At 67.6% G+C, this 46,372-nt stretch carries 46 protein-coding genes; 24 read left to right on the top strand and 22 right to left on the bottom strand.

The window, feature by feature from the left end; all coding sequences use genetic code 11:
- Positions 1 to 629 (bottom strand): acetaldehyde dehydrogenase (acetylating) (locus A5709_RS26470; protein ID WP_068123672.1); only part of this gene is annotated, 629 nt, incomplete at its 3' end.
- A gap of 52 nt (positions 630 to 681) precedes the next feature.
- Positions 682 to 1,467 (bottom strand): 2-keto-4-pentenoate hydratase, encoded by a 786-nt coding sequence (locus tag A5709_RS26465; RefSeq protein WP_068123669.1) that lies wholly within the window; start codon positions 1,465 to 1,467, stop codon positions 682 to 684.
- Positions 1,468 to 1,539: 72 nt separating this feature from the next.
- Between A5709_RS26465 and kstD the strand changes: the two genes are divergently transcribed.
- Together kstD and A5709_RS26455 are read left to right on the top strand one after the other, a co-directional pair.
- Positions 1,540 to 3,222 carry a 3-oxosteroid 1-dehydrogenase gene (gene kstD, locus A5709_RS26460; RefSeq protein WP_068123678.1) on the top strand — a complete coding sequence of 561 codons (1,683 nt, stop codon included), beginning with the start codon at positions 1,540 to 1,542 and terminating at the stop codon, positions 3,220 to 3,222.
- A 1-nt stretch (position 3,223) separates the two neighbouring features.
- A complete protein-coding gene (locus A5709_RS26455; RefSeq protein WP_068123668.1) occupies positions 3,224 to 4,084 on the top strand; it encodes a MaoC/PaaZ C-terminal domain-containing protein in 861 nt (286 codons plus the stop codon).
- A gap of 108 nt (positions 4,085 to 4,192) precedes the next feature.
- Here A5709_RS26455 and A5709_RS26450 read toward each other — a convergent pair whose 3' ends face one another.
- From A5709_RS26450 to A5709_RS26420, 7 genes are all read right to left on the bottom strand, one after another.
- On the bottom strand, positions 4,193 to 5,032 hold the full coding sequence (locus A5709_RS26450) for a hypothetical protein (protein WP_067943221.1): 840 nt from the start codon (positions 5,030 to 5,032) through the stop codon (positions 4,193 to 4,195).
- A gap of 126 nt (positions 5,033 to 5,158) precedes the next feature.
- A complete protein-coding gene (locus A5709_RS26445; RefSeq protein WP_067943223.1) occupies positions 5,159 to 6,328 on the bottom strand; it encodes a lipid-transfer protein in 1,170 nt (389 codons plus the stop codon).
- Positions 6,328 to 6,729 (bottom strand): MaoC family dehydratase, encoded by a 402-nt coding sequence (locus tag A5709_RS26440; protein WP_067943225.1) that lies wholly within the window; start codon positions 6,727 to 6,729, stop codon positions 6,328 to 6,330. The genes A5709_RS26445 and A5709_RS26440 overlap by 1 nt, the downstream gene beginning before the upstream one ends.
- Complete coding sequence (locus A5709_RS26435) at positions 6,726 to 7,679, bottom strand: bifunctional MaoC family dehydratase N-terminal/OB-fold nucleic acid binding domain-containing protein (protein ID WP_068123664.1); 954 nt, start codon at positions 7,677 to 7,679, stop codon at positions 6,726 to 6,728. Before A5709_RS26435 ends, A5709_RS26440 begins: the two co-directional genes overlap by 4 nt.
- Positions 7,676 to 8,839: an acyl-CoA dehydrogenase FadE29 gene (gene fadE29 / locus A5709_RS26430; RefSeq protein ID WP_068123660.1), complete on the bottom strand. Its 1,164-nt coding sequence runs from the start codon at positions 8,837 to 8,839 to the stop codon at positions 7,676 to 7,678. The genes A5709_RS26435 and fadE29 overlap by 4 nt, the downstream gene beginning before the upstream one ends.
- Positions 8,830 to 9,843 (bottom strand): acyl-CoA dehydrogenase family protein, encoded by a 1,014-nt coding sequence (locus A5709_RS26425; protein WP_068123655.1) that lies wholly within the window; start codon positions 9,841 to 9,843, stop codon positions 8,830 to 8,832. Before A5709_RS26425 ends, fadE29 begins: the two co-directional genes overlap by 10 nt.
- A 7-nt stretch (positions 9,844 to 9,850) precedes the next feature.
- On the bottom strand, positions 9,851 to 11,092 hold the full coding sequence (locus A5709_RS26420; RefSeq protein WP_068011482.1) for a cytochrome P450: 1,242 nt from the start codon (positions 11,090 to 11,092) through the stop codon (positions 9,851 to 9,853).
- Between the two features lie 122 nt (positions 11,093 to 11,214).
- Between A5709_RS26420 and A5709_RS26415 the strand changes: the two genes are divergently transcribed.
- The 4 genes from A5709_RS26415 (at position 11,215) to A5709_RS26400 (ending at position 14,503) form a co-directional block, all read left to right on the top strand.
- Positions 11,215 to 12,378, top strand: coding sequence for a steroid 3-ketoacyl-CoA thiolase (locus A5709_RS26415; protein ID WP_067943236.1), 1,164 nt, complete (start codon positions 11,215 to 11,217; stop codon positions 12,376 to 12,378).
- 7 nt (positions 12,379 to 12,385) lie between these two features.
- The gene (locus A5709_RS26410; RefSeq protein WP_067943238.1) at positions 12,386 to 12,772 is read left to right on the top strand and encodes a hypothetical protein; all 387 of its coding nucleotides are present in this window, start codon (positions 12,386 to 12,388) and stop codon (positions 12,770 to 12,772) included.
- A 9-nt stretch (positions 12,773 to 12,781) separates the two neighbouring features.
- On the top strand, positions 12,782 to 13,234 hold the full coding sequence (locus A5709_RS26405) for a nitroreductase family deazaflavin-dependent oxidoreductase (RefSeq protein WP_067943241.1): 453 nt from the start codon (positions 12,782 to 12,784) through the stop codon (positions 13,232 to 13,234).
- Between the two features lie 384 nt (positions 13,235 to 13,618).
- Positions 13,619 to 14,503: a hypothetical protein gene (locus A5709_RS26400; RefSeq protein WP_156673341.1), complete on the top strand. Its 885-nt coding sequence runs from the start codon at positions 13,619 to 13,621 to the stop codon at positions 14,501 to 14,503.
- Between the two features lie 167 nt (positions 14,504 to 14,670).
- Here A5709_RS26400 and A5709_RS26395 read toward each other — a convergent pair whose 3' ends face one another.
- Entirely contained in the window at positions 14,671 to 15,576 is a 906-nt protein-coding gene (locus A5709_RS26395) for an SDR family oxidoreductase (RefSeq protein WP_068123648.1), read from the bottom strand.
- Positions 15,577 to 15,590: 14 nt separating this feature from the next.
- Positions 15,591 to 16,376, bottom strand: coding sequence for an SDR family oxidoreductase (locus tag A5709_RS26390; RefSeq protein ID WP_197520242.1), 786 nt, complete (start codon positions 16,374 to 16,376; stop codon positions 15,591 to 15,593).
- 59 nt (positions 16,377 to 16,435) lie between these two features.
- On the opposite strand from A5709_RS26390, the gene echA20 reads away from it, so the two are divergent.
- The 5 genes from echA20 to A5709_RS26365 are packed head-to-tail and all read left to right on the top strand — an operon-like array spanning position 16,436 to position 20,358.
- Positions 16,436 to 17,194 carry a (7aS)-7a-methyl-1,5-dioxo-2,3,5,6,7,7a-hexahydro-1H-indene-carboxyl-CoA hydrolase gene (gene echA20 / locus A5709_RS26385; protein WP_068123645.1) on the top strand — a complete coding sequence of 253 codons (759 nt, stop codon included), beginning with the start codon at positions 16,436 to 16,438 and terminating at the stop codon, positions 17,192 to 17,194.
- Positions 17,191 to 18,075: a cholesterol ring-cleaving hydrolase subunit IpdA gene (gene ipdA / locus A5709_RS26380; RefSeq protein ID WP_068123642.1), complete on the top strand. Its 885-nt coding sequence runs from the start codon at positions 17,191 to 17,193 to the stop codon at positions 18,073 to 18,075. The genes echA20 and ipdA overlap by 4 nt, the downstream gene beginning before the upstream one ends.
- Positions 18,072 to 18,815 (top strand): cholesterol ring-cleaving hydrolase subunit IpdB, encoded by a 744-nt coding sequence (gene ipdB / locus A5709_RS26375; RefSeq protein ID WP_068123638.1) that lies wholly within the window; start codon positions 18,072 to 18,074, stop codon positions 18,813 to 18,815. Before ipdA ends, ipdB begins: the two co-directional genes overlap by 4 nt.
- On the top strand, positions 18,815 to 19,891 hold the full coding sequence (ipdC, locus tag A5709_RS26370; RefSeq protein ID WP_068123634.1) for a (3aS,4S,5R,7aS)-5-hydroxy-7a-methyl-1-oxo-octahydro-1H-indene-4-carboxyl-CoA dehydrogenase: 1,077 nt from the start codon (positions 18,815 to 18,817) through the stop codon (positions 19,889 to 19,891). Before ipdB ends, ipdC begins: the two co-directional genes overlap by 1 nt.
- A gap of 41 nt (positions 19,892 to 19,932) precedes the next feature.
- Positions 19,933 to 20,358 (top strand): nitroreductase, encoded by a 426-nt coding sequence (locus tag A5709_RS26365; RefSeq protein WP_067949475.1) that lies wholly within the window; start codon positions 19,933 to 19,935, stop codon positions 20,356 to 20,358.
- Positions 20,359 to 20,457: 99 nt separating this feature from the next.
- Here the strand turns inward: A5709_RS26365 and fadA6 are convergent, their stop codons facing one another.
- The 4 genes from fadA6 to ipdE1 are packed head-to-tail and all read right to left on the bottom strand — an operon-like array spanning position 20,458 to position 24,204.
- Positions 20,458 to 21,618 carry a steroid 3-ketoacyl-CoA thiolase FadA6 gene (gene fadA6, locus A5709_RS26360; protein WP_068123631.1) on the bottom strand — a complete coding sequence of 387 codons (1,161 nt, stop codon included), beginning with the start codon at positions 21,616 to 21,618 and terminating at the stop codon, positions 20,458 to 20,460.
- Positions 21,619 to 21,622: 4 nt separating this feature from the next.
- The gene (kstR2, locus tag A5709_RS26355) at positions 21,623 to 22,225 is read right to left on the bottom strand and encodes a TetR family transcriptional regulator KstR2 (protein WP_156664354.1); all 603 of its coding nucleotides are present in this window, start codon (positions 22,223 to 22,225) and stop codon (positions 21,623 to 21,625) included.
- A 45-nt stretch (positions 22,226 to 22,270) separates the two neighbouring features.
- Positions 22,271 to 23,059: a (5R,7aS)-5-hydroxy-7a-methyl-1-oxo-2,3,5,6,7,7a-hexahydro-1H-indene-carboxyl-CoA reductase gene (gene ipdF / locus A5709_RS26350; RefSeq protein WP_067949471.1), complete on the bottom strand. Its 789-nt coding sequence runs from the start codon at positions 23,057 to 23,059 to the stop codon at positions 22,271 to 22,273.
- Complete coding sequence (ipdE1, locus tag A5709_RS26345; protein ID WP_068123628.1) at positions 23,056 to 24,204, bottom strand: acyl-CoA dehydrogenase IpdE1; 1,149 nt, start codon at positions 24,202 to 24,204, stop codon at positions 23,056 to 23,058. The genes ipdF and ipdE1 overlap by 4 nt, the downstream gene beginning before the upstream one ends.
- A 48-nt stretch (positions 24,205 to 24,252) precedes the next feature.
- Between ipdE1 and fadD3 the strand changes: the two genes are divergently transcribed.
- From fadD3 to A5709_RS26320, 5 genes are read left to right on the top strand one after another with little or no spacing between them, the layout of a single operon-like run.
- The gene (gene fadD3, locus A5709_RS26340; protein ID WP_067949467.1) at positions 24,253 to 25,797 is read left to right on the top strand and encodes a 3-((3aS,4S,7aS)-7a-methyl-1,5-dioxo-octahydro-1H-inden-4-yl)propanoate--CoA ligase FadD3; all 1,545 of its coding nucleotides are present in this window, start codon (positions 24,253 to 24,255) and stop codon (positions 25,795 to 25,797) included.
- A gap of 1 nt (position 25,798) precedes the next feature.
- Positions 25,799 to 26,944 (top strand): acyl-CoA dehydrogenase family protein, encoded by a 1,146-nt coding sequence (locus tag A5709_RS26335; RefSeq protein WP_068123625.1) that lies wholly within the window; start codon positions 25,799 to 25,801, stop codon positions 26,942 to 26,944.
- Positions 26,941 to 27,876: an acyl-CoA dehydrogenase family protein gene (locus A5709_RS26330; protein WP_068011491.1), complete on the top strand. Its 936-nt coding sequence runs from the start codon at positions 26,941 to 26,943 to the stop codon at positions 27,874 to 27,876. Before A5709_RS26335 ends, A5709_RS26330 begins: the two co-directional genes overlap by 4 nt.
- On the top strand, positions 27,873 to 28,823 hold the full coding sequence (locus A5709_RS26325) for an acyl-CoA dehydrogenase family protein (RefSeq protein WP_068011492.1): 951 nt from the start codon (positions 27,873 to 27,875) through the stop codon (positions 28,821 to 28,823). Before A5709_RS26330 ends, A5709_RS26325 begins: the two co-directional genes overlap by 4 nt.
- Positions 28,820 to 29,977, top strand: coding sequence for a pyridoxal phosphate-dependent aminotransferase (locus A5709_RS26320; protein WP_068011493.1), 1,158 nt, complete (start codon positions 28,820 to 28,822; stop codon positions 29,975 to 29,977). Before A5709_RS26325 ends, A5709_RS26320 begins: the two co-directional genes overlap by 4 nt.
- Here A5709_RS26320 and A5709_RS26315 read toward each other — a convergent pair.
- Positions 29,974 to 30,804: an arylamine N-acetyltransferase gene (locus A5709_RS26315; RefSeq protein ID WP_068011494.1), complete on the bottom strand. Its 831-nt coding sequence runs from the start codon at positions 30,802 to 30,804 to the stop codon at positions 29,974 to 29,976. The genes A5709_RS26320 and A5709_RS26315 overlap by 4 nt on opposite strands.
- 97 nt (positions 30,805 to 30,901) lie before the next feature.
- Between A5709_RS26315 and A5709_RS26310 the strand changes: the two genes are divergently transcribed.
- The 4 genes from A5709_RS26310 (at position 30,902) to A5709_RS26295 (ending at position 35,936) form a co-directional block, all read left to right on the top strand.
- Positions 30,902 to 31,504, top strand: a complete 603-nt coding sequence (locus A5709_RS26310) for a DsbA family protein (protein ID WP_067949455.1) — start codon at positions 30,902 to 30,904, stop codon at positions 31,502 to 31,504.
- Between the two features lie 149 nt (positions 31,505 to 31,653).
- Positions 31,654 to 34,803 carry a serine/threonine-protein kinase gene (locus tag A5709_RS26305; RefSeq protein WP_068123624.1) on the top strand — a complete coding sequence of 1,050 codons (3,150 nt, stop codon included), beginning with the start codon at positions 31,654 to 31,656 and terminating at the stop codon, positions 34,801 to 34,803.
- A gap of 4 nt (positions 34,804 to 34,807) precedes the next feature.
- On the top strand, positions 34,808 to 35,341 hold the full coding sequence (locus tag A5709_RS26300; protein ID WP_231987080.1) for a nitroreductase family deazaflavin-dependent oxidoreductase: 534 nt from the start codon (positions 34,808 to 34,810) through the stop codon (positions 35,339 to 35,341).
- A gap of 145 nt (positions 35,342 to 35,486) precedes the next feature.
- Positions 35,487 to 35,936: a hypothetical protein gene (locus A5709_RS26295; RefSeq protein ID WP_068123620.1), complete on the top strand. Its 450-nt coding sequence runs from the start codon at positions 35,487 to 35,489 to the stop codon at positions 35,934 to 35,936.
- Between the two features lie 172 nt (positions 35,937 to 36,108).
- Here A5709_RS26295 and hsaB read toward each other — a convergent pair whose 3' ends face one another.
- From hsaB to hsaA, 4 genes are read right to left on the bottom strand one after another with little or no spacing between them, the layout of a single operon-like run.
- A complete protein-coding gene (hsaB, locus tag A5709_RS26290) occupies positions 36,109 to 36,672 on the bottom strand; it encodes a 3-hydroxy-9,10-secoandrosta-1,3,5(10)-triene-9,17-dione monooxygenase reductase subunit (protein ID WP_067944993.1) in 564 nt (187 codons plus the stop codon).
- Positions 36,673 to 36,674: 2 nt separating this feature from the next.
- The gene (gene hsaC / locus A5709_RS26285) at positions 36,675 to 37,577 is read right to left on the bottom strand and encodes an iron-dependent extradiol dioxygenase HsaC (RefSeq protein ID WP_067944991.1); all 903 of its coding nucleotides are present in this window, start codon (positions 37,575 to 37,577) and stop codon (positions 36,675 to 36,677) included.
- A complete protein-coding gene (gene hsaD / locus A5709_RS26280) occupies positions 37,577 to 38,449 on the bottom strand; it encodes a 4,5:9,10-diseco-3-hydroxy-5,9,17-trioxoandrosta-1(10),2-diene-4-oate hydrolase (protein ID WP_067944989.1) in 873 nt (290 codons plus the stop codon). Before hsaD ends, hsaC begins: the two co-directional genes overlap by 1 nt.
- 2 nt (positions 38,450 to 38,451) lie before the next feature.
- Complete coding sequence (gene hsaA / locus A5709_RS26275; RefSeq protein WP_067944987.1) at positions 38,452 to 39,636, bottom strand: 3-hydroxy-9,10-secoandrosta-1,3,5(10)-triene-9,17-dione monooxygenase oxygenase subunit; 1,185 nt, start codon at positions 39,634 to 39,636, stop codon at positions 38,452 to 38,454.
- A gap of 156 nt (positions 39,637 to 39,792) precedes the next feature.
- Here hsaA and A5709_RS26270 point away from each other — a divergent pair, with 156 nt between their 5' ends.
- The 3 genes from A5709_RS26270 to A5709_RS26260 all read left to right on the top strand — a co-directional run bounded on the left by A5709_RS26270 (position 39,793) and on the right by A5709_RS26260 (position 42,369).
- The gene (locus A5709_RS26270) at positions 39,793 to 40,875 is read left to right on the top strand and encodes a ferredoxin--NADP reductase (RefSeq protein WP_067944985.1); all 1,083 of its coding nucleotides are present in this window, start codon (positions 39,793 to 39,795) and stop codon (positions 40,873 to 40,875) included.
- Between the two features lie 50 nt (positions 40,876 to 40,925).
- Complete coding sequence (locus tag A5709_RS26265; protein WP_067944984.1) at positions 40,926 to 41,459, top strand: hypothetical protein; 534 nt, start codon at positions 40,926 to 40,928, stop codon at positions 41,457 to 41,459.
- Positions 41,460 to 41,541: 82 nt separating this feature from the next.
- A complete protein-coding gene (locus A5709_RS26260; RefSeq protein ID WP_068123618.1) occupies positions 41,542 to 42,369 on the top strand; it encodes a class I SAM-dependent methyltransferase in 828 nt (275 codons plus the stop codon).
- A gap of 7 nt (positions 42,370 to 42,376) precedes the next feature.
- Here the strand turns inward: A5709_RS26260 and A5709_RS26255 are convergent, their stop codons facing one another.
- A complete protein-coding gene (locus tag A5709_RS26255; RefSeq protein WP_068011500.1) occupies positions 42,377 to 44,494 on the bottom strand; it encodes an acyl-CoA dehydrogenase in 2,118 nt (705 codons plus the stop codon).
- 337 nt (positions 44,495 to 44,831) lie between these two features.
- On the opposite strand from A5709_RS26255, the gene kstR reads away from it, so the two are divergent.
- The gene (gene kstR, locus A5709_RS26250) at positions 44,832 to 45,431 is read left to right on the top strand and encodes a cholesterol catabolism transcriptional regulator KstR (protein ID WP_040621610.1); all 600 of its coding nucleotides are present in this window, start codon (positions 44,832 to 44,834) and stop codon (positions 45,429 to 45,431) included.
- A 154-nt stretch (positions 45,432 to 45,585) separates the two neighbouring features.
- Here the strand turns inward: kstR and A5709_RS26245 are convergent.
- A partial coding sequence (locus A5709_RS26245) for a substrate-binding domain-containing protein (RefSeq protein WP_231987079.1) occupies positions 45,586 to 46,372 on the bottom strand: 787 nt, incomplete at its 5' end.

The raw sequence follows: 46,372 nt of genomic DNA, 5'->3' as shown, positions 1-46,372 counted from the left end.
ATGGTGTCGCGCATGATCATCGGCGGGTCTGCGGGGTTGAGGATGATGATCGCCTTGCCACGCTTGGCGCCGCCGATCGTTTCCACACCCTTGCTGGTGGTCTTGGTGAATTCGTCGATGTTGGCGCGGGTGCCCGGCCCCGCGGAGACCGACGCCACCGACGCCACGATCTCGGCGTACGGCACGCCGCCCTGATCGACCAACGCGCGACTGACCGCGTACACGATCGGGATGGTCGCCTGCCCACCGCAGGTGATCATGTTGACGTTCGGAGCATCCAGGTGCTGCCGCAGGTTTGCCGGCGGGATGACCGCCGGACCCACCGCGGCCGGCGTCAAATCGATCGCCCGGATTCCCGCGGCCTCATACCTCGGCGCGGCGTCGCGGTGCACGTAGGCGCTGGTCGCCTCGAACACCAGGTCGGGTTTCTCGGACTGGGCCAGCAGCCAGTCCACCCCTTCGTGCGTGGTCTCCAACCCCAGCTTGCGGGCCCGTGCCAGGCCTTCACTGTCCGGGTCGATGCCCACCATCCAGCGCGGCTCCAACCAATCCGACCGCAACAATTTGTAGAGCAGGTCAGTGCTGATGTTTCCCGACCCGACAATGGCCACACTCGCCTTAGCCGGCATGACGCTCCTTTGCGAAGCTCTCGATATTTAAGTCCGACGATTTAATTCGAGACTATTCGAACGACAATTGAACAGAACCCAGGCCCGTGAAGTCGGCCACGAACTGGTCTCCGGCGTGCGCGTCGATCGCTCGCGTGCACGATCCGGGAAGCACCAGGTCGCCTTTGCGCAGCCGTACGCCGAAGCCCTCCACCTTGCGGGCCAGCCAAGCCACCGCGGTGACCGGGTTGCCCAGCACCGCGTCGGTGCGGCCCTTGGCCACGACCTCGCCGTTGCAGCTGAGGACCGCATCGATTCCTTTGACGTCGATGTCGCGCGGCGAGACGCGCCCCTTGCCGAGCACGAAGCCGGCGGACGAGGCGTTGTCGGCGATGGTGTCGCACAACTCGATCTTCCAGTCGGTGATCCTGGTGTCGATCAACTCGATCGAAGGGACCAGCGCCTCGGTGGCCGCCAGCACGTCTTCCTCGGTGCAGCTGGCGCCCGGCAGGTCGGCGTTCAGGATGAAACCGACCTCGACCTCGACCCTCGGCCACAGGTAGCGGTTCGCCTTGACCGGCGTGTCTTCGAACAGTTGCATCTCGTCCAGCAAATGCCCGTAGTCCGGCTCGTCGACCCCCATCATCTGCTGGATCGCCTTCGACGACAGGCCCACCTTGTGGCCCAGGACGCGGGCTCCCTCGGCGACCCGCTGACGAATGTTGATCAGCTGGATTTCGTAGGCGTCGACGACGTCGATGTCGGGGTGGGCGGCAGTCAGCGGCGCGATCGGCTCGCGGCTCCGCTCAGCCTGCGCCAAGTCGGCAGCGAGCTCGTCTCGCGTCGCAACACTGAGCATCTGCGGAAGTCTCCTCGTTCGTGTGACCGGCCCAGTAGCGCCCGGCCCGGGCAATTCTATAACGTGTTCTACATGACAGCACAGGAGCTCGACGTCGTCGTGGTCGGGAGCGGCGGAGCCGGCATGGTCGCTGCCCTTACCGCCGCTCACCGGGGCCTTTCCACAGTAGTCATCGAGAAAGCTGCGCACTTTGGGGGCTCGACCGCGCGGTCGGGCGGGGGCGTCTGGATTCCCAACAACGAGATCCTCAAGCGTGACGGCGTCCGGGACAACCCCGAGGCGGCCCGGACCTACCTGCACGGGATCGTCGGCAACGTCGTCGAGCCGGAACGCATCGACACCTACCTCGACCGCGGACCCGAGATGCTGTCGTTCGTGCTGAAGCACACGCCGCTGAAGATGTGCTGGGTTCCGCGCTACTCGGACTACTACCCGGAGGCGCCGGGCGGGCGCGCGGAAGGCCGCTCGATCGAACCGAAGCCGTTCGACGCCCGCAAGCTCGGACCCGACGAGGCCGGTCTGGAGCCGGCATACGGCAAGGTGCCGCTCAACGTGGTTGTTATGCAACAGGACTACGTGCGGCTGAACCAGCTCAAGCGACACCCTCGGGGCGTGCTGCGCAGCCTGAAGGTCGGCGCCCGCACGATGTGGGCGAAGGCGACCGGTAAGAACCTCGTCGGCATGGGCCGGGCGTTGATCGGCCCACTGCGGATCGGGCTCCAGCGGGCGGGTGTTCCGGTGTTGCTCAACACCGCGCTGACCGACCTGTACGTCGAGGACGGCGTGGTGCGTGGGGTGTATGTCCGCGACAGCGGGGCATCCGAGTCGTCGGAGCCGCGCCTCATCCGGGCCCGGCGCGGGGTGATCCTCGCCTCCGGCGGCTTCGAGCACAACGAACAGATGCGCGTGAAGTACCAGCGCGCGCCGATCACCACCGAATGGACCGTGGGCGCCAAGGCGAACACCGGCGACGGCATCGTGGCCGCCGAAAAGCTGGGTGCCGCACTGGAACTGATGGAAGACGCCTGGTGGGGCCCCACGGTTCCGCTGGTGGGCGCACCGTGGTTCGCGCTGTCGGAACGCAATTCGCCTGGTTCGATCATCGTGAACATGTCGGGCAAGCGGTTCATGAACGAGTCGATGCCCTACGTCGAGGCCTGCCACCACATGTACGGCGGGGAATTCGGCCAGGGGTCGGGCCCGGGCGAGAACATTCCGGCGTGGCTGGTGTTCGACCAGCAATACCGGGACCGCTACATTTTCGCGGGATTGCAGCCGGGGCAACGCATTCCCCGCAAGTGGCTGGAGTCCGGGGTCATCATCCAGGCCGACACGCTCGAGGAGCTCGCCCAAAAAGCCGGCCTTCCGGCGGCCGAATTTCTGGCCACCGTGCAGCGATTCAACGGCTTCGCCCGGTCCGGCGTCGACGAGGATTACCACCGCGGTGAGAGCGCGTACGACCGTTACTACGGCGACCCGACCAACAAGCCCAACCCCAACCTCGGCGAGCTCACGCACGCGCCGTACTACGCCGCCAAGATGGTGCCCGGGGACCTGGGCACGAAGGGCGGCGTCCGCACCGACGTCCACGGCCGTGCGCTGCGCGACGACGGATCGATCATCAAAGGCCTTTACGCCGCAGGCAATGTCAGTGCCCCGGTGATGGGTCACACCTACCCGGGCCCGGGCGGCACGATTGGCCCGGCCATGACGTTCGGTTACTTAGCCGCACTGCACATCGCGGGGGAAAGCTGATATGCCCATCGATGTAGACGTCGCGCTAGCCGCCGAGCTGGATCCGATCGACTTCGCTTGGACGAGCAGCGATGTGCAGCTCTACCACTTGGCGTTGGGGGCCGGCAAGGATCCGATGGATCCGCGCGAACTGCGTTATCTCGTTGACGACACACCGCAGGTCCTGCCGACGTTCGGCAACGTGGCGGCCTCGTTTCACATGACCAAGCCACCGACCGTGCAATTCCCCGGCATCGACATCGAGCTGGGCAAGGTGTTGCACGCCAGCGAGCGGGTTGAGGTGCCCGGGCCGCTGCCGCCCTCCGGATCCGCTCGCGCCGTCACCAGGTTCACCGACATCTGGGACAAGGGCAAGGCCGCGGTGATCTGGAGCGAGACGACGGTCAGCGCGCCCGACGGCACGCTGCTGTGGACCCAGCGGCGGTCCATCTTCGCCCGTGGCGAAGGCGGATTCGGCGGCGAGCGCGGGCCGTCCACGTCGGACGCGGCGCCGGACCGAGCGCCCGATGTCGAGGTCGCGGTGCCGATCCTGCCGCAGCAGGCGCTGCTGTACCGGCTCTGCGGGGACCGCAACCCGCTGCACTCCGACCCGGAATTCGCTGCGGCCGCAGGCTTTTCGCAGCCCATCCTGCACGGCCTGTGCACGTACGGCATGACGTGTAAGGCCATCGTGGACACGCTGCTGGACGGCGACGCCGGTGCGGTGGCCGCCTACGGTGCACGCTTCGCCGGTGTGGCGTTCCCCGGGGAGACGTTGCGCGTCAACGTCTGGAAGGAAGATGGGCGTTTCGTGGCCAGCGTTGTCGCGCCTTCGCGCGACAACGCGGTGGTCTTGAGCGGCGTAGAGCTGGTGCCGGCGTAGGTTTCTTCCCCGTGCGCCGCCGACCCGCCGACCCGCCGACCCGCCGTCCCGCCGTGTCCACCGAGTGTGAAGTTAGCTTCACATTGGGCCTCGAGTGTGAAATTAGTTTTACGCTCGACCGGCACGAGCCGCGCGCACCCTGTGGATGATGTCGCGGGGCCGGTCACCGGTGACCACCCTTATTACGATCCAGCCGCGTCGCTGCAGCATTTCGGCCCGACGAATATCCCAGCCATACTGACGGCGATCAGTCCGATGATGATCACCGTCATACTCGACCGCGACTTTGACGTCCTCCCAGCCCATGTCCAGATAGGCGATCGCACTGCCGAATTCATTGAGCACTGGAATCTGCGTCTGCGGCCTCGGCAGGCCCGCCTGGATCAGCACGATGCGCAGCCAAGACTCCTTAGGAGACTGCGCCCCACTGTCGAAGAGTGCGACTGCCTCCCTTGCCTGGACGATGCCTCGGCGGCCTGAGTACCTTTCCACGAGCAGCTCGACATCCGCCGTCTTGATTTGGGTTGCACGAGCCAATGCATCAATGCCGGCAACCGCCGCAATAGTCGGATACCAGCAGCCTAGGTCCAGGGCGGTCCTGGCTGCCGACGTCACCGAGATGCCCCCTATGACAACAGTTTCATCTTCCTCAACGCGGTCTCCATGAACTCTGATCCCAGCGTGACGGTGGCGGTTGTCGTGAAAAAGGTCAACCACGGCCGCGTCATCGACCCATTTGCTCCCGTGCAGCGCCGCGGCGGAGAACCCGGCGACCACGCCCTGACGCCCAGTCCACAACCATCCGGCCCTGGCGCGCAGAGTGGCCGTCACTTCTGCATCCCGACTGACGTACACGTCGCGGAAAAGTCGGGTGTAACCAGCGCTCAGCTGGCCTCTAGTCAAAGCGCCTCGGGCAACGGCTTCACTGCCAAGGAACGGCTCCCCCATGACGGGAGCGTTGCATGAGTCAAGCGCAGCGTCACTTCACTCATGAGTGTGAAGTTAGTTTCACACTCGACGACCAGCGTGAAACTAACTTCACACTCGGCGGGAAGGGGTGAGGCCTAGAAAGCGCTAGCCCAGGATCAAGCCCGACGTGGGGACGCCCGTGCCCGCGGTGACGAGGACGTGCTCGACGTCGGGTACCGGGTTCACCGAGGTACCGCGCAATTGCCGCACACCCTCGGCGATGCCGTTCATGCCGTGGATGTAGGCCTCACCGAGCTGACCGCCATGCGTGTTGATGGGAAGCCGGCCGCCAACTTCGATCGCGCCGTCGGCGATGAAGTCCTTGGCCTCGCCCTTGCCGCAGAATCCCAACTCCTCCAACTGAATCAGCGTGAAGGGGGTGAAGTGGTCGTACAAGATTGCGGTCTGGATGTCCGACGGCCGCAGGCCGGATTGCTGCCACAGCTGCTTCCCCACCACGCCCATCTCGGGCAGGCCCAGTTCCGGTCGGTAGTAGCTGACCATCGTGTACTGGTCGGGACTGGAGCCCTGCGATGCCGCCTCGATGACGGCCGGTCGCTGCTTGAGGTCGCGCGCCCGCTCGGGTGAGGTCACCACGATCGCGACCGCGCCGTCGGTTTCCTGGCAGCAGTCCAGCAGCCGCAGCGGCTCGGCGATCCACCGTGAATTCTGGTGGTCCTCAATGGTGATCGGCTTCTCGTAGAAGTACGCCTTCGGGTTCTTGGCGGCGTGCTTGCGGTCGGCCACCGAGATGGCGCCGAAGTCGCGGCTGGTCGCGCCGGACAGGTGCATGTAGCGCTGGGCGATCATGGCGACTTGGGCGGCCGGTGTGGAGAGGCCGTGCGGGTAGGAGAAGGAATTGTCCGCCGCGGTCGAATCCGCCTGTGCGCGAGCATCTCCCGCCAACCGGGTCTGCACCTGGCCGAACCGCATGCCCGACCGCTCGTTGAACGCCCGGTACGCCACCACGACGTCGGCCACCCCGGTGGCGACGGCCATCGCCGCCTGCTGGACGGTCGCGCACGCGGCACCGCCGCCATAACCGATCTGCGAGAAGAACTTCAGATCACCGATGCCGACCGCGCGGGCCACCGCGGTCTCGTTGTTGGTGTCCATCGTGAAGGTGGTCAGCCCGTCGACGTCCGACGGCGAAAGGCCCGCGTCGTCCAACGCGTCCAGCACCGCCTCGGCCGCCAACCGCAATTCGCTTCGGCCGGAGTCCTTCGAGAAGTCGGTGGCGCCGATGCCGACGATCGCGGCCTTGCCCGACAACATCAAGAATCTCCCATCGTCAACGTCACGGTCGCGATGACGTGGTCACCAAGGCTGTTGCGGCCGAACACCTTCACGGTGATCAGGCCGTCGTCCACGGCGGTCACCTCACCGGAGAAGGTCACGGTGTCGTAGGCGTACCACGGCACCCCGAGCCGCAGCCCGATCGATTTGATCAGCGCCGACGGGCCGGCCCAATCGGTGACGTAGCGCTGCACCAGCCCGGTGTCGGTCAGGATGTTGACGAAGATGTCCTTCGACCCCTTGGCCTGTGCCAGATCGCGGTCGTGGTGCACGTCCTGAAAGTCCCGCGTGGCCAGGGCCGTAGAGATGATGAAGGTGGGATCACCGTGCAGCTTCAGCTCCGGCAATACGGTGCCCACTTCGATGGTCGGGGCGCTCATGCGTCTGGCTCCCATGCGTACAGGGTCCACTCGGGGCCGGCGTCACCGGCCGGGAAGTCGATATAGGTTGCGCGCACCGGCATTCCGATCGCCACCGAGCCCGGGTCCGCGCCCCGCAGCTCGCCCAGCATCCGCACGCCCTCTTCGAGCTCGACCAACGCGATGACGAAAGGCAGCGTGCGCCCGGGCACCTTCGGTGCGTGGTGCACCACAAAACTGAAGACCGTGCCCTTGCCGCTGGCCACCACGTAGTCGATCGGGGCGGCCTTGTCCTGCCAGACGGCGGGCACCGGCGGGTGCTGCAGGCTGCCGTCGGGCCGCCGCTGGATCCGCAGCTCGTGCTCCTTGACGCCCTCCCAGAAGAACGCCGTGTCGCGCGACGACGAGGGACGCATCATGGCATCGGGGTCGAGATCCGTCGGCACCGACGACGCCTGCTCAGCGGTCTCACGCGGCCTGAATTTGAGGATGCGCCAATTCATCTCGGCGACGTCCTCGTCCCCGACCCGCCAGATGATGTGCTGGTTGATGAAATAGCCCTCGCCCAAACCGGTCTGCTTGGGTCCGACTACGTCACCCATCTCCGAGGTGATGCTGACGTGCTCGCCCGGCTGCAGATAACGGTGATAGGTCTGCTCACAGTTCGTGGCGACGACGCCGATGTAACCGGCGTCGTCGAACAACTGCATGATCGGACCCATCGGGTCGTCCTTAGGCCGTTCCCCGCTCAGGCCGAACATGGTCCACACCTGAATCATGGCCGGCGGGGCCACGATTCCCGGGTGTCCGACGGCTCGCGCGGCAGCCTCGTCGACATAGATCGGGTTGACGTCGCCGATGGCCTCCACCCAGTTGTTGATCATCGGCTGGTTCACCGGATCGCGGCCGGCGCGCGGCTTCGGACCCCCGGCCGCCTTGATCTCCGCGATCGCTTCCTGGATGTCGGTCACCTGGGCACCCTCGGCACTTTGAGGCCGGCGGCCGCGATCATTTCCCGCATGACTTCGTTCACGCCTCCACCGAAGGTGATCACCAGGTTCCGCTTGGTCTGCGAGTCCAGCCAGTTGAGCAGCTCGGCGGTCTCCGGCTCGGCCGGGTTGCCGTACTTGCCGACGATCTCTTCGGCGAGCCGGCCGATGTACTGAATACGCTCCGTGCCAAAGACTTTCGTCGATGCGGCGTCGGCCACGTTGATGTCCTCGCCGGCCGCGGCGACCTGCCAGTTCAGCAGCTCGTTGATCCGCCACATCGCGTGGATCTCACCGAGCGCCCGCTTGACGTCGGCGTGGTCGATCGGTGTGACGCCGTCGGCACCCGGCTTCGACGCCCAGGCATGCACCCGGTCGTAAATGCCGGCGGTGCGGCCCGCGGGGCCCAGCATGACCCGTTCGTTGTTGAGCTGGGTGGTGATCAGTTTCCACCCGCCGTTCTCCTCGCCGACCAGCATGTCGGCGGGCACCCGGACGTCGTTGTAGTACGTGGCGTTGGTGTGGTGGGCGCCGTCGGACAGGATGACCGGCGTCCAGGAGTAACCGGGATCCTTGGTGTCGACGATCAGGATCGAAATACCCTTGTGCTTCACGGCTTCCGGGTCCGTCCGGCAGGCCAGCCAGATGTAGTCCGCGTCATGCCCGCCGGTGGTCCACATCTTTTGGCCGTTGACGATGTACTCGTCCCCTTGCCGCACGGCGGCGGTCCGCAGGGAGGCCAGGTCCGTCCCCGCCTCGGGCTCGCTGTAGCCGATCGCGAAGTGCACTTCGCCGGCGAGAATCGCCGGCAGGAACTTCTTCTTCTGCGCCTCGGTGCCGAACTGCTGCAGGGTCGGGCCGACCGTCTGCAGCGTCACCGCGGGCAGCGGCACGTCGGCGCGATGCGCCTCGTTGACGAAGATCGACTGCTCGATGGGGCCGAAGCCCAAGCCGCCGAACTCCTTTGGCCAACCGACCCCGAGCTTGCCGTCCCGCCCCATCCGCCGGATCACCGCGCGGTAGGCCTCGTTGTGACGGTCCTGCTCCATCGCCTTCATCTCGTCGGACGAGATCAGGTTCGAAAAGTATTCCCGCAGTTCCGCCTGCAGCTGACGCTGCTCCGGAGTCAGGTCTATGAACATTGCGCTCCCACCAGATCGAGACGATGAGAAGGCCCGCCCAGCAGCCGGGTCAGGTCTTTGATTGTGGAGTAGTACCGGTGCATCGGGTAGGTGATGTCCATGCCCATGCCGCCGTGCAGGTGGTGGCAAGTTTGCATCACCGGCGGCGCCTGCGAGGCGACCCAGTATCCGAGGACATCGAGGTCGTCGTCAGCGTCCCGTCCTTCGGACAGTCGCCAGACGACCGACTTGGCCGCCAAATCGATGGTGCGCGAGGCGATGTACACCTCGGCGAGCTGGGCGGCCACCGTCTGGAACGTCGACAGCGGCTTGCCGAACTGCTTGCGATTGGCCACGTAGTCGGCGGTGAGGCGCAATGCCCCGGCCACCAATCCGTCGGCGTAGGCACCGATCGCCGCCAGGGCCAACTGGTTGACCCGGGGCGCCGTCGCGTCCGCCAGCACGTCGGAGTCGGCGACCGCGACGTCGGCGAACGTCACCGTGTACTCATCGGCGCCGCTGGATGTCGGAGTCTGGATGAGCTGCACACCGTCGGCCTTCGGCGACACGACGACGACCGCGCTGTCGGCGGTAACGATCATCCAATCCGCTTGCCCGGCATAGCCGACACCGACCTTGGTACCCGACAGCCGGCCGTTGGCGAAGGTGGTCGACGGCCGGTCGGGCAGCGCGGCGCCCGGCTCGTTGACCGCGGCCGTCAGCACGCCGCCCTTCGGGACGCCGGCCAGGAACCGATCCTGCTGTTCGTCGGAGGCCAGGTCGAGCAGCGGCACCACGCCGAGGCCGAGCGTGACCAGCGCCGGCGTAATGGCGCCGTGGCGACCCACTTCTGTCAGCACCGTGGCGACCTCGGGCAGGCCCACGCCGTCGCCGCCCAGGCGCTCGGGGACCGGCAGTGCGGGCACGCCCCCACTGACCAGTGCGTACCAGCTCAGGTCGCGGTCCAGAACGGACGTCACCACATCGGCGACGGCCTGTTGCGTCGCAGTGAGATTGAAGTCCATCAGGACGTCACCGAGTTGCGCCGGTGTAGTCGACCTGCCAGTGCTTGATCCCGTTGAGCCAACCGGACCGCAGTCGCTCCGGCTCACCGATCGGCTTGAGGTCCGGCATGTGGTCGGCGACCGCGTTGAAGATCAGGTTGATGGTCATGCGGGCGAGGTTCGCGCCGATGCAGTAGTGGGCGCCGGTGCCGCCGAAGCCGACGTGGGGATTCGGATCGCGCAGGATGTTGAAGGTGTGCGGGTCGTCGAAGACCTCTTCGTCGAAGTTGGCCGACCGGTAGGACATCACCACCCGCTGACCCTTCTTGATCTGCACGCCGGCCAACTCGGTGTCCTCGTTGGCGGTGCGCTGGAAGGCCGATACCGGGGTGGCCCACCGGATGATCTCGTCGGCGGTGGTCGATGGGCGCTCCTTCTTGAAGAGCTCCCATTGATCGGGGTTGTTCGCCATGGCGATCATTCCGTGGGTGATCGAGTTGCGAGTGGTCTCGTTGCCGGCCACCGCGAGCATGACCACGAAGAAACCGAACTCGTCGTCGGAAAGCTTCTCACCCTCGATGTCGGCCTCGATGAGCGTGGTGACGATGTCGTCGGTGGGGTTTTTGCCCCGCTCCTCGGCCATGGCCATCGCGTACGTGATCAGCTCCATCGACGACTGCGCGGGATCGACGTGGGCGTACTCGGGGTCGGTGCCACCGGTCATCTCGTTGGACCAGCGGAAGAGCTTGTCGCGATCCTCCTGGGGAACGCCGAGCAGGCCCGCGATGGCTTGCAGCGGCAGCTCGCACGAGACCTGTTCGACGAAGTCGCCGCTACCCTCGCTCGCCGCGGTCTTGGCGATGTTCTGGGCGCGCTGGGCCAGTTCGGCTTCCAGCCGTCCGATGGCCCGCGGCGTGAAACCGCGGGAGATGATCTTGCGCAGCCGGGTGTGGTGGGGGGCGTCCATGTTGAGCATGACGCTGCGCTGCAACTCGACCTGCTCGCGCTTCATCTCCGGCGGCCAGGTCGGGATGGCGCCGTTCAGCCAGCTCGAGAAGATGTCGCTGCGCTTCGAGACCTCCTTGACGTCGGCGTGCTTGGTAACGAGCCAGTACCCGTGGTCCTCGAACCCACCCGAGCCGTTGGGGATGTCGACCCAGTGGATCGGCTCCGCCTTGCGCAGCCAGGCGAGTTCCTCAACGGGCAACCCTGCGAGGTTGACGTCCGGGTCGAGAAAGTCGAAGTCGGCGGGAATGTTGGGGGGTGCCATGATGTGTGCGCTCCTCAATTGCAACGTGTTCTAGTGCCAGTAAAACACGGCTCCTGCGCAGATAAAAGGCAGGTCACCATCGTCGCTTGTCAGACTAATGAAACGTGTTCTAGCCTGACGGAATGGGTAACCCGGTAATCGTCGAAGCCACCCGCAGCCCCATCGGCAAACGCAACGGATGGCTGTCAGGCCTGCACGCCACCGAGCTGCTTGGTGCGGTGCAGAAGGCACTGGTGGAGAAGGCCGGCATCGACGCCGGCGACGTCGAACAGGTGATCGGCGGCTGCGTGACGCAGTTCGGCGAGCAGTCCAACAACATCAGCCGGGTCAGCTGGCTGGTCGCCGGGCTGCCGGAGCACGTTGGCGCCATGACCGTGGACTGCCAGTGCGGCAGCGGACAGCAGGCCAACGGCCTGGTCGCCGGTCTGATCGCGGCAGGCGCCATCGACATCGGCATCGCCTGCGGCATCGAGGCGATGAGCCGCGTCGGGCTGGGCGCAAACGCCGGTCCCGACCGCAGCATCCTGCGGCCCGCGTCGTGGGACATCGACCTGCCCGACCAGTTCACCGCGGCCGAGCGGATCGCCAAGCGGCGTGGCATCACCCGCGAAGACATCGACGAATTCGGTTACCAGTCGCAGGCCAAGGCCAAGCGGGCGTGGGAGGAGGGCCGCTTCGACCGCGAGATCTCCCCGATCGAGGCGCCGGCGCTCGACGAGAACAAGCAACCGACGTCGGAGCGGGTCACCATCTCCCGCGACCAGGGCCTGCGCGACACCACCCTCTCAGGCCTGAGCTCGCTGAAGCCGGTCATCGAGGGTGGGATCCACACGGCGGGAACGTCGTCGCAGATTTCCGACGGGGCCGCGGCCGTGCTGTGGATGGACGAGGACAAGGCCAAGGCGCTCGGATTGCGGCCGCGCGCCCGCATCGTCAGCCAGGCGCTGGTCGGCGCCGAGCCCTACTACCACCTGGACGGCCCGGTGCAGTCGACGGCCAAGGTGCTGGAGAAGGCCGGCATGAAGATGGGCGACATCGACATCACCGAGATCAACGAGGCGTTCGCGTCGGTCGTGCTGTCCTGGGCCCGGGTGCACAATCCGGACATGGACAAGGTGAACGTCAACGGCGGCGCCATCGCGCTGGGCCACCCGGTGGGCAGCACCGGCAGCCGGCTGATCACCACCGCGCTGCACGAACTGGAGCGCACCGACCAGAGCACCGCGCTGATCACCATGTGCGCGGGCGGTGCGCTGTCGACCGGCACCATCATCGAACGCATCTAGCCTCTCGGTGCTCGTCTCCGAAGAGAGCCGCGTCGCCGCGGCGCAGTCTTACATCGACGCGCTCGTCAGCCATGACGGTGACTCCGTTCCGTTCGCTGCCGGCTGCACCCGGATCGAGCAAGGCATCAAGAACGGGTTCTCCGGAAACCACTTGCGCCGCAGCCTCAATCGCGGAGCTCAGTACCGATTGCTTGCGGACACGACCCCGCCGGAATACCGGATCGACGGCGACCGGGTGCACGCGGCATACATCGTGCTGACCAAGGCGGCGTTCGCGGGTCGGCGGCTCGCCGCACGAGTCGACGAGACCTTCGTCATTCCGGCCGAAAGCTCAAGCGGCAAGGCCGAAATCCACCACATCAAGGTTCGCTTCCAACCTTTTGTCCAGCGCTAAGGGAAAATCATGCCTAAACCGAAGCCACGCTCTTTGAATGCGCCCTGGGTCGGCTTCATCATCAAATGGATGGCCAAGGGCAACACGTGGATCTACCGACTTAGCAACGGAAGATTCGGCGGCACCTTCCAGAATGCACCGGTCGCACTGCTCACCACGACGGGACGAAAAACGGGTGAACCGCGGGTGAGCCCGCTGCTGTATCTACGCGAAGGGAACCGGGTGGTATTGGTCGCTTCGAAGGGCGGCAGCGACAAGCACCCGCTGTGGTACCTCAACCTCAAGGCCAATCCCAAAGTCTCCGTGCAGATCAAGGACGAGGTACTGCAACTGCAGGCCCGCGACGCCACCGAGGCCGAGCGCGCGGAGTACTGGCCGAAGCTGGACGCCATGTACCCGTCGTTCGACGACTACCGGTCGTGGACCGATCGGGTCATCCCCATCGTCATCTGCGACCCGTAACGGCAGACACGTGCCACAGGGATTCGGCGACTCGCGCCGTCTCGCCTTAGCGCTGAAATACTTTGCCCGCGAGCACATTTCGATATACCGCGTTACCAATGCCCGGTGGCGCCCGGTTGCTGTGGTTCCCGGCGGCGCTGCTGACCACGATCGGACGCAAATCGGGTAAACCCCGGCCATGGTTTGACGGCGGCCACAGCGAGTCGCCTCGTTCTGAGGTCACCGATCCTTCGGAAACGCATTGATCTGGCAGGCACCAGTTCGCCGCGGGTTGGCCGAAAGTGTAGGGAAATCCCTTATTGGTCCGGCCACCCTGGCCGCCATAGGCTGCAAAAAGTTTGAGGCGTGCGACCTTGCGTCGCACACACTTCGGGAGGCACTGCCGTGGCTAAGCGAGTGACAAAACGTTTCGCAGTCCTGACCGCCGCGGCATGTCTGTTCGGAATCGTCGGTGCCACACCATTGATGGCGCCGACCGCCAGCGCCGACACGCTGCCGAATGGCTACAGCGTGACCTGTACGCCCAACGGTCCGCACGAGCCGACCTGCATCGTCTCCGGGTGCCCGCGCGTGCACGGAGACGAGGCCGGCGACGTGATCCACCTCAACGGCAAGGGTTATTTCATGCAACCCGAGCTCAGCAAGGGGTGCAACAACACCGCGTCCTTTATCATCCCTGCAAGTACGACGCCGCAGACCTTCTCGATCCAAGGTTGTCGCAAGCACTTCCCAGGTACGGATGATTGCGGCGCCTGGTCGGACTACACGTATGTGCCACCTGCGGCGGCGGCACCTCCCGCACCAGCGCCCGCGCCGGCGCCAGCACCGGCGCAGTTGCCCGTGCGATGCACCGGCGGACCGGACGCGGGAAAGACTCTTCCTCCCGGCTCGAATTGCCCCGGAGATCCGGCTCCGGTGAAATGCCCTACCGGCTCGGTGACCGACACCGTCCCAGCCGGCCAGCAATGCGGCGCGCCGACGAACGCCGTCGCGGTGAACATCTCGCGGAATGGATTCAATGCCCGCGTGGCTATCACCAACAACTCCAGCCTGCCCGCCAAATGCAGCTACACGGCTACGAAATCCAGCGGATTCGGGCCGCAGGAGGTCGATAGAAGCATCGACGTCGCTGCGAACAGCACCGGTACGATTACCGACATGTTGTGGCCCCCCTTGGGAACCAGCTATGACACAACGGTCAAGTGCACGGTCAACTACAACAACAAGCAGACCTCTATCGGTCAGTCCAGCCAGAAAGTCAGCGGCTGACGATCGATCGCGGTAGCCGAGTACGACATCTACGAGGTGTTCCGCACCGGCAACGCTGCGACCATCGATGCCGTGCTTCAGACCGGTCTCAGCCAGGTCGACTCGGCTTTGGCACAGTTCCCCAACGCAGTGTTCGACAACCTGGTCACCGCGCTGGGGAGTTCACCCTAAGCCCCGTAGACCGGAACCGGCGGGCGCGCCTTGGCGAGCAGATCGGCGACCACCGGTCCCAGTTCCGCAGGATCCCACTTCGCGCCCTTGTCGATCTGCGGTCCGTGCGCCCAGCCCTCGGCGACCCGGATCTTGCCGCCCTCGACCTCGAACACCTTCCCCGTGACGTCGCGGGACTCGGCGCTGCCCAGCCAGACGACCAGCGGTGAGATGTTCTCCGGGGCCATGGCGTCGAAATCCTGGTCCTGCGTTGCCATCATCTCGGCAAAGACGGTCTCGGTCATGCGGGTGCGCGCCGACGGCGCGATGGCGTTGACGGTGACGCCGTAGCGGCCCATCTCCGCGGCGCCGACCAGCGTCAGCGCCGCGATGCCGGCTTTGGCCGCGCTGTAGTTGCCCTGGCCGACGCTGCCCTGCAGGCCGGCACCCGAACTGGTGTTGATGATTCGCGCGTCGACGGTCTTGCCCTCTTTGGACAGCCCGCGCCAGTACGACGCGGCGTGCCGCATCGTGGCGAAGTGGCCCTTCAGGTGCACGGCGATGACGGCGTCGAACTCCTCTTCGCTGGTGTTGGCCATCATCCTGTCGCGCACGATGCCGGCGTTGTTCACCAGAACGTCCAGGCCACCGAAGGTGTCGACGGCGGTCTGGATCAGGCCCGCGGCCTCGTTCCAGTCCGCGATGTTGGATCCGTTGGCGACGGCTTCCCCACCGGCCGCGGTGATTTCGTCGACCACGCCCTGCGCGGCGCTGCCGCCCCCGGCGGGCGAACCGTCGAGACCCACCCCGATGTCGTTGACCACAACGCGGGCGCCTTCGGCGGCGAAGGCGAGCGCATGCGCGCGACCGATGCCGCCGCCCGCTCCGGTGACGATGACGACGCGGCCGTCAACCACTCCCATTGTTCGTGTCTCCTCTACTTGATCGCACTGGCGTTCGTCGTGGCCAGATAGTGCGGCGGCTCACCGCCGCCGTGCACCTCCAGCGACGCGCCACTGATGTAGGACGCCGTGTCCGACGCCAGAAACGCTGTGGCCCAACCGATGTCCGCAGGCTTGGCCAGCCGGCCCAGTGGCACGTTCTTTGAGATCGCGGCGATGGACTCGGCGTCGCCGTAGAAAAGTTCGGATTGCTCGGTCTCGACCATGCCGACCACGCAGGCGTTCACCCGGACCTTCGGCCCCCACTCCACCGCGAGGGTCTGCGTGAGGCTTTCCAGGCCGGCCTTGGCTGCCCCGTAGGCGCCGGTGCCGGGCGATGGCCGCCGACCGGACAGGCTGCAGATGTTGATGATCGAACCACCGCGGTCCTGATTTTGCATTTGAGCGTTCGCGTGTTGTGAAACCGACAGCGCGCCAATCAGGTTGAGCTCGATGATCTTGCGGTTGAACTTCGCGCTGGACTCCGCGGTCAGCACGTACGGCGAACCGCCGGCGTTGTTGACCACGACGTCGAGCCGGCCGTGTTCGTCGACGATGGAGTCGATCAGTGCCTTGACGGCGTCGTCGTCGCGGATGTCGCACGAGTGGAACTCATAGGGCAGGCCCTCGACGGGCCGCCGTGCGCAGGTGATGACGGTCGCGCCCTGCGCGGCGAAGACCGAACTGATGCCGGCGCCCACTCCGCGGACCCCGCCGGTGACCAGGACCACCCGCCCGGCCAGCCCCAAGTTGATGGCGTCGGGTACTTCGGCGCGAGTCACTGTGCTAGCGTACCAAGCAAGTGCTTGCTTAGGTAGTTACCCCACAAGGAAGTGGCACCGTGCCCATCACATCCAAAACCACCGAGCCGGGCATCGTCGCGGTCACCGTCGACTTTCCCCCGGTCAACGCCATCCCGTCGCGCGGCTGGTTCGAACTGGCCGACGTCATCACGGCGGCCGGTCAGAACCCCGAGACCCACGTCGTCATCCTGCGGGCCGAGGGCCGTGGCTTCAACGCCGGGGTCGACATCAAGGAGATGCAGCGCACCGAGGGATTCACCGCCCTGATCGACGCCAACCGCGGTTGCTTCGCCGCCTTCCGCGCCGTCTACGAGTGCGCGGTGCCCGTCGTCGCCGCCGTGAACGGCTTCTGCGTCGGCGGCGGCATCGGCCTGGTCGGCAACTCCGACGTCATCGTGGCCTCCGACGACGCCACGTTCGGGCTGCCCGAGGTGGAGCGCGGTGCACTCGGCGCGGCCACCCACCTCTCCCGGCTGGTGCCGCAGCACATGATGCGGCGGCTGTTCTTCACCGCCGCCACCGTGGACGCCGCCACCCTGCACCACTTCGGTTCGGTGCACGAGGTGGTGCCGCGCGACCAGCTCGACGAGGCCGCTTTGAAGGTGGCGCGAGACATCGCCGCCAAGGACACCCGGGTCATCCGCGCGGCCAAGGAGGCGCTCAACCTCATCGACGTGCAGCGGGTCAACTCGAGTTACCGCATGGAGCAAGGCTTTACGTTCGAGCTCAATCTGGCCGGCGTCGCCGATGAGCACCGCGATGCGTTCGCCGGTACGGCGAAGGGCAAGAAGGAATGAGCGACAAGCGAACCACCCTCGACGCGGCGGTCGGGCAGTTGCGCAGCGGCATGACCATCGGCATCGGCGGCTGGGGCTCCCGGCGCAAGCCCATGGCGTTCGTGCGCGCCATGCTGCGCACCGATGTCAAGGACCTGACCGTGGTCACTTACGGCGGACCCGACCTCGGCCTGCTGTGCTCGGCCGGCAAGGTCAAGCGCGCCTACTACGGCTTCGTCTCGCTGGACTCCCCGCCCTTCTACGACCCGTGGTTCGCCAAGGCACGCACCAGCGGCGCCATCGAGGCCCGGGAAATGGACGAGGGCATGCTGCGGTGCGGTCTGCAAGCCGCCGCGCAGCGCCTGCCGTTCCTGCCGATTAGGGCCGGGTTGGGCAGCTCGGTCCCCGACTTCTGGGAGGGCGAGCTGCAGACCGTGACCAGCCCCTACCCGGCACCCGAGGGCGGCAACGAGACGCTGATCGCCATGCCGGCGCTACGCCTGGACGCGGCCTTTGTGCACCTCAATCTCGGTGACTGCCAAGGCAATGCGGCCTACACCGGGATCGACCCCTACTTCGACGACCTGTTCCTGATGTCCGCCGGCAAGCGCTTCCTGTCGGTGGAGCGCGTCGTCTCCACGGAGGAGCTGGTCAAGGCCGTTCCCCCGCAGGCCCTGCTGGTGAACCGGATGATGGTCGACGCCGTGGTGGAGGCGCCCGGCGGCGCCCACTTCACCACCGCCGCGCCGGATTACGGCCGCGACGAGAAGTTCCAGCGACACTACGCCGAGGCGGCATCGACCGACGAGGGCTGGCAGAAGTTCGTCCAGACGTATTTGTCCGGCAGCGAGGACGACTACCAGGCTGCGGTTCGCGCATTCGCAGAGGAGGCCGGAAAGTGAGCAGCACCCGCGCCGAGGTCTGCGCAGTCGCCTGTGCCGAACTGTTCAGGGACGCAGGCGAAATCATGGTCAGCCCGATGACGAACATGGCCTCCGTCGGTGCGCGGCTGGCGCGGTTGACCTTTTCGCCCGACATCTTGCTGACCGACGGCGAGGCGCAGCTGCTGGCCGACACCCCGGCCCTGGGCAAGACCGGACCCGTCGAGGGCTGGATGCCGTTCGGCCGGGTGTTTGAGACCCTCGCCTGGGGGCGCCGGCACGTGGTGATGGGTGCGAATCAGGTTGACCGGTTTGGCAATCAGAACATCTCGGCATTCGGGCCACTGCAACACCCGACCAGGCAGATGTTCGGCCTGCGTGGCGCGCCCGGCAACGCGATCAACCACGCGACCAGCTATTGGGTGGGCAACCACTCGAAGCGGGTGTTCTGCGAGACCGTCGACGTGGTCTGCGGCATCGGCTGGGACAAGGTCGACCCGGACAATCCGGCGTTCCGCTTCGCCAACACGTATCGGGTCGTGTCCAACCTGGGCGTGTTCGACTTCGGCGGCCCGGACCACACGATGCGCGCGCTGACGCTGCATCCCGGGGTGTCACCCGACGACGTTCGCGAGGCCACGTCGTTCGACGTGCATGGCGTCGACGAGGCCGGGGAGACCAGACTGCCGACGGACGACGAGCTCCACCTGATCCGCGAGGTGATCGACCCGAAGTCCCTGCGCGACAGAGAGATACGTTGATGAAGTTGCGCACGCCGCTGACCGAGCTGGTCGGTGTCGAGCACCCGGTGGTCCAAACCGGGATGGGCTGGGTGGCCGGCGCCCGGCTGGTGGCCGCGACGGCCAACGCGGGCGGCCTGGGCATCCTGGCTTCGGCCACCATGACGCTGGACGAGTTGGCGACAGCCATCGGAAAGGTCAAGGCCGCCACCGACAAACCGTTCGGGGTGAACATCCGCGCCGACGCCGCGGACGCCGGTGACCGCGTCGATCTCATGATCCGCGAGGGCGTGAAGGTGGCGTCGTTCGCGCTGGCGCCCAAGCAGGAGTTGATCGCGCGGCTGAAAGAGGCCGGCGCCGTGGTGATTCCGTCGATCGGCGCCGCCAAGCACGCGCGCAAGGTCGCGGCGTGGGGCGCCGACGCGATGATCGTGCAGGGCGGCGAGGGCGGCGGACACACCGGACCCGTCGCCACCACGCTGCTGCTGCCGTCGGTGCTGGACGCCGTGCAGGGCACCGGCATCCCGGTGATCGCGGCGGGCGGATTCTTCGACGGGCGCGGCCTGGCGGCCGCGCTGAGTTACGGCGCCGCCGGGGTGGCGATGGGCACCCGCTTCCTGCTGACCTCCGATTCGACCGTGCCCGAAGCGGTCAAACGGCGCTACCTCGAGGCGGCGCTGGATGGCACGGTGGTGACCACGCGGGTGGACGGCATGCCGCACCGAGTGCTGCGCACCGGGCTGGTCGAGAGGCTGGAAAGCGGTTCGCCAGTGCGGGGTCTCACCGCGGCCGTGCGCAACGCGGCGAAGTTCAAGCACATGTCGCAGATGACCTGGCGGTCGATGATCCGAGACGGCATGGCCATGCGCCACGGCAAGGAGCTGACCTGGTCTCAGGTGGTGATGGCGGCCAATACCCCGATGCTGTTGAAGGCCGGTCTGGTCGAGGGCAACACCGAGGCCGGGGTGCTCGCCTCCGGCCAGGTCGCCGGCATCCTCGAGGACCTGCCATCGTGCGCCGAGCTGATCGACTCGATCGTGCGTGACGCGATCAAGCACCTACAGGCGGCATCCGCGCTGATCGAATCCGGCGACTAAAGACCCTGGCTTAGGCGCGGGCCCGCGATCATCGTGGAGTCATGAGTGCGCTATTACCCGAAGCGTGGCCCAAGCCGTTGCTGGGCGCGATCCGTGTTTCCAACAGATACCTGCTCAACCCGCTGATGTTGCGCCTGGCCGGGCGCAAACACTGGTATGCGTCGGTGATCCACCACACCGGCCGGCGGTCGGGCAAGCAGTTCGCCACGCCGGTCGTCGCCGACCGGACGGCCAGCGGGTTCGTCATCCCGCTGCCTTACGGCACCGGAGTGGACTGGTTGCAGAACGTCCTCGCCGCGGGGCGGGCGAGCATTTCCTGCCAGGGCGAGAGCTACGACGTCGCGCAGCCCGAGGTGATCGACGCCGAGGCGGCCTTGCCCATGCTGTCGGCCGACCGCAAACGCACGTTCGCCCGACTCGGCATCGCGCATTACCTCAAAGTATCTGACGCTTCGTCGCCGAACTGAGCTCGGCGCCGTTCGTCGAGACATAAACCACGCACACCGTTTACGGCGTGTCGTGTGCGTGGTTTACGTGTCGCGGCAACCGACGAAGGGCGCCGGGCCCTACAGCCGCTCGATGATGGTGACGTTCGCGGTGCCCCCGCCCTCACACATCGTCTGCAGGCCGTAGCGGCCGCCGACGCGCTCGAGCTCGTTGAGCATGGTGGCGAACAGCTTGGCGCCGGTCGCACCCAGCGGGTGCCCAAGGGCGATCGCGCCGCCATTCGGGTTGACCTTCTCCGGGTCGGCCTTGATCTCCTTGAGCCAGGCCATCACCACCGGCGCGAACGCCTCGTTGATTTCGACGGTGTCGATGTCGTCGATCGACAGCCCGGCCTTCTCCAGCGCGTGCCGTGTGGCCGGGATGGGCCCGGTCAGCATGAACACCGGATCGGCGGCGCGGGCGCTGATGTGGTGAATGCGCGCACGGGGGGTCAGCTTGTGGTCCTTCACGGCCTGCTCGGAAGCCAGCAGCACCGCGCTGGCGCCGTCAGAGATCTGGCTGGCCATCGCCGCCGTCAGCCGGCCGCCCTCGACGAGCGTCTTCAGCCCGGCCATCTTCTCCAGCGACGACTCACGCGGACCCTCGTCGACCCGGAACGGCCCGGATTCCGTTTCGACGGTGATGATTTCGTTGTCGAAGTGGCCGCCGCGGATCGCGGCGAACGCGCGCTCATGGCTGGTCAGTGCGTAGCGCTCCATCTCTTCGCGCGAGAGGTTCCACTTCTCGGCGATCAGCTCCGAGCCGCGGAACTGAGAGATCTCTTGGTCGCCGTAGCGGTGCAGCCACTGCTTGGACTCGTTGGTCGGCGAGGTGAACCCGAACTGCTCGCCCACGGTCATGGCCGACGAGATCGGGATCTGGCTCATGTTCTGCACACCGCCGGCCACGATGAGGTCGGCCGTGCCGGCCATGATGGCCTGTGCGCCAAAGGAAATCGCCTGCTGGCTGGAGCCGCACTGCCGGTCGACGGTGACACCGGGAACCTCTTCGGGGTAGCCCGCGGCCAGCCACGAGAGCCGCGCGATGTTGCCCGCCTGCCCGCCGATGGCGTCGACGCAGCCGGCGATCACGTCCTCGACGGCGGCGGGGTCGACGTCGACCCGGTCGAGCAGCCCACGCCAACCAAGGGCGCCGAGGTCCACGGGATGCACCCCGGCCAGCGATCCGTTGCGCTTTCCAACCGCGGTACGTACAGCGTCGATGACGTACGCCTCAGCCATAATGTCAGACTCCTTCTTTGGTAATCCCACCAAGAACGATGGCGAGGTATTGCTGACCCACCTGTTGTGCGGTGAGGGGCCCGCCAGGTTGGTACCAGCGCACCGACACCCACGTGGTGTCACGAATGAAACGGTAGACGAGGTCGACGTTGAGGTCGGGCTGGAAGTAGCCCTCGTCGATGCCTTGGTTGATCACCTCGACCCACATCTTGCGCTGCTGGCGGTTCATGTCCTCGATGTAGGAGAACCGGGGCTGCGACAACAACCGTTGGGCTTCGTCCTGATAGATGACGACTTGCGCGTGCCGATGCTCGATCGCTTCGAACGACGCCATGAACAGCCCCTTGAGCCGCTCCAGCGGGTTGGCCTCGCTGTCCACGATCTCTCGGTAGCGGGCGAACAGCCAGTCCAGGAAACTGCGCAGCAGCTCGTCGACCATTTCCTCCTTGGAGGAGAAGTGGTGATACAGGCTGCCGGAGAGGATGCCCGCGCTGTCGGCGATGTCGCGCACGGTGGTGGCGCGCAATCCGCGCTCGGCGAACATGGTCGCGGCGAGCTCTAACAACTCGTCGCGGCGGCTGTTTGCCTGACCGGCCACTCGGTCCACCCGATCAGAGTATCAACCAAGCGCTTGCTTGGCTAGCAGGGACGCTCACGGATGCTGGCTGGACACCGAGATGACCTCGCCGGTCAGGTAGCTGGAGTAGTCGCTGGCCAAAAAGGCGATGGTGGCCGCCACCTCCCACGGCTCGGCCGCCCGCCCGAACGCTTCACCGGCCGACAGCCGGTCGAGCAGGTCCGTCGAGGTCGTCTTGTCCAGGAACTTGTGCCGGGCGATGCTCGGAGACACCGCGTTGATCCGTACCCCGTATTCGACGGCTTCGATTGCGCTGCAACGGGTTAACGCCATCACGCCCGCTTTGGCGGCCGCGTAGTGCGACTGCGAGTGCTGCGCCCGCCAGCCCAGAACGCTTGCGTTGTTGACGATCACGCCGCCATGGTCCGCATCGCGGAAGTACGCGAGCGCCGCCCGGGTGGCCCGGAACACCGACGACAGGGTCACGTTCAGGACGCGGTCCCACTCGTCGTCGGTCATGTCGACCACCGGCGTCTGACCGCCCAGCCCGGCGTTGTTGACCAAAACGTCGAGCCGGCCCATCCGGGCGGTGGTCGACGCGATCAGCGCGTCCACCTGCGCGCTGGACGTGACGTCGCACAGCACACTCTCGACGCGGCCCAGGCCCAGTCCGGACAGCTCGGCGGCGGTCTCGCCCAGCCGTCGTTCGTGGTGGTCGGACACCACCACGTCGGCGCCCTCGACCAGGGCCCGGCGCGCCGTCGCCGAGCCGATCCCGGTGCCGGCGGCCGCGGTCACGACGACCACCTTGCCCTGCAGAAGCCCGTGCCCGGCAACCTCTTTCGGAGCTTCGGACAGGCTCATCCCTTTACCTCCCGGGGCAGGCCGAGCACCCGCTCGGCGATGATGTTGCGCTGGATCTCGTTAGAGCCGCCGTAGATGGTGTCGGCGCGGGTGAACAGGAAAAGCCGCTGCCACTCGTCGAATTCGCCGTCCGATAAGGTCAGCCCCGGCTTGCCGATCACGTCCATCGCCAGCTCGCCCAGATCGCGATGCCAATTGGCCCACAACAACTTCGACACGTTGTCCTGGCCGGGCTGCTCCACGTCCATGGTGGCCAGTGCGTACGAACGCATGGCCCGCAGCCCGGTCCACGCCCGCGTCAGCCGCTCCCGGATGAACGGGTCGTCGGCGGCGTCGTTGCGCCGCGCGACGCCGGCCAGGTTGGAAAGCTCACGGGCGTAGCGGATCTGCTGCCCGAGCGTCGAGACACCGCGCTCGAAGGTCAGCGTGCCCATGGCGACCCGCCAGCCGTCGCCGGGCTGGCCGACCACCAGGCCTGCGTCGGTGCGGGCGTCGTCGAAGAAGACCTCGTTGAATTCCGAGTCGCCGGTCAGCTGGATGATCGGGCGGACCTGGACCCCGGGCTGATCCAGCGGAACCAGCAGGTAGGACAGCCCGGCGTGCCGCTTGGAGCCCTTCTCGGTGCGAGCGACCACGAAGCACCACTGCGCCCAGTGCGCCAGCGAGGTCCAAACCTTCTGGCCGTTGATCATCCACTGGTCGCCGTCCAATTCGGCGGTGGTGGAGACGTTGGCCAGATCGCTGCCGGCGCCGGGCTCGGAATAGCCCTGGCACCACAGCTCGGTGACGTCGAGGATCTTCGGCAGGAAGCGCTGCTGCTGCTCGGGCGTCCCGAAGGCGATCAGCGTCGGGCCGAGCAGCTCCTCGCCGAAGTGGTTCACCTTGTCCGGGGCGTCGGCTTTGGCGTACTCCTCGTAGAACGCCACCCGGTGCGCCGTCGAGAGCCCCCGGCCGCCGTGTTCCACCGGCCAGCCCAGGCAGGTCAGGCCGGCCTTGGCCAGATGCTGATTCCATGCCCTGCGCTCTTCGAACGCCTCATGCTCGCGCCCCGGTCCGCCGAGGCCCTTGAGAGCTGCGAATTCGCCGACCAGATTGTCGGCGAGCCAACCGCGGACCTCCGCCCGGAACTCCTCGACGTCCTGCATGCCCTGTAGGCTAACCTACCAAGCACTTGCTTTGTTAGAGGAGCATCCATGGGGAGCGATCCGCGCACCGTACCGGCGGCGCTCGATCGTTTGGCGCAGCAACTCCCCGATCACGACGCGTTGATCACCGACGAGCGGTCGTTCACGGCGGCCGCCCTGCGCGACGAGGTGCATCGGGCGGCGGCCGCGCTGATCAGCCTCGGCGTGCAAGCGGGAGACCGCGTGGCGATCTGGTCGCCGAACACCTGGCACTGGGTGGTGGCCTGCCTGGCGATCCACCACGCCGGCGCGGCGATGGTGCCCCTCAACACCCGCTATACCGCCGAGGAGGCCGCCGACATCCTGGCTCGCACCGGTGCGCCCGTGCTGTTCGGGATGGGTCGATTCCTCGGCCACGATCGCATCGCCGACCTGGACCGCTTGGGCCCTGACGCCCTGCCCGCCCTGCGGCACATCGTGCGAATTCCGATCGAGGCTGATGACGGAACGTGGGACGACTTCATCTCCCGCGGCTCCGACACGACGGCGGTCCAAACCCGCGCCGCCGCGGTCACCCCCGACGACGTCAGCGACATCCTGTTCACCTCCGGCACCACCGGCCGCAGCAAAGGGGTGCTCTGCGCGCACCGGCAATCGCTGTCGGCGTCGGCGTCGTGGGCCGCCAACGGCAAGATCACCAGCGACGACCGCTACCTGTGCATCAACCCCTTCTTTCACAACTTCGGGTACAAAGCCGGCATCCTGGCCTGCCTTCAGACCGGTGCGACGCTCATCCCGCACCTGACCTTCGACCCGCTGCGCGCGCTGCAAGCGATCGAGCAACACCGCATCACCGTGCTGCCGGGACCGCCCACCATCTACCAGACGCTGCTGGACCATCCGCGGCGCAAGGACTATGACCTGAGCTCGCTGCGGTTCGCGGTGACCGGAGCGGCCACCGTTCCCGTCGTGTTGGTCGAGCGAATGCAGTCCGAGCTCGACATCGACATCGTGCTGACCGCCTACGGGCTGACCGAGGCGAACGGCATGGGCACCATGTGCCGCGCGGACGACGACGCGGTCACCGTCGCCACGACCTGTGGGCGCCCGTTCGCGGACTTCGAATTGCGCATCGCGGCAACAACTCCCGGCGAAGCGGGTGAGGTTCTGCTGCGCGGGCCGAACGTCATGCTGGGTTACCTCGACGACCCGGCCGCCACGGCGGCCGCGATCGACGCCGACGGGTGGCTGCACACCGGTGACATCGGCGCCGTCGACGCGGCCGGCAACCTGCGCATCACCGACCGGCTCAAGGACATGTACATCTGCGGCGGATTCAACGTCTATCCCGCCGAGGTCGAGCAGGTGCTGGCCCGGATGGAAGGGGTCGCCGACGCAGCGGTGATCGGGGTCCCCGACGAGCGCCTCGGCGAAGTCGGCCGGGCATTCGTGGTGCCCCGGCCCGGCGCCGACCTCGACGAACAGTCCGTGATCGCCTACACCCGTGAACATTTGGCGAACTTCAAGGCGCCGCGGTCGGTGCGGTTCGTCGACGCGTTGCCGCGCAATCCGGGCGGCAAGGTGGTCAAACCACAACTGCGAGAGTGGACGTGAAGTGGATCTGGAATTAGACGAAGAGACCCTGTCCTTCCAGGCGGAGGTGCGGGAATTCTTGTCGGCCAACGCCGATTCGATTCCGACGAAGTCCTACGACAACGCCGAGGGCTTCGCCCAGCACCGCCAGTGGGACCGCGTGCTGTTCGACGCCGGGCTGTCGGTGATCACCTGGCCGAAGAAATACGGGGGTCGCGACGCGCCACTGCTGCACTGGGTGGTGTTCGAGGAGGAGTACTTTCGCGCCGGCGCCCCTGGACGGGCCAGCGCCAACGGCACCTCGATGCTGGCGCCGACGCTGTTCGCCCACGGCACCGAAGAGCAGCTGGACCGCATCCTGCCGAAAATGGCCAGTGGCGAACAGATTTGGGCACAGGCGTGGTCGGAGCCGGAATCCGGCAGCGACCTTGCCTCCCTGCGATCCACCGCGACCAAGACCGACGGCGGGTGGCTGCTGAACGGGCAGAAGATATGGAGTTCCCGCGCGCCGTTCGCGGAAATGGGCTTCGGGCTGTTCCGGTCGGACCCGGCGGCCGAGCGGCACAACGGCCTGACGTACTTCATGTTCGACCTGAAGGCCAAGGGCGTCACCGTGCGACCCATCGTGCAACTGGGCGGCGACACCGGCTTCGGCGAGATCTTCCTCGACGACGTGTTCGTCCCCGACCACGACGTCATCGGCACCCCGAACGAGGGCTGGCGCGCCGCGATGAGCACGTCGAGCAACGAGCGCGGCATGTCCCTGCGCAGCCCGGCCCGGTTCCTCGCGGCGGCCGAACGATTGGTGCAACTGTGGAAGGACCGCGGCTCCCCCGCGGCGTTCGCCGACCGGGTGGCCGACGCGTGGATCAAGGCCCAGGCCTACCGGCTGCAGACCTTCGGCACGGTGACCAGGCTGGCCGAGGGCGGTGAGCTGGGCGCCGAATCGTCGGTGACCAAGGTGTTCTGGTCGGACCTGGACGTGGAGCTGCACCAGACCGCGCTCGACGTACTCGCGGCTGACGGCGAGCTCGCCGGCAAGTGGACCGATGGCCTGCTGTTCGCGCTGGGCGGCCCGATCTACGCCGGCACCAACGAGATTCAGCGCAACATCATCTCGGAGCGGCTGCTGGGCCTGCCGCGCGAGAAGTCCGGGAGCAAGAAGTGAAATTTGCGCTAGACGAACAGCAGCGTGACTTCGCGGCCAGCATCGACGCCGCCCTGGGCGCGGCCGACCTGCCCGGCGTGATCCGCGCGTGGTCGGCGGGCGATACCGCGCCCGGCCGCAAGGTGTGGGGCCAGTTGGCCGACCTCGGCGTCACCGCGCTGGCGGTCCCCGAGAAGTTCGACGGCATCGAGGCGCATCCGGTCGACCTGGTGGTCGCGCTCGAACGCCTGGGCCGGTGGTGCGTGCCCGGGCCGGTAGCCGAATCCATCGCCGTGGCACCGGTTTTGCTCGCTGACGACGACCGCTGCGCCGCCCTGGCCTCCGGTGAGCTCATCGCCACCGTCGCGATGCCGCCGCAGACGCCGCGCGCGGTGGACGCGGACACGGCCGGGCTGGTGCTGGTGGCAACCGACGAGGGCGTCGCCGAAGCGACCCCGGGTGGAGAGCACGAGTCGGTCGATCCGAGCCGGCGCCTCTATGACGTCACCGCGTCTGGCGAGCCCCGGCCAGCGGACGTCAGGCGCGCCTACGAGTTCGGGGCGCTGGCCTCCGCCGCGCAGCTGGTCGGCGCGGCCGAGGCTCTGCTGCGCGACACCGTCGACTACGCCAAGCAGCGGTCGCAATTCGGCCGGGTGATCGGTTCCTATCAGGCGATCAAGCACAAGCTCGCCGACGTGCACATCGCGATCGAGCTGGCCCGGCCGCTGCTGTACGGCGCGGCCCTGACGCTGGAGGCCCGCGACGTCAGCGCGGCCAAGGCGGCGGCGTCGGAGGCGGGCCTGCTTGCCGCGCGGTCGGCGTTGCAGACCCACGGCGCGATCGGGTTCACCCAGGAACACGACCTGTCCCTGTGGTTGCTGCGGGTGCAGGCATTGCGTTCGGCCTGGGGTACGCCCGAGGAGCATCGGCGGCGAGTGCAGGAGGCGCTGTGACTGAAGAACGGGAGATGCTGCGCGAAACCGTCGCGGCCCTGGTGGGCAAGCACGCGAACCCGGCGGCGGTGCGCGCGGCGATGGAGTCGGACCGCGGCTACGACGAGTCGCTGTGGCAGCTGCTGTGTGAGCAGGTGGGCGCCGCCGCGCTGGTCATCCCCGAGGAGTTGGGTGGCGCCGGTGGCGAACTAGCCGATGCCGCAACGGTTTTGCAAGAACTGGGCCGGGCCCTGGTCCCTTCGCCACTGCTGGGCACGACGCTGGCGGAGCTGGCGCTGCTGGCCGCGCCCGAGCCCGACGCCGAGACGCTGGGCGGCCTCGCCGAGGGTACCTCGATCGGCGCGCTGGTGCTCGACGCCGACTATGTGGTCAACGGCGATATCGCCGACGTCGTAATCGCCGTCGACGACGGCCAATTGAGCCGGTGGACCCGATTCGGCGCGCAGCCCGTCACCAGCATGGACCCGACCCGGCGGCTCGCGCGCCTCAAGGCTGAGGCGACCGAACCGATCGGCACCGACCCCGGCCTCGCCGACACGGCGGCTATCCTGCTGGCAGCCGAGCAGATCGGCGCCGCCGAACGGTGCCTGGAGCTCACGGTCGAATATGCCAAGGACAGAGTGCAATTCGGCCGGCCGATCGGGAGTTTCCAGGCCCTCAAGCACCGGATGGCCGACCTGTACGTCACGATCGCCGCCGCGAAGGCCGTCGTTTCCGACGCGTGCGACGAGCCCACCCCGACCAACGCGGCCACCGCGCGCCTCGCCGCGACCGACGCCCTGTGCACCGCGGCCGCAGAAGGCATCCAGCTGCACGGCGGGATCGCGATCACCTGGGAACACGACATGCACCTGTATTTCAAACGCGCCCACGGCAGCGCGCATCTGCTCGCCACACCACGGGAACTGCTGGCACGCCTGGAAGCCGAGGTGCTCGAGACGTCGTGAACGACCACGTCGCGCTGCGCGCCGCCATCCCGCCGTTCTATGTCATGGACGTGTGGCTGGCCGCGGCCGAGCGCCAGCGCAGCCACGGCGACCTGGTGAACCTGTCGGCCGGCCAGCCCAGCGTGGGGGCGCCGGAGCCGGTGCGCGCGGCCGCGGCCTCCGCCCTGCACCTCAACGAGCTCGGTTACACGGTGACGCTGGGGACCCCCGAGCTGCGCGCGGCGATAGCGGCGGATTACCAACGCCAGCATGGGCTTCGGGTCGAACCAGACGAGGTGGTGGTCACCACGGGTTCTTCCGGCGGATTCCTGCTCGCGTTTCTGGCGTGCTTCGACGCCGGTGACCGGGTGGCGCTGGCCAGTCCCGGCTACCCGTGCTACCGAAACATTTTGTCCGCGTTGGGATGTGAAGTGGTCGAAATCCCCTGCGGACCGCAGACCCGATTCCAGCCCACCGCGCAGATGCTCGCCGAACTCGACCCGCCGCCCCACGGTGTGATCGTCGCCAGTCCGGCCAATCCCACCGGAACCGTGATAGCGCCGTCCGAGCTGGCCGCCATCGCGTCGTGGTGCGAGGCGTCCGGGGTGCGGCTGATCAGCGACGAGGTTTACCACGGCCTGGTGTACGAGGGCGCGCCGCAGACCAGCTGCGCCTGGCAGACATCACGAGACGCCGTGGTGGTCAACAGCTTTTCGAAGTACTGGGCCATGACGGGCTGGCGGCTGGGCTGGATGCTGGTACCGCCGGCGCTGCTGCGAGCGGTGGACCGGCTGACCGGCAACTTCACCATCTGCCCGCCCGTGCTGTCGCAACTGGCGGGCGTGGCGGCCTTCACTCCCGAGGCGATCGCCGAAGCCGACGGCAACCTGCACCACTACGCGACCAACCGCGCGCTGCTGCTCGATGGGCTACGTCGGATCGGCATCGACCGGCTCGCGCCCACCGACGGCGCGTTCTACGTCTATGCCGACGTCTCCGGCCTGACCAAGGATTCGACCGGTTTCTGCTCGAAGTTGTTGAGCGACACCGGCGTTGCCATCGCCCCGGGGATCGATTTCGACACCGCGCACGGCAATTCGTTCGTACGGCTGTCGTTCGCCGGGCCGACGGAGGACATCGATGAGGCCCTGCGGCGGATCGGGTCCTGGATCTAAGCGTCCAGGATCTTGTCGAGGCGAGCCTCGAGGGCGCCGCGGTCGCCGACGTCGGACACGTTGATGCCGAACCGGGCGCTGAGGGTGTCGATTACCGCCGCCGCGTCGTCCAGGCGGATCTTCTCGCTGGCGTCGGCGCGGTGGATGGCCAGGTTTCGGCCGGCCAGGTTCAGCCGTGCGTCGTCGGTGACGCGCGCGGCCGTCAGTCCGGTGACGAAGTGCGACGAGGGATGCGTCGAGACGAACCAGCTGCCCACTTGCAGGTCGATGTCGGGCGCGGTCCGGGTGCTGAACTCGTACAGCGGTTGCCACTCGCCGCGAACCTGGGCCTGCAAGACCAGGCCGTCGCCCCGGTCCTCCAGCCGGTAGGGCTCGTGCGTCGTCTGTTGCACACTGCCGGTCTCGATCCGCAGTGGCGAGGTGGGTGTCTGGCCGCCGAAGCCGACGTCGACGAGATACGAAGCGTGGGAGCCGGGGAACGTCACCGCCAGCACGGTGTGCGTCTGCGGCGGTGACGGCGCGTCGAGCGGCCGCATCCACACCACCCGGCCGGCCAGGCGCCGCACGCGGAAGCCCAGCTCGCTCAGCACGTAGCCCATCAGGCCGTTCTGCTCGTAGCAGTAGCCACCGCGGCCCCGCTGAACCAGCTTGCCGGCCAGGGCGCCCGGGCTCAGGTCGTCGACCGGCACACCCATCACCGGATCGAGGTTCTCGAAGGGAATCGCCTTGGTGTGCGCGCTCACCAAGGACCGCAGGACGTCGAGGTTGGGATCCGTGGCGCCGCGATAGCCGATGCGTTCGAAGTACTCGCCCACGTTCAGCGTCATAGGGCCATTCTGCTGCCAACGCCATCGCCAGGCGTGCGACGGCCGGTAGCGGGTATGCCGTCCCCTAGCCCTAAGCCCCGGTTCGAAGGAGGAACCCGTGCCCGACATAGCCCTCTATCTCGACCCAGTCTGTCCGTTCTCCTGGGTGACCGCGCGCTGGCTGCGCGACGCCGCGCAATCCACGCACACGCCGGTCGCCCTGCGGCAGATGAGCCTGGCGGTGCTCAACGAGGGCCAGGACGCCGACGCGAAACAGCAACGCATGATGGACCGGTCGACGCGGTTGGGACGCCTGTTCGCCGCGGCCGTCGCGGAGCGGGGGCCGGACGCGTTCGCGGACCTTTACGACTCGATCGGTCAACGCATCCACGTGCGTGGCGACGAACTCAACGCAGCCGCGATCCGCGAAGCCCTCGCCGAGAACGGCCTCGAGGAGAGGCTCGCCGAAGCGCTCGACGACAGCGGCTTCGACGAAGCGGTCAAGCGGGCGCACCACGCCAGCCAGGACGCCTTGGGCGACGAGGCCGGCAGCCCGATCATCGCGATCGACGACCACGCGTTCTCCGGCCCTGTCCTGACCCGAACACCGAACAAGCAGGACGGTATTCGCTTGCTGGAGGCCGTGCTCACCATCGCCGAGGTTCCGGAATTCGCCGAGCTGCAACGGCCCCATCAAGGCCCGCCGACCATCGACGGCTGAGTGCGCCCGAGCGGCGTTCTCGGCTAACTTTCCCCGGCCGGATCGCGGCCGGGTGAACCCAAGGTTGCCGAAAGGCCCACCCGCGAGGTTCTGAGCGCTAATCTTGAGCTCGCCCGTCACATCTTTCGCGGAGGGTAGAGCGCCAGCAAATGCCTGAAGAGCCCCGGCCTGACAGTGTCGCGCCGGTACCGAGCGGCATCGCCGCGGAGCTGGCGGCCGCGGGGTTCGAGGACGCGCGGCAAGTAGCTCGGGGCGGGGCGGGGGTCATCTACTGCTGCTACGAAACCGCCCTCGGCCGAAGCGTTGCGGTGAAGGTGCTGCCGTCGCACATCGACGACGACAGCCGGGAACGGTTCCTCCGCGAGGGCTACGCGATGGGCGGGCTCTCCGGGCACCCGAACATCGTCAACATCCTGCGGGTCGGCGTCACCCCGAGCGGCAAGCCCTACATCGTGATGCCCTACCACTCGGCGGATTCGCTGGCGGTCCGGCTGCGCCGGGAGGGGCCCGTCGCGTGGCCCGAGGCGTTGCACATTGGTGTAAAGCTCTGCGGCGCACTGGAAACCGCACATCGAACCGGTACGTTGCACCGCGACATCAAGCCCGCGAACATCCTCGTGAACGATTACGGCGAGCCGCAGCTCAGTGATTTCGGGATCGCCCACATCGAGGGCGGATACGAGACGGCGACCGGTTTCTTCTCCGGCACCATCGACTTCACCGCGCCCGAGGTGATGACGGGCAATCCCGCCACGGTGGCCTCCGACATGTATTCGCTGGGCGCCACGCTCTACGCACTCATCGCGGGCAACGCCGCGCACGAGCGCAAGAAGGGCGAAGACCTGATCGCGCAGTACCTGCGGATCAGCACCACCGGAATCCCGGACATGCGTCCCGACGGCATCCCCGACGCGGTGTGCTCGGCGATCGAGCGGGCGATGTCGATCGACCCGGCCGAGCGGCCCGCCTCGGCCGAGGAGTTCGGCCGCGAGCTGCAGGCCGCCCAGCGCGCCAATGGTTTGAAACCCGACGCGATGGCCATCACCGGACGTCCCTCGGCCGTGGCGGGGGACGTCCCGTATGCCGCGTCGGTCCCACCCGGCGGCCACAGCGAGGTGGCGCGGCCGTCCGCCCTGAACACATCGAGCATGCCCGCGCCGACGCGTGGGCCGGGTGGGCACGACGACCCGACCTCCGCGATCAGCGCTCCGCTCGGCCGCGATCACGCGCTGGAGACCGCGGCGCTTCCACCGCCGGCGCCCGCCGAGCTGGCCAGCTTATTGCGCGGAGGAAAGGCACCGGCGACCCAGCCGAAGGTGCGGCCGCCTAACGCAGCCCCGCCGCCGGGCCGAAACGGCGGCGCCCAGGGCCCGCCGCGTAGTCCGAGGGACCGGGCCGCGGCTTGGTTCACGGAGCCCGGGAAGAAGCGGAACCGCATCGCGCTGACGGCCGGCGCGGTCGCGGCGGTCGTGCTGTTGGTAGCCGGGGGGATCTATTTCGCCCTCTCGCCGGACAACAACGCCGGGTCGAAGGGTACGTCGGGCCAACCGACCGCGCAGCCGCCCATGCAGTGGAAGCCGATCACCAACGCGCGCATCTCGCGGGACGCGGCGGCCACCACGCAGGCCGACGGCACGATCTGGATCTTCGGCGGTATCCGCAACGACGGCGCGCTGACCGGACTGCAGGAGGGTTACGACCCCGTCATCGACAGCTGGAAGGGCGGCGACGACCTACCCGTCCCCGTCTCGCACGCCATGGCGGTCACCTGGCAGGGCAACCCCGTCGTCCTCGGCGGCTGGAAGCGCGAAGGCGGCAAACCCGTTGCCACCGACCAGGTCTGGCGGGTCGTCAACAGCCGCTGGGTCGAGCTTCCGCACCTGCTGCAGCCCCGGGCGGCCGCAGCGGCGGCCGTGGTGGGCGACCGCCTGATCGTCACGGGCGGGGTCGACGCGAGCGGCGCGCTGCTGAACACCACCGAGGTGTTCGACGGCAACACCTGGACCCTTGGCGCGCCCATCCCGACCCCGCGTCAGATGCTGGCCGCCGCCTCGGACGGAAAGCTGGTGTACACCGTGGGCGGCGCCAGCGGCTCCACGGATCTGGCGACGGTCGAGGCCTACGATCCGGCCGCGAAGACGTGGACGCCGTTGCCCGCGCTGAGCCAGCCGCGAAGCGACCTCGGCGTGGCGATCGTCGACGGGCGCCTGGTCGCGGTCGGCGGCGTGTCGGCCGGGCAAATCCTCAAGAGCGTCTCCGCCTTCGACCTGATGACGAAGACGTGGTCGGGTCTGCCCGACATGACCACCGCGCGACACGGCATGGCCGTCGACGCGGTGGAGAAATCCGTGTACGCGATCGGTGGGTCGACCGCCGTCGGCGACGGCCAGCTCACCTCGTCGGCGGAAGCCCTGAAACTGCCGGCCCGCAGGATCCAGCCGGCGTCTCAGTGGCGCACGCTGCCGGACGCGCCCACCGCCCGGTTGATGACGGCATGGGCTGTGGTCAACGACAAGATCTGGATCGTGGGCGGCCTGCGCAACGGTGTCGCGCTACAGACGGTGGAGAGCTACGACCCGCAGACCGGCGCCTGGCAGACCGGGCCGCCCCTGCCCATCCCGCTGCATCACGCGGCGGCGGCGGCCTATCGCGGCGAGGTGGTGGTGCTCGGCGGTGCCAGCGATCAGCTGGCCGACGCGTCCGACAAGGTGTTCGCGCTGCGCGGCGGCAATTGGGTCGAGTTGCCGCATCTGACGCACGCGCGTGCGGCACCGGCCGCGGCGGTGGTGGGTGACAAGCTCGTCGCGGTGGGCGGCCAGAACGCCAAACAGGTCGTCCCGCAGACCGAGGTCTTCGACGGCAATTCGTGGCAGGATGCCGCCGACATGCCGACGCCGCGCGAACATCTGGCCGCGGTGTCGGATGGCACCTACGTGTACGCGATCGGCGGTAGGTTCCTTTCGGCCGACAAGAACTCCTCGGCGAACGAACGGTTCGATCCGCAATCGGGCAACTGGACCAAACTGGTCGGCATGCCGACCCCGCGCGGGAGTTACGGCGCGACCTACATCGACGGCCGCATCGTGGTCGTCGGCGGCGAGGAGCCGACGATGGTGCTGAACGTCGTCGAGATGTACGACATCGCCGACGCGAAGTGGAGCACCCTGCCGCCGATGCCCACCGCGCGCCACGCCGAGGTGGTGGCGACGGTGGGCAACACCGTCTACTGCATCGGCGGCGCGAACCGGCCGACCCACGAGGGCCCGATCGCGACCGTGGAGGCGCTCGACTTCATGTAATGACGTGGTTGTCGACTGGTTGTACGGCGTCAAGCGGTGGATGTATCGGGGTGGGCGGCCCGGCTTTCCGGCCAGAGTGCTGAATCGGCTGTCCGCACTGCAGTATTCGGCCGGCATTCTCTCCCCGGCGCGGGCGATGACCCTCGAGGTGCTTGGACGGCGGTCCGGACGGGTGGTTTCGGTGCCGGTGGTCGTCGTCGATTACGAAGGCGGGCGCTATTTGGTGTCGATGCTCGGCAACGACGCGAACTGGGTGCGCAATGTTCGTGCCGCCGGCGGGAGGGCCGTCCTGCGCCGTAGGCGGGCGGAACCGGTCCACCTGCTTGACGTTGGCACCGATGCCCGCGCACCGATCTTGCGCCGCTACGTCGCGGTCGCACCCGGGGCGCGCCCCCACATTCCGCTCGGCAGCAACGCCCCGTTGGCCGAATTCGAGCGCATCGCCGCGCGCTACCCCGTCTTCCGGGTAATCCCCGACGACCCGTCCGGTTCGCAAGGGCACTGGCGCGAGGGTGGGCAACGAGGAACATCGCCGTAGCACCCAAGTGAGCGGCCAGGGCGGGCGCCATTCAGCCGGCACGCGGCCGCGGCCGAAGTCGGTTGTTTTACTTGCGCCAAATACGGGGACCCTGCTACGAGCCCATGCCCAGCACAGGCGACAACCGATCTGACGGGAGCCGATCATGAATAGCAGCACTACCTGGATCGTGGTCGCCGCGGCGGCGATCTTGCTCATTCTCGTCGCGGCCGTCGCGCTCAACAGCATGCGGCGCCGTCGGCGGCAACGACAGGCCGAGGAGATTCGCGAACAAGCGAGGCTGGCCACGGCCGAAGTTGAGCGGCGGGAAGCCTTGGCGCAGGAGACGGCCGCCAAGGCTCGCGCGGCGCAAGCCGAGGCGGAGGTCAAGGCCGCCGAGGCCGCACGGCTGCAAGAGCGGGCAGCCGAGCATCAAGGCGAGGTCGCGACATCGCGCGAGCAGCTCCGTGAGCAATGGGACCGTGCCGACAGCCTTGACCCCGGGGCGGGAAAGCAAACGGGTGAGCCTGAATCCTCAGACCAACCGGCAGTCGCTCACGAGGCCGGCGAGGTCGGCAGTCACCGCGCCGCCTCCGATCGGCCGCCCGCCGGCTGACCAAGACCCACTGGGCTACCGGCTGGATCGCCCCCTCAGCGAGCCATCGGGTAGCCCACAATGCCGGGCCGGGCGCATCGACCGCTTGCGACGATTCGTTGGCGCGAAATGTCAAGGGAGGACAACGCCGCCACATCCGCGAAGCGGGCGATGCCCCGGCCCGCGCGAACGTTTAGAGCCAGGTGTCCTGGGTGGTGGCGGTGAGGAACGCCTCCAGGTCGTCGCGCCACTGGGCCGGTGTGGTCTTGTCCGGTTCGATCCCGGTGTATTCCCCGCGATAGAACAGCAGCGGGCGCGGCTTGATCTTGGGCGCCTCCGACAGCGACTGGACCGCGCCGAATACCACGAAGTGGTCGCCGCCGTCGTGCACCGACGCCACCGTGCAGTCGATGTAGGCCAGCGACCCGTCGATGATCGGTGAGCCGAGTTCGGAAGCGTGCCAGTCGATTCCGGCGAACTTGTCGGGCTCCTTCGATCCGAATCGCGCGGAAACGTGCTTCTGCTTCTCGGTCAGCACGTTGACGCAGAACCGGCCGCTGGCCTCGATGGCCTGCCAGGACCGCGACACCTTGGTGGGGCAGAACAACACCAGCGGCGGGTCCAGCGACAACGCCGCGAACGACTGGCAGGCGAAGCCGATAGGGACGTCGTCGTGCACCGTGGTGATGATGGTGATGCCGGTGCAGAACTGACCCAGCACCTGCCGGAAGGACCGCGGATCGATCGGCGCAGACATGACTATCCGCGGGCGCCGACCGTGAAGTCGTGGCCCCACAGGCTGACGGCCGTGCTTTCCCGGGCGACCCAGTCGTTATCCTCGACTTGCCTTCCCTCGCAGCCGAATTCGACGTCGAACCCGCCGGGTGTCTTCATGTAGAAGGACAGCATCAGGTCGTTGACATGCCGGCCAAGCGTGGCCGACATGGGCACCTTGCGGCGCAACGCCCGGTCGAGGCAGAGCCCGACGTCGTCGGAGTTCTCGACCTCCATCATCAGGTGCACGATGCCGCTCGGCGTCGGCAGCGGCAGGAAGGCCAGACTGTGGTGACGCGGGTTGCAACCGAAGAACCTCAGCCACGCGGGCGCACCGTCGGCGGGTCGACCGACCAGCTGGGGCGGCATCCGCATGGAGTCGCGCAACTTGAAGCCGAGCACGTCACGGTAGAAGTGCAAGGCCTCGTCGTCGTCGCGGGTGGACAACACCACGTGGCCCAGGCCCTGCTCGCCGGTGACGAACTTGTGCCCGTACGGGCTCACCACGCGGCGGTGCTCCAGTGCGACGCCGTGGAAGACCTCCAGGCAGTTGCCGGACGGGTCGGCGAACCGGATCATCTCGACGACGCGGCGGTCCGCCAGCTCGGCCGCGGTGGCCTCCTTGTAGGGCACGCCCTCGACGTCGAGCCGGCCCCGAATCTCTTGCAGCCCTTCGGCATTGGCGCATTCCCAGCCGGCCTCCATGAGGTGGTCGCGCTCGCCGGGCACGATCACCAGCCGGGCCGGGAAATCGTCCATGCGCAGGTACAGCGCGCCCTCGGTAGTGCCGCTGCCCTCGACCATGCCGAGCACCTTGAGGCCGTACTCACGCCAGGCCGCCATGTCGGTGGCCTCGATGCGCAGGTAGCCCAGCGATCGGATGCTCATCACGCACCTCCCAGGAAATCAACGGTCAACTTGTTGAACTCGTCGAACTTCTCCACCTGCGCCCAATGTCCACACTGCCCGAAAACGTGGAGCTGCGCACGCGGAATGGTCTTCAGCGCGACCAGCGCGCCGTCCAGCGGGTTGACCCGGTCCTCGCGGCCCCAGATCAACAACACGGGCTGGCGCAGCCGGTGCACCTCGCGCCACATCATCCCGAGCTCGAAGTCGGCCCCCGCGAACGACATTCCCATCGCCCGGGTCGCCGTCAGCGATTCCGGCGTGCTGGCCAGCGCGAACCGCTCGTCGATCAGCTCCGGCGTGATGAGCTTCTGGTCGTAGACCATGACCCGCAGGAACGCCTCGAGGTTTTCCCGGGTGGGTTCGACCGAGAACTTCCCCAGCCGCTTGACGCCCTCGGTCGGATCGGGGGCGAACAGGTTGATGCTGAGCCCGCCGGGTCCCATCAACACCAGTCGGCCGGCCCGGTCCGGGTAGTCGAGGGCGAACCGCACCGCGGTGCCCCCGCCAAGCGAATTGCCCACCAGCGGAACGCGTCCCAGCTCGAGCTGGTCGAACAGCCCCTTGAGCGCCCGCGCGGCGTAGTGGTTGAACTGCCCGTGCTCGGCGCGCTTGTCGGATAGCCCGTAACCGGGCTGATCGACGGCCAGCACATGGAACCGCTGCGCCAGCACCGGGATGTTGCGCGAGAAGTTCGTCCAACTGGCAGCGCCGGGGCCGCCGCCGTGCAGCAGCACCACGGTTTGGTCGTTGGCGACCCCGGCCTCGTGGTAGTGCAGCTTCAGCGGTCCGTCGACGTCGACTTCGGCGAACCGCGAGGTGGACTCGAACGTCAGCTCTTCGGTAGCCGTCACGGCTAGACCATCGTGTCGCCCGGCGGCAACCCGAACTCGTTGTTCCCGAAGATCTGGTAAGCCCGCTCGGGATCGTTGGCGGCGTGCACCCGGCCGGCGTGCGCGTCGCGCCAGAACCGTTGCACCGGTTGGTCGTTGCCGAGCGCAGTGGCCCCGGAAGCCTCGAACAGCCGGTCGATGGAAGCGATCGCACGTCCGGTCGCACGCACCTGGTCGCGGCGGGCGCGGGCGCGCAGCTCGAACGGGATCTCCTTGCCCGCGGACAACAACGCGTACTCGTCGGCGACGTTGCCGCTCAACTGGCGCCAGGCCGCGTCGATATCGCTGGCAGCCTCGGCGATGCGCACCTTGGCGAACGGATCGTCCTTCGCCTTCTCCCCGGCGAACGCTGCGCGCACCCGCTTGCCCTGATGCTCCACGTGCGCGTCGTACGCGCCGTAGGCCATGCCGACGATCGGCGCGGAGATGGTGGTGGGGTGCATTGTGCCCCAAGGCATCTTGTAGACCGGGGCGGTGTTGGTCTGGTACCCGCCGGCGGTGCCGTCGTTCATCGCCTTGTAGGACAGGAACCGGTGCCGGGGCACGAAGACATCCTTGACGACCACGGTGTTGCTGCCGGTGCCGCGCAAGCCGACGACATGCCAGACGTCGTCGATGCGGTACTCGCTGCGCGGGATCAGGAAGCTGCCGAAGTCGACCGGACGGCCGTCCTTGATCACCGGACCGCCGAGGAAGGCCCACGTGGCGTGGTCACATCCCGACGACCAGTTCCAGGAACCGTTGACCAGATATCCCCCGTCGGTCACCACACCCGCGCCCATCGGCGCGTACGACGACGAGACCCGCACGTTCGGGTCGTCGCCCCAGACTTCCTCCTGGGCCTGCTGGTCGAACAGCGCCAGGTGCCAGTTGTGCACGCCGATGATGGAGCTCACCCATCCGGTGGAACCGCAGGCGCTGGCCAGCCGCCGTACCGCCTCGTAGAACAGGCCGGGATCGCATTGCAGCCCACCCCACTGCTCGGGCTGGAGCAGGGTGAAGAAGCCGACGTCCTGCAGATCCTGAACGGTTTCGTCGGGCAGCCGCCGCAAATCCTCCGTCGCCTGGGCGCGCTCCCGAATCCGCGGCAGCAGATCATCGATGCCAGCCAAAACCGACTGCGCGTCGCGTTGTTGAATGGACGTCACTAGGTTTGCCTCCTGGGCCAAACTTATTCAGCGGACTTACACCAGAGACTAGAACACGTTCCGATTTGTGTCGAGCAGGGTATTCCTGCGGCTGGTAGCGATACGAATCCGCTTTTCTGTAACATGTTCTAGTTGTAACGAGAGGGAGGATGGGTCTTGGCCGAGGCCAATCTCGACGAGCCGCTCGGTGACCACGTCCTTGAACTGCAGATCGCCGAGGTCGTTGCCGAAACGGACGACGCGCGGTCGCTGGTGTTCGCGGTGCCCGATGAGCCGGGCGACCCCGACATCCCGCCCGAACGGCTGCGCTATGCCCCGGGCCAGTTCTTGACGTTGCGCGTTCCCAGCGAGCGCACCGGATCGGTGGCCCGCTGCTACTCGCTGTGCAGCTCGCCGTTCACCGACGACGCGCTGACCGTCACGATCAAACGGACCGCCGACGGATACGCGTCGAACTGGCTGTGCGAGCACGCGCGGGCGGGCATGCGGATCCACGTGCTGGCGCCGTCGGGCAACTTCGTGCCGAAGACGCTCGACGACGACTTCCTGTTGATGGCCGCGGGCAGCGGGATCACCCCGATCATGTCGATCTGCAAGTCGGCCCTCGCCGAGGGCAGCGGCCAGGTGACGCTGCTCTATGCCAATCGCGATGACCGGTCGGTGATCTTCTCCGACGCGCTGCGCGACCTGTCGGCCAAATATCCCGACCGGCTCACGGTGGTGCACTGGCTGGAATCGCTGCAGGGCATGCCCAGCGTGACCGCGCTGGCCAAGCTCGCCGCCCCCTATACCGATCGGCCCGTGTACATCTGCGGGCCCGGCCCCTTCATGGACGCCGCCCGCGAAGCGCTGGATTCACTGAAAGTTCCTGCGCCGCAAGTCCATATCGAGGTGTTCAAGTCGCTGGACTCCGACCCGTTCGCGGCGGTGAAGATCGAAGACACCGCCCCGGGCGACGAGCCGCCGGCCACTGCGGTGGTGCAGCTGGACGGTGAAACCCACACCGTGTCGTGGCCGCGCAACGCCAAGCTGCTCGACGTGTTGCTCGCGAAAGGTTTGGATGCGCCGTTCTCCTGCCGCGAGGGCCATTGCGGTGCGTGTGCGTGCACCCTGCGCAGCGGAAAGGTGAGCATGGAGGTCAACGACGTGCTCGAGCAACAGGACCTCGACGACGGCCTGATTCTGGCCTGTCAATCTCACCCGGAATCTGATTCGGTAGAAGTCACCTACGACGAGTAGTGGTGGGGTTAGGTTCACCGTTAGGGTTGGCGAACCGAGAGGGGAGCAGCATGAAGCGGCTGATAACCGGGTTTGCCGTGGTCGGATCGGCGCTGACGTTCCTGCCCGGCCCGGTCGCCGGCGCGGCCAGCAACACCGCGACCACGTTGTTCCCGCTGGACGGCCCCAACCAGCTGGAGACGCGCACCATCCTGAATTGCTTCAAGTCCGACGGCCACTGCGACTTCACCGCCGGCGCGGACATGCTGACGCCCGACGGGCCGACCGGGTTTCCGCACGAGCTGTGGGCCCGCCAGACCACCGAGATCCGGTCGTCGAACCGGCTGGCCTACCTGGACGCGCACGCCACCGGCCAGTACGAGCGGGTGATGAAGTCGATGGGTTCCGACGAGATCACCACGGTCTACTTCGGCGAGGGCCCGCCGGACAAGTACCAGACGACGGGTCGCATCGACTCCACGGATTGGCAGACGGGCCAGCCCAAGACCGACAACAACGTCATCGTCTGCACCCACATCCAGGTGGTCTACCCCGGGGTCAACATCACCTCGCCCAGCACCTGCGCGCAGACCACGTTCTCTTAGGGCGTCGAGATTGCGCCCGCGGTTGTGATGTCGCGCATTCCACGACCGTGGCGGCGATCTCGCCGCATGCCCCGGGCACATCATGGGTGAGCGCATAAACCTCACCGGGACGCAGCAGACCGCGCTGGTCACCCTCTACGGCAAGGCGCTGGACAGTCGCCGGCCCGATTCCATCCTCGGCGACCGGGAAGCCGACAGGGCCGTGCGGCGCCTCGACTACGACTTCAGCAGCCTGCACATGCGCCGCCGCGATCAGCAGTCCTCCGCGGTGCGCTCCAAGGCCTACGACCGGCGGGTCATGCGATTCCTCGACGGCCACCCCGACTGTGTCGTCTTGCATTTGGGCTGCGGGCTCGACACGCGGGCCTACCGCGTCAACCCGCCGACCACCGTCGACTGGTACGACATCGACTTGCCCGACGTGATCGCGTTGCGCCGCAAGCTGTTTGAACCGCGCGCGGGCCTGCACCTCCTCGGCGCCTCGGTCACCGACCCGCAGCTGCTCGACGGAATCGCCCGCGAGCGTGAGGTCCTGGTTGTCGCGGAGGGGCTGACACCCTATCTACGGCGCGCCGACGGCCTGGCGATGCTGCGGCGCATCGTCGGGCATTTCGAAGCCGGGGAGATGCTGCTGGACGGCTACAGCCGGGCCGGAGTGTGGCTCCTGCAGCGCTACCCTCCGGTCAAAGCCTCTGGTGCGCAACTTGATTGGAGCATAGGCGACCCGCGTGCGCTGGAGCGGGCCGTGCCGGGGCTGGTGTTCGACGGCGAGTGGTGGTTCGCCGACGCCGAAGAGATCCGCCGGGTCTACTCACCGTGGTACTGGTGGCTGATGCAGGTGCTGTTCCGGATCACGCCGGTCAGGCGCCTGGGCCGCGGCCTGCGTTACCACTTTCGGATCAGCCGTTGACACCGAGTCAGCGCGGTAGGCCGAGCAGTCGCTCGGCGGCCACGGTAAGCAGGATCTGCTCGGTACCACCGGCGATGGTGAGGCAGCGGGTGTTGAGGAAGTCGTACACCGCGTGGTTGCGGACCAGCCCCCCGCCCTCGGAGACGTCCATCATGTATTCGGCCAGCGCCTGCCGGTAGCGCACCCCGATGAGCTTGCGGACGCTGGACTGCGCCCCCGGGTCTTGCCCGCCCACGGCGAGCTGGGCGATCCGCTGGTCGAGCAACGCGCCGGTCTGGGCGATGACGATCAACCGGCCGAGCCGATCCTGCTGCGCCGCATCGAGATCCAACTCCGCGAGCACCTTGAGCAACTCCTCCATCGGGTTGCCCAGCGCGGTGCCGGTGGCCATCGCGACCCGCTCGTTGGCCAGCGTCGTGCGGGCCAGCCGCCAGCCGTCGTTCACCTCGCCGACCACCATCTCGTCGGGGACGAACACGTTGTCCAGGAAGACCTCGTTGAACAGTGAATCACCGGTGATCTCGCGCAGCGGGCGGATCTCGATGCCCGGCGATTTCATGTCCACCAGGAAGTAGGTGATGCCCTTGTGCTTCGGGGCGTCGGGGTCGGTGCGCGCCAGGCACACGCCCCACCGCGCCTTGTGCGCCGCCGACGTCCACACCTTCTGCCCGGTGAGCAGCCAGCCGCCCTCCCCGCGCACCGCCTTGGTGCGCAGCGACGCCAGATCGGAGCCGGCTCCCGGCTCGGAAAACAGTTGGCACCACAGGAATTCACCGCGCAGGGTGCCCGGGACGAAGCGCTCGATCTGCTCCGGCGTGCCGTGCTCGAGGATGGTGGGCGCCGCCCACCAGCCGATCACCAGGTCCGGCCGCACCACGCCGGCCGCGGCCATCTCCTGATCGATCAGCAGCTGCTCGGCCGGCGACGCGCCGCGCCCGTGCGGCGCAGGCCAGTGCGGCGCCTGCAGCCCCGCCTCGGCGAGCGCCGCCTGCCGTTTCTCTTCGGGCAGCGCGGCGATTTCGGCGACGGCGGCGGCGATCTCCGCACGCTGGCCCTCGACGCCGGTGAGGTCGATCCCCAGTCGCCGCCGCACACCGCCCTGGGTGAGTTCGGTGACGCGGCGCAACCAGCGCTCGGCGCCGCCGAGGAAGCTGCCGATGGCGTGCGCCCGGCGCAGGTACAGGTGCGCGTCGTGTTCCCAGGTGCAGCCGATGCCGCCGAGCACCTGGATGCAGTCCTTGACGTTGGCTTTCGCGGCGGCGATGCCGATGCTGGCCGCCAGTGCCGCCGCGATGGAGAATTGGTCCGCATCGGAATCCGCTGCGGCGCGGGCGGCGTCGGCGGCGGCCACCTCCGCCTGCTCGGCGCGACACAGCATCTCCGCGCACAGGTGCTTGACGGCCTGGAAGCTGCCAATCGGTTTGCCGAACTGCTCGCGGACCTTGGCGTAGTCGACGGCGGTGTCCAGCGACCAGCGGGTGATGCCCGCCGCCTCGGCCGCGAGCACCGTCGCTGCCAGTTCCTCGACGCGCTGGGACGACGCGGTGACCTTGGTGGCCGGGGCGGACGTCAGCACCACCCGGGCCAACGGGCGCGAGAAGTCGGTGGCGTCCAGCGTCTCGATTTGCACGCCGGCGCTCTCGGAGTCGACCAGGAGCCACGTCCCGCCGGCAGGCAGCAACAGGACGCCCCCGCTGGCGGCGCCCAACACCAATGGCAGGGTGCCGGAGGCCCGCTGACCGTCGAACTGCGCGTCCCCGTCCAGCGCCAGCCCAGCGAAGCGTTCGCCGCCGGCCAGCTGAGCCAGCAGTTCGGGGTCGGAGGCCACGAGCGTTGCCAGCGCCGTCGTCGCCACCGGCCCGGGCACCAGCGCCTTGGCGGCTTCCTCGACCATCGCGCACAAATCCTCGACGCTGCCGCCTGCCCCGCCGTGCTCCTCCGGGATCGCCACACCGAAAATGCCCAGCTCGGCGAGGCGGGCAAACACCGGGCGCCACGCGTCGGCGTCACCCCGCTCGACCTCGCGGATCGCCGTGGTCCCGCCGGGCCCCGCCGCCGAATTGCGGGCCCAGTCGCGCACCAGCGCACGCGCGGCGAACTGCTCGTCTGTGACGGTCGCTACCACTTTCGGGACCTCCGCGTCCTTGGACTCAACGTGACGCTGGGGCCTACGACCCCTAGCTCTCGATTCTCCTGCGTGTCTCGGGTCGCTGCGCAACCCGCCTCGTCGCAGACTAGAACGTGTTCTAATAGTGCCAGCGATCGACCGTCAAGTCGAACGCCATCACAGCAGCACACGCGGCTGTCCCGGCGGTACGGAGGTGGGAAATTCACACTCAGCATGCGTATCGTTTGCAAGCGAGCCGCCAGGAACAGGAGCAACCCGTCATATGCCAGCCGGTGCCAACTCGAGGGCCAACGCGAGCCGCGCGTCTGACTCGCAACCGCGCGAGGTCATGAACGTGGCGGTATTGGCGGAGTCCGAACTCGGCTCGGAGGCACAGCGGGAACGCCGGAAGCGCATTCTGGACGCCACCATGGCCATCGCATCCAAGGGGGGCTACGAGGCGGTTCAGATGCGCGCCGTCGCGGACCGCGCCGACGTGGCGGTGGGCACGCTGTACCGCTATTTCCCGTCGAAGGTGCACCTGCTGGTGTCGGCCCTGGGCCGGGAATTCAGCCGCATCGACGCCAAGACCGACCGCTCGTCGGTTGCCGGGGGTACGCCGTTCCAGCGGCTGAACTTCATGGTCGGCAAGCTCAACCGCGCGATGCAGCGCAACCCCCTGCTCACCGAGGCCATGACGCGGGCCTACGTCTTCGCCGACGCCTCGGCGGCCAGCGAGGTCGACCAGGTGGAGAAGCTCATCGACTCCATGTTCGCCCGGGCGATGGCCGACGGCGAACCGACCGAGGACCAGTACCACATCGCCCGGGTGATCTCCGACGTCTGGCTGTCCAACCTGCTCGCCTGGCTCACCCGGCGGGCGTCGGCCACCGACGTCAGCAAGCGGCTGGACCTGGCAGTGCGGTTGCTGATCGGCGACCAGAACGGCGGCTAGCGGCGATCGCAAGCGCGGCTTTGGGGGCACCTCCCGCTTGCGGGGGACCGAGCGCTGCGGGTCGCCGCCATCCGGCTAGCGGCGATCGCAAGCGCGGCGTTGGGGGCACCTCCCGCTTGCGGCGGACCGGGCGCTGCGGGTCGCCGCCATCCGGCTAGGCGGGCGGACCCGAGGTGCGGCCCCGGATCAGCTCGGTAGCCAGGACCTCCGCGACCGGCAGGCCTGACCGCGGCGGATTCAGCAACAGTTCACCGGCCCGGCGGCCCTTCTGCAGGCTCGGCTGCGACACGGTGGTCAGCCCCCGACCGATCGCGTCGGGCACGCCGTCGAAACCGGTCACGGTCATCTGCCCGGGCACGTAAATGCCATGCGCGCGAAGGTAATCCATGGCGGACAGGGCCAATATGTCGGCGGTGCACATCAGCGCGGTGATCCGCGGGTTGGCCTCCAACGCCGCCTTCGCGGCGGCTCCACCGGAATCCGGCAGGTGCTCGTAGCTCTCCACCACGGTCAGCGCATCCGGGTCGACGCCGGCGGCCGTCATCGCCTCCCACACGCCGATGATGCGTTCGCGCTGCACGTCGAAGGCCGGCGACCGTAACCGGTCCGCGTCCACCAACCCCTGCCGGCGGTCCCGGCCCAGCCGCATCGTCAGCAGCCCGATCTCGCGATGCCCGAGCCCGAGCACGTAGTCGGCCAGCTCACGCATCGCCGCCCGGTCGTCGATGCCCACCCGGGACACCCCGGCGAGCCCCTTCGGCTGGTCGACGACCACGACCGGTAACCGGCGCTGCAAGACGACCTGCAGGTATGGGTCTTCATCGCAGACCGAATACACGACGAAGCCGTCCACGCCGGCACCGAGCACCGCGCCGGCGTGCGACGCTGGCGTCGTTGGCGGACGAACTGAAGGTTTCGCGCACCACGATTTCGAACGCCTT

This window comes from Mycobacterium sp. E1386 (assembly GCF_001672745.1).
Taxonomy (GTDB): Bacteria; Actinomycetota; Actinomycetes; order Mycobacteriales; family Mycobacteriaceae; genus Mycobacterium.
This window is presented reverse-complemented; position numbering and strand designations above follow the sequence as displayed.

Bases quoted from the DNA above. Each gene is read 5' to 3' on its own strand.
- A5709_RS26365 (WP_067949475.1), top strand. From the start codon at position 19,933: ATGAGTGCGCTATTACCCGAAGCGTGGCCCAAGCCGTTGCTGGGCGCG.
- A5709_RS26315 (WP_068011494.1), bottom strand. From the start codon at position 30,804: ATGACGCTGAACGTGGGCGAGTACTTCGAACGCATCGGCTATCGCGGC.
- A5709_RS26265 (WP_067944984.1), top strand. From the start codon at position 40,926: ATGAAGCGGCTGATAACCGGGTTTGCCGTGGTCGGATCGGCGCTGACG.
- ipdE1 (WP_068123628.1), bottom strand. From the start codon at position 24,204: ATGCAGGACGTCGAGGAGTTCCGGGCGGAGGTCCGCGGTTGGCTCGCC.
- A5709_RS26465 (WP_068123669.1), bottom strand. From the start codon at position 1,467: ATGCTCAGTGTTGCGACGCGAGACGAGCTCGCTGCCGACTTGGCGCAG.
- A5709_RS26395 (WP_068123648.1), bottom strand. From the start codon at position 15,576: ATGGGAGTGGTTGACGGCCGCGTCGTCATCGTCACCGGAGCGGGCGGC.
- fadD3 (WP_067949467.1), top strand. From the start codon at position 24,253: ATGGGGAGCGATCCGCGCACCGTACCGGCGGCGCTCGATCGTTTGGCG.
- ipdA (WP_068123642.1), top strand. From the start codon at position 17,191: ATGAGCGACAAGCGAACCACCCTCGACGCGGCGGTCGGGCAGTTGCGC.
- A5709_RS26295 (WP_068123620.1), top strand. From the start codon at position 35,487: ATGAATAGCAGCACTACCTGGATCGTGGTCGCCGCGGCGGCGATCTTG.
- ipdF (WP_067949471.1), bottom strand. From the start codon at position 23,059: ATGAGCCTGTCCGAAGCTCCGAAAGAGGTTGCCGGGCACGGGCTTCTG.
- A5709_RS26305 (WP_068123624.1), top strand. From the start codon at position 31,654: ATGCCTGAAGAGCCCCGGCCTGACAGTGTCGCGCCGGTACCGAGCGGC.
- A5709_RS26450 (WP_067943221.1), bottom strand. From the start codon at position 5,032: ATGGGGGAGCCGTTCCTTGGCAGTGAAGCCGTTGCCCGAGGCGCTTTG.
- A5709_RS26440 (WP_067943225.1), bottom strand. From the start codon at position 6,729: ATGAGCGCCCCGACCATCGAAGTGGGCACCGTATTGCCGGAGCTGAAG.
- A5709_RS26445 (WP_067943223.1), bottom strand. From the start codon at position 6,328: ATGTTGTCGGGCAAGGCCGCGATCGTCGGCATCGGCGCCACCGACTTC.
- A5709_RS26425 (WP_068123655.1), bottom strand. From the start codon at position 9,843: ATGGACTTCAATCTCACTGCGACGCAACAGGCCGTCGCCGATGTGGTG.
- fadE29 (WP_068123660.1), bottom strand. From the start codon at position 8,839: ATGTTCATAGACCTGACTCCGGAGCAGCGTCAGCTGCAGGCGGAACTG.
- A5709_RS26455 (WP_068123668.1), top strand. From the start codon at position 3,224: ATGCCCATCGATGTAGACGTCGCGCTAGCCGCCGAGCTGGATCCGATC.
- A5709_RS26415 (WP_067943236.1), top strand. From the start codon at position 11,215: ATGGGTAACCCGGTAATCGTCGAAGCCACCCGCAGCCCCATCGGCAAA.
- A5709_RS26260 (WP_068123618.1), top strand. From the start codon at position 41,542: ATGGGTGAGCGCATAAACCTCACCGGGACGCAGCAGACCGCGCTGGTC.
- hsaB (WP_067944993.1), bottom strand. From the start codon at position 36,672: ATGTCTGCGCCGATCGATCCGCGGTCCTTCCGGCAGGTGCTGGGTCAG.
- ipdC (WP_068123634.1), top strand. From the start codon at position 18,815: ATGAAGTTGCGCACGCCGCTGACCGAGCTGGTCGGTGTCGAGCACCCG.
- fadA6 (WP_068123631.1), bottom strand. From the start codon at position 21,618: ATGGCTGAGGCGTACGTCATCGACGCTGTACGTACCGCGGTTGGAAAG.
- A5709_RS26405 (WP_067943241.1), top strand. From the start codon at position 12,782: ATGCCTAAACCGAAGCCACGCTCTTTGAATGCGCCCTGGGTCGGCTTC.
- A5709_RS26420 (WP_068011482.1), bottom strand. From the start codon at position 11,092: ATGGCACCCCCCAACATTCCCGCCGACTTCGACTTTCTCGACCCGGAC.
- kstD (WP_068123678.1), top strand. From the start codon at position 1,540: ATGACAGCACAGGAGCTCGACGTCGTCGTGGTCGGGAGCGGCGGAGCC.
- hsaC (WP_067944991.1), bottom strand. From the start codon at position 37,577: ATGAGCATCCGATCGCTGGGCTACCTGCGCATCGAGGCCACCGACATG.